Origin of the sequence: Nodularia spumigena CCY9414, assembly GCF_000340565.2 — a bacterium.
GTDB lineage: Bacteria > Cyanobacteriota > Cyanobacteriia > Cyanobacteriales > Nostocaceae > Nodularia > Nodularia spumigena.
This window is the reverse complement of record NZ_CP007203.1, coordinates 3,890,993-3,946,926: the sequence shown is the minus strand read 5'-3', so window position 1 is coordinate 3,946,926 and position 55,934 is coordinate 3,890,993. Positions and strand designations below refer to the sequence as shown.

General features: G+C 40.9%; 53 protein-coding genes and 2 pseudogenes (1 of these 55 cut by a window edge). 26 read left to right on the top strand and 29 right to left on the bottom strand.

Annotation, left to right across the window (positions count from 1 at the left end; genetic code table 11):
- The 3 genes from NSP_RS17185 to murG all read right to left on the bottom strand — a co-directional run.
- The coding region (locus tag NSP_RS17185) for a S8 family peptidase (RefSeq protein WP_044482779.1) at positions 1-2,014 on the bottom strand (2,014 nt) is incomplete at its 3' end.
- A gap of 481 nt (positions 2,015-2,495) precedes the next feature.
- Positions 2,496-2,702 (bottom strand): DUF6737 family protein, encoded by a 207-nt coding sequence (locus NSP_RS17180; RefSeq protein WP_006199207.1) that lies wholly within the window; start codon positions 2,700-2,702, stop codon positions 2,496-2,498.
- 17 nt (positions 2,703-2,719) lie between these two features.
- Positions 2,720-3,799 (bottom strand): undecaprenyldiphospho-muramoylpentapeptide beta-N-acetylglucosaminyltransferase, encoded by a 1,080-nt coding sequence (gene murG, locus NSP_RS17175; RefSeq protein WP_006199206.1) that lies wholly within the window; start codon positions 3,797-3,799, stop codon positions 2,720-2,722.
- A gap of 85 nt (positions 3,800-3,884) precedes the next feature.
- On the opposite strand from murG, the gene NSP_RS17170 reads away from it, so the two are divergent.
- Both NSP_RS17170 and NSP_RS17165 read left to right on the top strand, forming a co-directional pair.
- A complete protein-coding gene (locus NSP_RS17170) occupies positions 3,885-4,823 on the top strand; it encodes a hypothetical protein (protein ID WP_006199205.1) in 939 nt (312 codons plus the stop codon).
- Between the two features lie 268 nt (positions 4,824-5,091).
- Positions 5,092-5,865 (top strand): SDR family oxidoreductase, encoded by a 774-nt coding sequence (locus NSP_RS17165; protein ID WP_006197499.1) that lies wholly within the window; start codon positions 5,092-5,094, stop codon positions 5,863-5,865.
- Positions 5,866-6,095: 230 nt separating this feature from the next.
- Here the strand turns inward: NSP_RS17165 and NSP_RS17160 are convergent, their stop codons facing one another.
- Positions 6,096-7,709 carry a mechanosensitive ion channel family protein gene (locus tag NSP_RS17160; protein ID WP_006197498.1) on the bottom strand — a complete coding sequence of 538 codons (1,614 nt, stop codon included), beginning with the start codon at positions 7,707-7,709 and terminating at the stop codon, positions 6,096-6,098.
- 327 nt (positions 7,710-8,036) lie between these two features.
- Entirely contained in the window at positions 8,037-8,378 is a 342-nt protein-coding gene (locus tag NSP_RS17155; RefSeq protein WP_006197497.1) for an ArsR/SmtB family transcription factor, read from the bottom strand.
- A gap of 79 nt (positions 8,379-8,457) precedes the next feature.
- Between NSP_RS17155 and trxA the strand changes: the two genes are divergently transcribed.
- The 5 genes from trxA to hisD all read left to right on the top strand — a co-directional run bounded on the left by trxA (position 8,458) and on the right by hisD (position 12,798).
- Complete coding sequence (gene trxA / locus NSP_RS17150; RefSeq protein ID WP_006197496.1) at positions 8,458-8,787, top strand: thioredoxin; 330 nt, start codon at positions 8,458-8,460, stop codon at positions 8,785-8,787.
- Between the two features lie 312 nt (positions 8,788-9,099).
- Positions 9,100-9,798: a glutathione binding-like protein gene (locus NSP_RS17145; RefSeq protein WP_006197495.1), complete on the top strand. Its 699-nt coding sequence runs from the start codon at positions 9,100-9,102 to the stop codon at positions 9,796-9,798.
- A 979-nt stretch (positions 9,799-10,777) separates the two neighbouring features.
- A complete protein-coding gene (locus tag NSP_RS17140) occupies positions 10,778-10,993 on the top strand; it encodes a hypothetical protein (RefSeq protein WP_006195051.1) in 216 nt (71 codons plus the stop codon).
- On the top strand, positions 10,986-11,414 hold the full coding sequence (locus tag NSP_RS17135) for an aspartyl protease family protein (RefSeq protein WP_006195050.1): 429 nt from the start codon (positions 10,986-10,988) through the stop codon (positions 11,412-11,414). The genes NSP_RS17140 and NSP_RS17135 overlap by 8 nt, the downstream gene beginning before the upstream one ends.
- Positions 11,415-11,517: 103 nt before the next feature.
- Positions 11,518-12,798 (top strand): histidinol dehydrogenase, encoded by a 1,281-nt coding sequence (gene hisD / locus NSP_RS17130; protein ID WP_006195049.1) that lies wholly within the window; start codon positions 11,518-11,520, stop codon positions 12,796-12,798.
- Between the two features lie 94 nt (positions 12,799-12,892).
- Here hisD and NSP_RS17125 read toward each other — a convergent pair whose 3' ends face one another.
- On the bottom strand, positions 12,893-13,483 hold the full coding sequence (locus NSP_RS17125; RefSeq protein ID WP_006195048.1) for a thioredoxin family protein: 591 nt from the start codon (positions 13,481-13,483) through the stop codon (positions 12,893-12,895).
- Positions 13,484-13,598: 115 nt separating this feature from the next.
- On the opposite strand from NSP_RS17125, the gene NSP_RS17120 reads away from it, so the two are divergent.
- Positions 13,599-14,003 (top strand): NIL domain-containing protein, encoded by a 405-nt coding sequence (locus NSP_RS17120; protein WP_006195047.1) that lies wholly within the window; start codon positions 13,599-13,601, stop codon positions 14,001-14,003.
- On the opposite strand, the gene NSP_RS17115 is transcribed toward NSP_RS17120, so the two are convergent.
- The 3 genes from NSP_RS17115 to NSP_RS17105 form a co-directional block, all read right to left on the bottom strand.
- The gene (locus NSP_RS17115; protein WP_006195046.1) at positions 14,004-14,774 is read right to left on the bottom strand and encodes a hypothetical protein; all 771 of its coding nucleotides are present in this window, start codon (positions 14,772-14,774) and stop codon (positions 14,004-14,006) included. It lies immediately after the preceding gene.
- 697 nt (positions 14,775-15,471) lie between these two features.
- Positions 15,472-15,960, bottom strand: coding sequence for a GAF domain-containing protein (locus NSP_RS17110; RefSeq protein WP_006195045.1), 489 nt, complete (start codon positions 15,958-15,960; stop codon positions 15,472-15,474).
- Between the two features lie 296 nt (positions 15,961-16,256).
- Entirely contained in the window at positions 16,257-16,742 is a 486-nt protein-coding gene (locus NSP_RS17105) for an NADAR family protein (RefSeq protein ID WP_006195044.1), read from the bottom strand.
- A gap of 158 nt (positions 16,743-16,900) precedes the next feature.
- On the opposite strand from NSP_RS17105, the gene NSP_RS17100 reads away from it, so the two are divergent.
- Positions 16,901-17,395 carry a DUF2243 domain-containing protein gene (locus NSP_RS17100; RefSeq protein WP_006195042.1) on the top strand — a complete coding sequence of 165 codons (495 nt, stop codon included), beginning with the start codon at positions 16,901-16,903 and terminating at the stop codon, positions 17,393-17,395.
- A gap of 980 nt (positions 17,396-18,375) precedes the next feature.
- The gene (locus NSP_RS17095) at positions 18,376-19,560 is read left to right on the top strand and encodes a hypothetical protein (protein WP_006195041.1); all 1,185 of its coding nucleotides are present in this window, start codon (positions 18,376-18,378) and stop codon (positions 19,558-19,560) included.
- Between the two features lie 319 nt (positions 19,561-19,879).
- Here NSP_RS17095 and NSP_RS17090 read toward each other — a convergent pair whose 3' ends face one another.
- Together NSP_RS17090 and NSP_RS17085 are read right to left on the bottom strand one after the other, a co-directional pair.
- Positions 19,880-20,467, bottom strand: a complete 588-nt coding sequence (locus tag NSP_RS17090) for a Uma2 family endonuclease (RefSeq protein ID WP_006195040.1) — start codon at positions 20,465-20,467, stop codon at positions 19,880-19,882.
- A gap of 62 nt (positions 20,468-20,529) precedes the next feature.
- A complete protein-coding gene (locus tag NSP_RS17085; RefSeq protein WP_006195039.1) occupies positions 20,530-21,369 on the bottom strand; it encodes a prephenate/arogenate dehydrogenase in 840 nt (279 codons plus the stop codon).
- An 8-nt stretch (positions 21,370-21,377) separates the two neighbouring features.
- On the opposite strand from NSP_RS17085, the gene NSP_RS27020 reads away from it, so the two are divergent.
- The 4 genes and pseudogenes from NSP_RS27020 (at position 21,378) to NSP_RS17075 (ending at position 23,381) form a co-directional block, all read left to right on the top strand.
- Positions 21,378-21,524 (top strand): hypothetical protein, encoded by a 147-nt coding sequence (locus NSP_RS27020; protein ID WP_198138094.1) that lies wholly within the window; start codon positions 21,378-21,380, stop codon positions 21,522-21,524.
- A pseudogene (locus tag NSP_RS24850) lies at positions 21,503-21,613 on the top strand (pentapeptide repeat-containing protein); the annotation flags it as partial. The gene NSP_RS27020 and the pseudogene NSP_RS24850, both read left to right, overlap by 22 nt.
- Positions 21,614-21,844: 231 nt before the next feature.
- Positions 21,845-22,432 (top strand): DUF1517 domain-containing protein, encoded by a 588-nt coding sequence (locus NSP_RS17080; protein ID WP_042201796.1) that lies wholly within the window; start codon positions 21,845-21,847, stop codon positions 22,430-22,432.
- Between the two features lie 69 nt (positions 22,433-22,501).
- Positions 22,502-23,381 (top strand): annotated as a pseudogene (locus tag NSP_RS17075) (hypothetical protein).
- Positions 23,382-23,481: 100 nt separating this feature from the next.
- Here NSP_RS17075 and aroF read toward each other — a convergent pair.
- The 4 genes from aroF to NSP_RS17055 all read right to left on the bottom strand — a co-directional run bounded on the left by aroF (position 23,482) and on the right by NSP_RS17055 (position 26,113).
- Entirely contained in the window at positions 23,482-24,546 is a 1,065-nt protein-coding gene (gene aroF / locus NSP_RS17070; RefSeq protein ID WP_006195036.1) for a 3-deoxy-7-phosphoheptulonate synthase, read from the bottom strand.
- 285 nt (positions 24,547-24,831) lie between these two features.
- On the bottom strand, positions 24,832-25,299 hold the full coding sequence (locus NSP_RS17065; protein ID WP_006195035.1) for a PAM68 family protein: 468 nt from the start codon (positions 25,297-25,299) through the stop codon (positions 24,832-24,834).
- Positions 25,300-25,311: 12 nt separating this feature from the next.
- The gene (gene rpsO / locus NSP_RS17060) at positions 25,312-25,581 is read right to left on the bottom strand and encodes a 30S ribosomal protein S15 (RefSeq protein WP_006195034.1); all 270 of its coding nucleotides are present in this window, start codon (positions 25,579-25,581) and stop codon (positions 25,312-25,314) included.
- Positions 25,582-25,909: 328 nt separating this feature from the next.
- Positions 25,910-26,113: a hypothetical protein gene (locus tag NSP_RS17055; RefSeq protein ID WP_042201801.1), complete on the bottom strand. Its 204-nt coding sequence runs from the start codon at positions 26,111-26,113 to the stop codon at positions 25,910-25,912.
- Positions 26,114-26,520: 407 nt separating this feature from the next.
- Between NSP_RS17055 and NSP_RS17050 the strand changes: the two genes are divergently transcribed.
- Positions 26,521-28,431: an ATP-binding protein gene (locus tag NSP_RS17050; RefSeq protein WP_006195032.1), complete on the top strand. Its 1,911-nt coding sequence runs from the start codon at positions 26,521-26,523 to the stop codon at positions 28,429-28,431.
- Between the two features lie 199 nt (positions 28,432-28,630).
- Here NSP_RS17050 and NSP_RS17045 read toward each other — a convergent pair whose 3' ends face one another.
- From NSP_RS17045 to NSP_RS17035, 3 genes are all read right to left on the bottom strand, one after another.
- Complete coding sequence (locus NSP_RS17045) at positions 28,631-29,674, bottom strand: 3-deoxy-7-phosphoheptulonate synthase (protein ID WP_006195031.1); 1,044 nt, start codon at positions 29,672-29,674, stop codon at positions 28,631-28,633.
- Positions 29,675-29,866: 192 nt separating this feature from the next.
- Positions 29,867-31,450, bottom strand: coding sequence for an alpha-amylase family glycosyl hydrolase (locus NSP_RS17040; RefSeq protein ID WP_006195030.1), 1,584 nt, complete (start codon positions 31,448-31,450; stop codon positions 29,867-29,869).
- Between the two features lie 105 nt (positions 31,451-31,555).
- A complete protein-coding gene (locus tag NSP_RS17035; protein WP_006195029.1) occupies positions 31,556-31,933 on the bottom strand; it encodes a DUF1823 family protein in 378 nt (125 codons plus the stop codon).
- A 213-nt stretch (positions 31,934-32,146) separates the two neighbouring features.
- Between NSP_RS17035 and NSP_RS17030 the strand changes: the two genes are divergently transcribed.
- On the top strand, positions 32,147-32,449 hold the full coding sequence (locus tag NSP_RS17030; RefSeq protein ID WP_006195028.1) for an acylphosphatase: 303 nt from the start codon (positions 32,147-32,149) through the stop codon (positions 32,447-32,449).
- A gap of 639 nt (positions 32,450-33,088) precedes the next feature.
- Here NSP_RS17030 and NSP_RS17025 read toward each other — a convergent pair.
- Positions 33,089-33,883, bottom strand: a complete 795-nt coding sequence (locus NSP_RS17025; protein WP_006195027.1) for a dienelactone hydrolase family protein — start codon at positions 33,881-33,883, stop codon at positions 33,089-33,091.
- A gap of 118 nt (positions 33,884-34,001) precedes the next feature.
- Between NSP_RS17025 and NSP_RS17020 the strand changes: the two genes are divergently transcribed.
- Both NSP_RS17020 and NSP_RS17015 read left to right on the top strand, forming a co-directional pair.
- On the top strand, positions 34,002-36,110 hold the full coding sequence (locus NSP_RS17020) for a M3 family metallopeptidase (protein WP_006195026.1): 2,109 nt from the start codon (positions 34,002-34,004) through the stop codon (positions 36,108-36,110).
- Positions 36,111-36,643: 533 nt separating this feature from the next.
- Entirely contained in the window at positions 36,644-37,495 is an 852-nt protein-coding gene (locus NSP_RS17015) for a universal stress protein (protein WP_006195025.1), read from the top strand.
- An 80-nt stretch (positions 37,496-37,575) separates the two neighbouring features.
- On the opposite strand, the gene psbM is transcribed toward NSP_RS17015, so the two are convergent.
- The 5 genes from psbM to NSP_RS17000 form a co-directional block, all read right to left on the bottom strand.
- A complete protein-coding gene (gene psbM / locus NSP_RS24400; protein WP_006195024.1) occupies positions 37,576-37,692 on the bottom strand; it encodes a photosystem II reaction center protein PsbM in 117 nt (38 codons plus the stop codon).
- A gap of 97 nt (positions 37,693-37,789) precedes the next feature.
- Complete coding sequence (locus NSP_RS17010; RefSeq protein ID WP_006195023.1) at positions 37,790-38,086, bottom strand: 2Fe-2S iron-sulfur cluster-binding protein; 297 nt, start codon at positions 38,084-38,086, stop codon at positions 37,790-37,792.
- A gap of 193 nt (positions 38,087-38,279) precedes the next feature.
- Positions 38,280-38,417: a photosystem II reaction center protein K gene (locus NSP_RS24395; RefSeq protein WP_006195022.1), complete on the bottom strand. Its 138-nt coding sequence runs from the start codon at positions 38,415-38,417 to the stop codon at positions 38,280-38,282.
- Positions 38,418-38,550: 133 nt separating this feature from the next.
- Positions 38,551-39,654 carry a tRNA guanosine(34) transglycosylase Tgt gene (gene tgt, locus NSP_RS17005; protein WP_071839324.1) on the bottom strand — a complete coding sequence of 368 codons (1,104 nt, stop codon included), beginning with the start codon at positions 39,652-39,654 and terminating at the stop codon, positions 38,551-38,553.
- A gap of 254 nt (positions 39,655-39,908) precedes the next feature.
- Positions 39,909-40,361, bottom strand: coding sequence for a hypothetical protein (locus NSP_RS17000; protein WP_042201789.1), 453 nt, complete (start codon positions 40,359-40,361; stop codon positions 39,909-39,911).
- A 373-nt stretch (positions 40,362-40,734) separates the two neighbouring features.
- Between NSP_RS17000 and cobS the strand changes: the two genes are divergently transcribed.
- Positions 40,735-41,490 carry an adenosylcobinamide-GDP ribazoletransferase gene (gene cobS, locus NSP_RS16995; protein WP_071839322.1) on the top strand — a complete coding sequence of 252 codons (756 nt, stop codon included), beginning with the start codon at positions 40,735-40,737 and terminating at the stop codon, positions 41,488-41,490.
- A gap of 14 nt (positions 41,491-41,504) precedes the next feature.
- Here the strand turns inward: cobS and NSP_RS16990 are convergent, their stop codons facing one another.
- The 4 genes from NSP_RS16990 to NSP_RS16975 all read right to left on the bottom strand — a co-directional run bounded on the left by NSP_RS16990 (position 41,505) and on the right by NSP_RS16975 (position 44,748).
- Positions 41,505-41,960 (bottom strand): PPC domain-containing protein, encoded by a 456-nt coding sequence (locus NSP_RS16990; RefSeq protein WP_006195018.1) that lies wholly within the window; start codon positions 41,958-41,960, stop codon positions 41,505-41,507.
- A 99-nt stretch (positions 41,961-42,059) separates the two neighbouring features.
- Positions 42,060-43,298 (bottom strand): RNA-guided endonuclease InsQ/TnpB family protein, encoded by a 1,239-nt coding sequence (locus NSP_RS16985; RefSeq protein ID WP_006195017.1) that lies wholly within the window; start codon positions 43,296-43,298, stop codon positions 42,060-42,062.
- Positions 43,299-43,492: 194 nt separating this feature from the next.
- The gene (locus NSP_RS16980; protein ID WP_017804269.1) at positions 43,493-44,176 is read right to left on the bottom strand and encodes a ComF family protein; all 684 of its coding nucleotides are present in this window, start codon (positions 44,174-44,176) and stop codon (positions 43,493-43,495) included.
- 83 nt (positions 44,177-44,259) lie between these two features.
- Positions 44,260-44,748, bottom strand: coding sequence for a GNAT family N-acetyltransferase (locus tag NSP_RS16975; RefSeq protein WP_006195015.1), 489 nt, complete (start codon positions 44,746-44,748; stop codon positions 44,260-44,262).
- A 1,040-nt stretch (positions 44,749-45,788) separates the two neighbouring features.
- Here NSP_RS16975 and NSP_RS16970 point away from each other — a divergent pair.
- From NSP_RS16970 to NSP_RS16955, 4 genes are all read left to right on the top strand, one after another.
- On the top strand, positions 45,789-46,061 hold the full coding sequence (locus NSP_RS16970) for a hypothetical protein (protein WP_231859491.1): 273 nt from the start codon (positions 45,789-45,791) through the stop codon (positions 46,059-46,061).
- 334 nt (positions 46,062-46,395) lie between these two features.
- The gene (locus tag NSP_RS16965; protein ID WP_006195013.1) at positions 46,396-48,981 is read left to right on the top strand and encodes a M1 family metallopeptidase; all 2,586 of its coding nucleotides are present in this window, start codon (positions 46,396-46,398) and stop codon (positions 48,979-48,981) included.
- A gap of 449 nt (positions 48,982-49,430) precedes the next feature.
- Positions 49,431-51,155 (top strand): ABC1 kinase family protein, encoded by a 1,725-nt coding sequence (locus NSP_RS16960; protein WP_006195012.1) that lies wholly within the window; start codon positions 49,431-49,433, stop codon positions 51,153-51,155.
- A gap of 51 nt (positions 51,156-51,206) precedes the next feature.
- Entirely contained in the window at positions 51,207-51,581 is a 375-nt protein-coding gene (locus tag NSP_RS16955) for a hypothetical protein (protein WP_006195011.1), read from the top strand.
- A 137-nt stretch (positions 51,582-51,718) separates the two neighbouring features.
- Here the strand turns inward: NSP_RS16955 and NSP_RS16950 are convergent, their stop codons facing one another.
- Positions 51,719-52,492, bottom strand: a complete 774-nt coding sequence (locus NSP_RS16950) for a hypothetical protein (RefSeq protein ID WP_017804268.1) — start codon at positions 52,490-52,492, stop codon at positions 51,719-51,721.
- A gap of 375 nt (positions 52,493-52,867) precedes the next feature.
- On the opposite strand from NSP_RS16950, the gene NSP_RS16945 reads away from it, so the two are divergent.
- The 3 genes from NSP_RS16945 to NSP_RS16935 form a co-directional block, all read left to right on the top strand.
- On the top strand, positions 52,868-54,076 hold the full coding sequence (locus NSP_RS16945) for a DUF4336 domain-containing protein (protein ID WP_006195009.1): 1,209 nt from the start codon (positions 52,868-52,870) through the stop codon (positions 54,074-54,076).
- 601 nt (positions 54,077-54,677) lie between these two features.
- A complete protein-coding gene (locus NSP_RS16940; protein WP_006195008.1) occupies positions 54,678-55,172 on the top strand; it encodes a hypothetical protein in 495 nt (164 codons plus the stop codon).
- Positions 55,173-55,582: 410 nt separating this feature from the next.
- A protein-coding gene (locus NSP_RS16935) for a pentapeptide repeat-containing protein (RefSeq protein ID WP_173403296.1) crosses the window boundary here: on the top strand, positions 55,583-55,934 show its 5' portion. 296 nt of this gene lie beyond the right edge of the window; only the first 352 of its 648 coding nucleotides appear in the window; the start codon lies at positions 55,583-55,585; the stop codon falls past the right edge of the window.

Here is a 55,934-nt window from a genome sequence, read left to right as displayed (position 1 = left end):
TTGGTATATAATTATTTTTTAATGCCTGTGTAATACTACCATTTTGGTCATTACTGAAAAACTGTACAGTCAGGTCAAACAAACCACCTGTACCAGTACCAGAACGCCCATCGAGACTGTTAGGATTATAAGTTTGGTTGTCATAATCTGAAACAGCAATGTAATAAGTTTGACCTCTGTCCACTCTTAAGCCAATAAAGCTATCAGTGGTATGTCCTTCGTAATAACTGCGATCAACCGAGTCGGGAAAAACTAGACTGGGGTATTCATTATCAGTGAATTCTGTATACACTAACGAGCTATTAAAAGCTAGATCATCATCACTAAAAAATAACTCATTGCCATCTTCATCAAAGACTCTCAGAAATGAATCAACATAGTTATCGTAAGGAGTGTCAATATCTATTAATAAAATGCCATTATCTGGTGCTACCAGTTTGAAAATATCTACATCTGCTGGCCCAATAGTAATCCGTTCATCGGAGTTGGCAATAGGGTCAGAATCCACAATACCCTGAAAATATAAAGGTTCTGAATCTGTACCCAAATTGACAGGAATTGCACCACTGATAATTCCATTGGGATCAGGATTTCTGAGTTGGAAGTTGAGGGAATAATTGCCTGTTGCGGCAGATACACCACTAGCGGCGACATTGGGATTATAGTTGCGATTGTTATAGCCACTGATTCCCGCATAATAAACACCAGACGCAAGGGAGATCTTAATTGCAGAGAAGGTGTCAACGCCTGAGTCGTCATCAAAAGCAATTTCTTCACCTGAAGTGTTAAACAGGCGTAAAAGACTATCAAAATCCGCCGGGTTGTCAGGATGAGAACTAACTTCAATTGTAATTATTCCAGGCGATCGCATTTCAAACCTGATGATATCAACATCTTTATCACCCACTTGCACTGAACCACCATCAATACCAATACTACCCAAAATGGAATTAATCGTAGTAGTACCATCTAAAATTGGCCCAATGTAAGCACCTTGAATAGTGCCATTGGGGTCTCCATTAGGGGCAATGTCCTGAAATAGGCGTTGAACTTCCTGTACAGCATTATAAATATTTAAACGAGGATAATTAGTTGATGTATTTTGAACATTATCATCTTCATCATCGCCATCAAAAATGATGTCTGCGGTGGAGCGCATAATCTGCACAACTTCTGATGAAGTCAAAAAACGCCCCCCAAATTGCATCGCTGCTTCCTGCATCAGAGCCACTGCTCCCGCCACCACAGGAGATGCCATACTTGTTCCAGCCATAGCATCCAGACGGTTTCCCGGTACAGTACTAGTAATCATTGCCCCAGGGGCAAATATTTTGTTGGGTGCATCTAGGCGTTGGGAAAAACTAGTTACGCGATCGGCTCCTGTTGTATAGTCAATTCCTCCCGAACCCCAACGAATGTTTCGATTAATTCCATCTTGCCAGACAGCACCCACAGCTAACGTGCTGAAAATTGCTGGCGCTGCCATATTCTGATACTCATTATTTTTAAATGAATTCCCAGTAGCTGAGACAACAACAACGCCTAATTCTTCCAGTCTTCTCACCTCATCAATTATAATATCACCCGCAGCCTCAGAAACGGACGTATAAAATCCCGCCCCCAGTGACATATTGACAGCCACAATGTTGTAAAGCTCTTTGTTGTCAATCACCCACTGCAAAGCAGCTTGAATATCTGTAGACCTGGCTCCACCTCCATTATTACCAAACACCTTCAAGCCAATTAACTTCACATCAGGTGCAACTCCATATCTAGGATCTGCCGCTCCAACTGTACCTGCTACGTGAGTACCGTGTCCGTCAATATCTTCAGGGTCATTATCTCCATACACAAAGTCCCGGCCAGCGACATAATTGCTATTCAGTAGAGAATGAGTCCCATCTAAACCAGTATCAATAACTGCAACTGCCATCCCACTACCATCAATCCCTACAAAGCGGGAGTCATTACGTAGTTGGGTCAAACCAATCAAATTAAAAGCAGGATTACTCATAACTAAGTAACTCGGTATTTACTGAATATGAGTTTAATACCTATTTAAATATTCGTGCCTAAAGAAAATACATATTTACACAAAACATTGTATTATTACCTGAAAGCTTTACTAATTGGCAGTTGCTTAGGTTTCTAAGACTATTCTCATTAAGCCCCTTTCCTCTTAATTTACTTTAGTTCTTACGTACTAGTTAATCGCTCTTTTCTTGATGTGTGACAGTTGAGGGTGCGGAATGTGGGTTGTAAGTCCCTATTCTCTGATATCAGCATTTACTAATCTGCAAAAGATCCGGATTTATCTGTGTTTATCTGTGGTCGAATAATTCTTGGTGTACCTATTGAGGTGGGAATCGCTATATCAGCATTTACAGCAGTTTTCGGTTAATTAGACCAAAGAGACGTTGTATGGAAAGTCTGTTGTGTGTTTCATTTAGCAGCAAAATTACTGTAAGACATACCTAACTAAATTCGTCGCTGATTCAGTCTGATTTCATCATTTTTGGCCAAATTAAGAGAAAAAATCCCATCCATGTTAAGACAGGTATGGAAACAAGAACTGTTAGCCAAATAGTTTTAAATAATAACCAACTACCGCTCATCAGCATTACACCTGTGAGAAGTATAGACCAGGGCTGACACCACCAAGGTTTGTAGTGCCAAGGACTGAGAGATTTTTCTGCTGACATGGGGTATTAAATGATAATTATCTGGAAATCTCAATGATCTCACGGACTAAGGAAGCTAATTTTTCGGCACTATCAGGAACTGCGATCGCCTTGGCATTTTCTGCCATTTTAGCTAACTCTGTTGGTGATTGTAATAAATTTAAAACTTGAGTTTGTAATATCTCTGTTGTTAACGAAGATTGCTGAAACGTTAAGGCTGCACCAGCTTGAGTAAATACATCTGCATTGTATGTTTGATGGTCTTCGGCAGCAAAGGGGTAAGGAATCAAGATCGCTGGCGTACCACATACACCTAATTCTGTCAAGCTACCAGCCCCAGCCCGACTAATGGCTAAATTGGCTCGTCTTAACAATGCCGCCATATTATCGTAAAACGGTAATGCTATGTATTGTGAATGCTGAAGACTATCTGCTTCAGGATCGCGATCGCCTGTTAAATGTACCACATAAGCACCTGCATCAAACCAAGCCGGAGCGGACTCGCGCACTAACTTATTTACAGCCACAGCACCTTGACTGCCACCAAAGACTACAATTAAAGGCACACCATTAGGAATCGGTAAATCCAGTGATGTATTCAGTCCTTGATCCAAAAATTGAGAACGCACGGGAGTACCCACACAGGCATTTTTGGCACGAGGTAAATACTTACTAGCCTCGGCAAATCCTAAAGCCACCACACTGCACCAAGGGCCAAAAAACCGGGTGACTTTACCGGGTAAGGCGTTCGATTCATGAAAAACTACAGGTAATCCCAGGGAACGCGCTGCAATCACACTCGGTCCTGCAATATAACCCCCAGTGGTGACGACACCTTGAAAATTACCTTGTTTGAGAATGCGCCGTACTTCTAGAATCGCCGCCATCAGCCGACCCAAAATGCGTAGTGTAGACAATCCAAATCCTTGCTGAAACCCTTCAACTGCAATAGTATTCAAAGGATAGTGTTTGGGAACCAGTTGAGTTTCTAAACGATTGGGGACACCCAGCCATTCAATTTCATAGTCTGGCAGTTTCTGCGCCAGTGCGATCGCTGGAAACAAGTGTCCACCAGTCCCACTGGCAGCTATTAATAATTTTATCGGTGCGTTTGCCATCAACACTCTACCGTTTAGCGCCTAGCTTATCTAAGATAAAACAATTTCCTGACGTTCTCTACTCAAATCAGTAAACTCTTACCAAATGACTTACACTACTACTTTGTTACTCAAAAACCAACAGAAATTTCCTCATGGTATGGGGTTAATTTTATCGCTGCTGATACTGAGTATAACTGGTAATTGGCAACCCGCCGAAGCCAAAATATCAGAACCAGTGCAACCCGTCTCTGCTGCTGTTAAAGATGCTCCGACATCCTTAAAACAACTGCTTCGCCAATCCCGAACAGCAAACAGTTTGGCTCAAAGAACACCAAAAGAGGTAATTATCCCCAGCAATGGAGGAGGAGCCACTGAGTTAAAAAATTTGTTAACGCAAATGGATTCAGCCGCCAGCCTTGGCAATCTCAAAGGCGTGATGCAATTTTACAGCCCCAACTTCACCAGTGGAGATGGCTTAAATTTCCCATCTCTAGAAAAATCGCTGATAGCACTTTGGAAAAGATATCCAAAGTTGCGATATAATACACAGTTGCAATCTTGGAAAGCTGAAGGCAATGTGATGGTAGCCGAAACGGTCACTAATATAACTGGCTTACCTTCTGCCCAGAGTGACAATTTAGCTCTCAATGCCACAATTAAATCCCGTCAACGGATTCAAGGTGGGAAAATTGTCTATCAAGAAATTTTATCAGAACGTAGCCTAATGACCTCTGGTAACAAGCCACCGCAAATTGATATCAATTTACCACAGCAAGTCAAAGTAGGGCAGCAGTATAATTTTGATGCGATTCTTCAAGAACCACTGGGTGATGATTTTCTCCTGGGAACCGCAATAGAAGAACCAGTTCAAGTCAATAAATATCTTAATCCCACATCTGTAGATTTAGAATTGCTCACATCTGGGGGACTTTTTAAAGTGGGACGCGCACCATCAACCCCTGGTAGTCATTGGGTTTCGGCGGTAATTCTCCGGGGTGGTGGGATGACTATGGTAACTCAGCGTATGCAAGTTGTGAGGTAGTCCGTGGGGAGTGGGGAGTGGGGAGTGTGGGGAGTGTGGGGAGTGTGGGGAGTAGTTCTTGTCCCTTTTTGAATAGGACTTACGCAAGAACTCTCTGAAATCCTCTTCCCTTCGTGTCCTTCTCCCAAGGGGAGAGGCTAGCGCCAACGTGTCCTTCTCCCTTGGCGCTAGCCTCTCCCTTTGGGAGAAGGGGAGACGCTTCGCGAACGTGGTTCGTTTCTCCATTGCTTGTGGGTAAGTCCTATTGAAGATTAACATTTAAATAATCATGATTTCTCTAGAAAACCGAATTATTCTGATTACTGGTGCGAGTAGTGGTATCGGTACTGCTTGCGCCAAAATCTTTGCTGGTGCGGGTGCAAAATTAATTTTAGCGGCGCGACGCTGGGAACGCTTGGAGGAATTAGCGGATACACTGAACAAAGAGTTTGGCGTGGAGACTCATTTGTTACAGTTAGATGTGCGCGATCGCTCGGCGGTAGAATCTGCCATTTCTAGCTTACCGCCTGCTTGGTCTGACATTGATATTCTGATTAATAATGCTGGTTTGAGTCGCGGTTTAGACAAGCTGCATGAAGGCGACTTTCAAGGGTGGGATGAAATGATTGATACTAATATCAAGGGGTTACTTTATCTTACCCGCTATGTTGTTCCGGGAATGGTGAAACGCGATCGCGGTCATATTGTGAATTTAGGTTCCATTGCTGGACATCAAACTTATCCCGGTGGTAACGTCTACTGTGCGACTAAAGCTGCTGTCAAAGCAATTTCTGAAGGTTTAAAACAAGACTTGTTGGGAACTCCTGTGCGGGTAACTTCCATTGATCCGGGAATGGTAGAAACTGAATTTAGTAATGTGCGTTTTCATGGTGATAATGCACGCGCTGACAAAGTTTACCAAGGAGTTACCCCCCTCACAGCCGATGATGTCGCTGATGTGATATTTTTCTGCGTCACGCGATCGCCTCATGTTAATATCAACGAATTGATCCTCATGCCTGTTGATCAAGCCAGCGCCACCTTAGTTCATCGACAAACATAAAAACTCGAAATCAACCAATACATCAACGAAATCAGAGCCTTTTTTCGTTATTTATCGCCTCACATCCTAAAATTATCATAAAAATGTGTGGGCTGATACAATAATTTCCCAATAACCATTATAGGCTTTTGGAACCCTTTACTTATACCCTTACGGCGGATATTTCCGCTAAAGAAGCACCAGAGCGATCGATAATTACCCTCACAAGTAATTTCTTTTGCCCTGGTGATTTACTTATTTTTAATATTATGAGGATCTTCAGATAAATCCCGTAAATTTTCCTCCAAATCCGGCGATAACTCTAGGGGTGAATTTCCCGAACGAATGTGCAAATCTCGCTGAGGAAAGGGAATTTGGATGTGATACTTCCGGAAAAGTTCTTCAATTCGGAAGTATAAATTACTTTTAATTAAATATTGTTGACTAGGTTTATCAGTCCAAACAAGAAGTACGAAATTTAGGGAACTATCCCCAAACCCAATGAAGAAAATAGTCGGGTTGGGAAATGACAAAATTCCAGTCTCCTCTTGAGCAGCTTCTAACAGAGCCTTCTTGACTGCACTAATATCAGAACCGTAAGCAACACCAACCGGGATACGCAACCGCGAAACTGGATTTTTATAGCTCCAATTAATCACCTTATCTTCTAAAAAGCGAGAGTTAGGTACAATAATGGAAATTTGATCTAAAGTTCTTAATAGGGTACTACGACCACCAATGCGCTCTACAGTTCCTTCGATGTCACCAACCTCCACAAAATCGCCTACCTGAATTGGGCGCTCAAATAACAAAATTACACCACTACCAAAATTTTTAGCAATATCCTGGAAGCCAAAACCAATTCCCACACCCAAAGCACTTGCCAGAATTGTTAGTGAACTTAAATCTAGTCCCCAGACCTGCAATAATACAATCGCGCCCACGAAAATCATTGTATATTTAGTGATAATTGCAATAGCTTCTTGAGCGCCTCTATCTATTCCCGTAAATTGTAAAATTCGAGTTCTCAAAAGGTTTGTTGCTGCACCTGCTAAAATCATTAAACCCAATAACATCGCTATCAAGACTAGCAAATAAACAACGGAATATTGAGTTTTTCCTAAAGTTAAAATGGGAGATGTCAAACTTTGAATCAATTGATTAGACAGACGGTAGCTCCAAATGCGACTAATAGGTAATAAGTTAGTAATGTAGAGAGTTACGCTCACCCAAAGCCATATCCGCGCCGCCAACAGGCTAAAATTAAACAATAAATTTAAAGCTGTGGACGAACTAGAATCTACTTCCGCCTCATCAGGTGATGGGGGTAAGCGTTGCAAAACCGCCTCACGAGAACGTTTCCATAGCCATCCTAAAAGTTTGTGACAGGCAAATGCTACGATCAAAACGCCAATACTTAACAGCAACGCATTGCGAATAAACCCAAAACTTCGCTCTTTCTGAGCTTGCTGTAATACTTTATCTAGTTGCTCCTTCCAAGCTTCTGCTTGTTCTTCTGGAGTCTTATTATTAACCACATCTGCCTGAGTAACAGTCAGCAGATATTTTTGATTTACGATAATTGTTGGCGATTTGTTACGTTCTTGAATTGTTACTTGAACCAATTCCTGAGATGAGACAATTTGACGCAGCCGAAAGTTAATCAAATCTGCCCGTTCTCTGGCTGTAAATTGTTCAGTTTTACCAACTTGAAACACCAAACGACCATCAATACTAACAGGTGCTTCTTCTGTTGCTAATGCAGGTGTAACTATCAAAAAAAGGCTGAGAATAAAAGGAATAAGAAATTTGTAAATCCATAAACGAATTAGGTTTGATGGGTGTGGAATATGTTTTCGATTCATTGAATTGATTGGCTTACTACAGATGTTTTAGATGATAGCCCAGTTGATGAACGGCGCAACAGGTTTGAGTTCTGCAATTATAGCTGGGGAGTGGGGAGTGGGGAGTAGGGTGAAAACCTTTCGGTGTCTAACTTTTATAATCAGTTTATGTCCTAACGTCCTTGGCGGTTGTTATATAGGGAATTCTCAATAAAAAAAACATCCAAAAAGCTGACAAAATAAACTCTTGTAGACTTATAAAAAGAGCTAAAATATGAAATGTATAATTTTACAGTTTACACCATAATTTTTCCAGTGTTTCCCACAGGTTATGAGTCCAGCGCTAGTTCATCGAGTGTTGATTGTTGATTGTTGATAAAGCCGCAATGGTTGTGCTGACTGTAACACCGCATCCAGCAACCCTGGAAACATTGCCTCTAAATCCGCTTGGCGTAATCTATTGATGTGTTGTGTACCTTCTTTATGAGTTAACACAACTCCCGACTCTCGTAAAATTTTAAAATGATTGGACATAGTTGACTTGGCGATCGCAAAATCAAACCCCGCACAACACTGTTCTCCCTGAGTCGCCAGTAACCGCACAATCTCTAGCCGCACAGGATCGCCCAAAGCATACAGCACTCCTGGTAAAGAAATATCTTTTCGGTCTGGGTGATATAAGAATTTCATCATTGCATTATCTCTTTAAATGCCGTATATTTTGTTTATTCGATAAAATCGAACAATTGAATTAAATCAGGAGGCAATTATGTCATCTGTTACAAATGTTACAGAAGCCACATTTAAAAAAGAAGTCCTGGAAAGTGAAATACCAGTATTAGTGGACTTTTGGGCCCCTTGGTGTGGTCCCTGTCGGATGGTGACTCCAGTTGTAGATGAAGTTGCTGGGGAATATGCAGGACAGGTAAAAGTGGTAAAATTGAACACAGATCAAAACCCCACTGTTGCCAGCCATTACGGAATTCGGAGCATTCCCACGCTCATGGTATTTAAGGGGGGACGACAAGTTGATATAGTGGTGGGTGCAGTACTAAAAACTACCTTAACTCAAACTTTAGGGCAGCATATTCAACAATAATAGCTTAGGGTTGGAGATATTCACCGGAATCGGCTGACTGTGCCAATGAAAAATCGTGGCATCTCTGTTGTAAATCTCATGTAAAAAAAGTCCCCAATTCCTTCAATTAGCCATGAATAGCGGGATTGCGGCGCAAGTGAAGGAAATATCGGTGCTGAGGATTTTGATGGGGCGATCGCTATTTTAGTCTTTGAGAAAACCCGATAAAACCTCACCCCAACTGTATTCTTAGTAACAATAAGCCGCAGAAATCTTATAAAATAGTTAACTTCTATTAATATTTAGTCATACTAATTCGTAATTCTTAAACCAATGATTGAGCTTTACTATTGGACAACCCCCAATGGACATAAAATTACCATATTTCTGGAAGAAGTCGGATTACCATACACAATTATTCCGGTAAATATTGGGGCTGGAGAACAATTTCAACCGGAATTTCTCCAGATTTCTCCTAATAATCGCATCCCCGCAATTGTTGACCATGAACCTGTAACCGGCAATGAGCCGATTTCCGTGTTTGAGTCTGGCGCAATTTTGCTGTATTTAGCCGAAAAAACCCAAAAATTGATTCCTGAAAATGTGCGCGATCGCGTTGAAGTCCTCCAGTGGTTATTCTGGCAAATGGGGGGTTTAGGGCCAATGGCCGGACAAAACCATCATTTTAACAAATACGCTCCCGAAAAAATTGAATATGCCATTAACCGCTATGTCAAAGAAACAGGACGTTTATATGCGGTATTAAATAAGCGCCTAGCAGATAGAGAATTTGTAGCTGGCGATTATTCCATAGCAGATATAGCCGCCTATCCGTGGATTGTCCCCCATAACAGCCAAAGCCAGAAACTAGAAGATTTTCCCCACCTAAAGCGGTGGTTTGAAACAATTCAAAGTCGTCCGGCGACTATTCGCGCTTACGCCAAAGCAGAACCATTCAAAAATCAAGAACTTGACCTTGAAAAATCACGAGATTTGTTATTTAACCAATCAGCAAATACAGTTCAAATTTAGCAATTGCACTCCCCTCTCCTTCTCCCTTGGCGTTAGCCTCTCCCTTTGGGAGAAGAGCAAGTCCTAAGTTGACAATTTCATAGACAAAACTATACTTATATTGACAAAAATCAATATATATTTTAGGAAAAAATCAACTACTTGATATATAATACGGTGATATCAAGTATTGAATTGAGACTATTGCCGACGCGAAAACCAAGCAATGATGGTGGTAGTCTTTTTCAGAAACTTAATTGGAACACAATCGCGTCTGGCTAAGGCGTGAAAGTCTACTGAGGGATAACTGCTCCCATGCTCCCGTTGAAGTAGAAAGTAAAGTCTAGTTTTGTCTAGGTTTTATATAGCAGGGAAACGCTACGCGAAAGCAAGGCTAAGGTTTACACACAAGTCGGGAAATTCTCTTTTGGATTATAAAACCCCACCCCTAGCCCCTCCAGTGCAAGCGAGGAGGGGAACTGGATTGACCGAAAAACGAGACGCAAGCCCCTGACTTTAGGCATGGGGAGAAGGCGGTAAGAACTTTTAAGTTCCGTCAAACGATTGCGTGGCTTTAGCCACAGTGTTAAAATAGATTAGCGAGAAAACAAGTAGGAATAACCTTCAGCGCATTGAAGTATCCTAGTACGGAGCAATCCCGGCAACGGACATATCCGACTCGATTCGGAATAGTTAAAGGGCGAATAATGGCAGGATATGGAGCGTTCATCTTTAAAATATGAAGGACTCAGAAAGTATGCGCGAATGAGAGCAAAAGCTCTTTGAGTGAGTAGAGGGATACTTGAATGTCCCGTTGTCGCCTTTTTCAGGTAGGCAAGAATCCCCTGGCTTTAGACGTGGGGAGGTTCAAAAATTAGACGAGAAGTGAATTCATGTAACGCACCAGTCGCAGAGAATAAGAGTTAAAGAAATGTAAGTTAATTTTTCTTGTACAGTCCTATGATGGAATTAAGCTGTTTAAGTGGTTAGAGTATTCAAGATGGTTTCCACCGAACTACTTAGTAAACTCCAAGGACTCAACCGTGCCGATAAATTATACATTGTTCAGGTTTTAATTTCAGAATTAGCCCAACAAGAAGCTGATCTAATTAAACCAAAGCAATCTTATCCCGTTTGGTCTCCCTACGATGCTTTTGAGGCAGCAAACACGATGCTAGAAGTTTTGCAAGCTACCAAAGATCAAAACAATGTCTAATGTCGAACAATTTACCTTCATCAATGCTGATACAACTTTGGGCGAGGCTGGTTTTCGCCCGTATATGCCCATAACACTTGTGAACCAAGAATCTTCAATCACAATATCAGCGTTGTTAGATACAGGTGCGACAGTAAATGTACTACCTTATACAGTAGGTCTTGATTTGGGGTATGTTTGGGAACGTCAGACAGCAACTTTGAATTTGACAGGCAATTTGGCTCAGTATGAGGCTCGCGTTGTAGTTATTCAAGCCAGAATTGGTAAATTTGAACCTGTACAACTTGTATTTGCTTGGACAAAAGCTATGCAAGTTCCCCTCATTTTAGGGCAAGTTAATTTTTTTATGGAGTTTGACGTTTGTTTTTATCGCTCACAACTATATTTTGCAGTAAGTCAGAAGAAGACAGTCTCAGAATAGTTGTTACAGCACAACGCAGCATAAATAAAATCAACCATTAAAGCTAAATTATTATTAATATAATTATTACGGCAAAACCCGCACTAATCCAAAGATATAGTCTATGCAGCTACTTCAAACAACCGACAAAGATTTTTCTGTGAGATTTAAAGCCTTGGTGAGCGATCGCCGGGAAGCTACGGTTGATGTTAGTGGTACAGTTAAAGATATTCTCGCTGATGTGAAAGTGCGCGGTGATGCCGCAGTTCAGGAATATACTACTAAGTTTGATCATTACTCTCCCCCATCTTTACATCTGAGTGCTGATTTTATTGCGGAACGCGCAGCACAATGTCCGCCAGATGTCAAGGACGCGCTGGAATTAGCTGCGGAAAGAATTGGGTTTTTTCATCAAAAGCAACTACCCCAAAATATTGGCTATACGGATACAGCCGGGGTGAAACTGGGATTAAATTGGGTTTCTCTTTCCCAGGTGGGGATTTATGTCCCCGGAGGACGCGCCAGTTATCCGAGTTCTGTACTGATGAACGCTTTACCTGCTAAAATTGCGGGGGTGGAAAGAATCGTTATGGCAGTACCTATGCCTGGCGGTGAAATTAATCCGGCTGTGCTTGCAGCTGCCCAAATTGCTGGGGTGAAGGAAATTTATAGTATGGGAGGGGCGCAGGCGATCGCTGCTTTAGCTTATGGTACTATCAGCCTCAACCCTGTAGATAAAATTGTCGGTCCTGGTAACGCCTATGTTGCAGAAGCGAAACGTCAGGTATTTGGGACTGTAGGTATTGACAGCGTAGCCGGACCTTCGGAAATTTTGGTGGTAGCAGATAGCCAAAATAACCCAGAGTGGATAGCCTGGGATTTACTTTCGCAAGCTGAACACGACCCCAGCGCCCAATCTATTTTAATTACTGATTCTGCCAGCTTTGCAGAAAAAGTGATCGCAGCTATTGAGCAAATTCTCGTAAATCTACCGACAAAGGAAGTAGCTAGAACCAGTTGGGAAAAACATGGTGCAATCATTCTGGTAGAAGATTTAGCTGATAGTATCCCCCTACTCAATCAGTTAGCACCCGAACACGTAGAATTATGTGTAGATAACCCCCAAGAGCTTGCTAATCAAATTAAATGTGCCGGGAGTATCTTTTTGGGACGTTATACCCCAGAAGCCATTGGCGATTATTTAGGGGGACCAAATCATGTTCTACCCACCGCTCGTTCTGCTCGTTTTGCTTCTGGCTTGAGTGTCTACGATTTTCTCAAGAGAATTACTTATTTAGAATGTAATCAACAAGCACTGCAAACCATCGGTAAAGCCGCCGTAACTCTCGCAGCAGCCGAAGGTTTACCGGCTCATGGCGGTAGCGTTTCTGTGCGCCTTCATTAAAAGAACCTCACCCCCAGCCCCTCTCCTTACTAAGGAGAGGGGAGCTTTTGACGCAATTCAACTGTGGGCTAAATTACGAATTACGAATTACGAATTAATTAACTACTTGACTACCATGACTGCGAGGATCATCTTGATTGTTGGCGGGTGTAACAGGGGCGCGAAATTGGGAAACTTGTCCGCTAGTTTTAGCATAGGGTAAGGAGGAACCAGCCACCAACGCGTCTAAGTTACTAGCCATGACTGTATGGGGTTGGTCTCCGATGGTTTGGGCGATGGTTTCGCCATTTTCAGCTAAAAATACAAAGTGGGGAATGCCATCTACTCGATATTTCAGCATTTCCGGTAGCCATTTGGTGTTGTCTACGTTCAACATCACAAAGTTTACCTTCTCAGCATACTCCTGTTCAAGTTCGGCAATATCAGGAGCCATTTTTTGACAGACTGTACACCAGTTAGCGTAAAACTCGACTATTGAGGGTTTACCGTTGCTAATGGCTACTTCTAGAGGTGTGGATGCTTGGTCTAAGTCGGCTAAGGAGGTGGAATTTGTCTCTGTTCTCAATCCTAAGACTAAAGCAACACTCAGAGCGATCGCCACTATAGCAATTAAGAAGTTTCTCACCCTCTTCCCAGTTGTGGTTTCAGGCTTAGGGGTAGAATTGATATGGGTTTCTGTAGTCATAGGAAATTTATTAAAACTTATTAAGCACTTTCATTTTTTAGTTTAACGTTTTCTGCTTCTGCGGCTTTAGCAAGTCACACTAAGCTAGAAAAGAAACTTACTCTCTGCTAAACCTGTGAAAAAACGAGTTACCCTCACTTTTCCCAAACGCGCTATTCAAATGCCGGTGACTTACCTACTAGCAAAAGAATTTAATGTGGCTGCAAATATTATCCGCGCCCAAGTTGCACCAAATCAAATTGGTAAACTTGTGGTAGAATTGTCTGGAGATATTGATCGCTTAGATGAAGCTATTGAATGGATGCGATCGCGTCATATCAATGTTTCCCATAATTTAGGCGAAATTGTCATTGATGAAGATGTCTGTGTCCATTGTGGTTTGTGTACTGGGGTTTGCCCAACAGAAGCCCTGACTTTGCAGCCAGAAACATTCAAATTGACTTTCACGCGATCGCGCTGTATTGTTTGTGAACAATGTATCCCTACCTGTCCAGTACAAGCAATTTCCACAAATCTGTAATTAGAAAAATAATTTAAATCGTGCCAACTGAGTTGCAATGGCTCCAGTCAGCATTTTACCCAGTTCCGCACTGTCTTGAAATTGCACAATTTGCTGTGTGGGCAAATCAAAGGGAAATTCCCCCTCAAAGTCTGGGTGTTGCATCTGCGCTAACAAAATTTGTTCAGAACGCTTACTCTCAATTGCATAGCCAATTTCTACACAGACATTAGGACTTGGTATTAATTGGTTACTTTCTTTACCAGAAATGCTCGCGATGGGAGTAGTATCTGCAATAAACAGCAAACTCCTGCGGATTTTTCTCATCATAGCACGGTTGAGTCGGATGGGAGCATTCCTGGGACGGTAAGCTTCTACTAATGTGAGAGTTTGGCGCGATCGCAAGTTTAAAGAATCTAAACTTTTGTGTAGTTCCTCTCGCAGGGCATCACTGGCTGGCGGATACTCAGTTTGGGAGCATAAAAAAATCGTTGGTTCTAACTGAGCTAACAATGCTTGTTTGGTAAAATAAATTTCATGACTAATCAAGTCAATGTTAGCTACGCAATAGCCACCACTACCTTCAATATAAAATTCAATATTTTCGCCTTCTAGATAACGCCCAAACCAAGTTGATTGCTTAACATGGTCAATATCTTCGAGAAAGTCGGCTCGTAATGCTGATTTTAGCAGACTTTTTTTACTGAGGCGAATATCTGGGGGACGTTTCTCCAGTTCTGCTATCGGCTCATATTCGGAAATATACCAAGCTCTCAGCGCAATAATTGACATAAATAAGGCGCTATCTCAAATTTCTATAATTATTTAGCTTCTAATTATTTTACACCAAATTGTCACTATTTAAACAACAACACCCAAACTTCTACTAGCTGTAATGATTTCCTCACCTTGTTTACTCTATCCAGGGATATAATCAGTTGCATAACTTTAAACAAGTAATGAAAACTAATTACAGCGCCCCCTGATTTTCAATATTTGAGTAAATATCAGCGTTCGCGTTGGGTGTTGTGGGTTCGGACGAGACAGATATTAAGTTAAACAGCGTTTTTACCTCTTCTTCTATTCAACATTTAGCTGTTGCATCTGCCAGGGAAGCTTTTTAGCTTCAATTACTAGAATAGCAAGATATAGATGAACCTGGATATTTTTGCAATTAAACTTTACTTATAATGCTCAGAAAAGTAAATATATCTATTTACAGGTTGTGTCTATAGCAGTTCTTACCTCAATAGGTACTATATATAGCAACCGCCAAGGACGTTAGGACATAAACTGATCATAAAAGTTAGACACCGAAAGGTTTTTACCCTACTCCCTACAGACCACTCCCCACTCCCCAACTATACAAGAATTATTCGACCACAGATGGACACAGATAAACACTGATAAATTCGGAGCTTTTGCAGACTCGTAAACGCTATATGCTTTTGACCCAACCGCACGATTATATATTAACAATGATGCTGTTCTATGGCAGTGTTTTCGAGATTGTATATTGAATATGGCATGGGTCTATCTGCCGATAGTTGATAGTCTCTGTTGGCAGATATTTGCCTGTTTCTCGTGACTTGAGCGGTGATAGTCCGATTTTTCCCCCAGCTACATCTACTATGGAACGTTGCCGTGTTGATAGAAACATTTCTCTGGCTTCTTTGGGGATATCATCTGCGGTAAAGTGCAACCCTAAGAGCGATGGTAGACGCTGTTGATGAATCGATTCGGCAACGACTTCACCGCTACCATCAGCGTCAAATCTATACACCATTACCCGGTCTGTGTCCAAAAATAAACGCACTTCGGCAACAGTAGCTGCTAGTATCTTTTGCAGTTCGAACGATCGCCTAATCTGATTTGTGATCCGATGCAATAAATTTTCCTGGTTAAAGGTTGATCGCAAACCACTGGAGTCATCGGTAAATCCCATTGCTGGCACACTTAAAAATTGATACAACGACATTTTTAAAACCCTGTAATAGTCAAGAATTACTAGTGGCAATCCTAATTTTTTACGGGTCTAAGATTAAGAAAGAATTATTAATAATAACTTAATCTTATATTTTTGATAGGGCAATGTATAGACTAAGATTATCTAAATGATAAGATTGCAAATATTTCTCTAGATTTTTTCCTAAAAAAAATTTAACATTTTACAGCAATTCACTCACTAATTTAAAATTGGTGTTTTACTAAAAATTGTGGATTATGGGGAATGAAAACATTCCCCTGGCGCAGCAAATATTTAATTACTTCTAACTAATCTAACTTATTCTCCCCAGAAATGACTGTAAAAAGTTGCGATTTGCGAATTTCTGCACGCACACCCATGAGGATTTTACCAAGATGGTTTTGACCAGTTTTTTCTGCCCCACAGCCCCAGAAATAATCGTTGGGCGAATTTTCCACCAGTGTCTCATTACCTGTGCTAAGAAGAATGTCTTTAATCTCCAAATGACTCAGAAACTTGTTGAGTACAGCTTCTCGCATAACTTTAGTTTTGACCATCTCCCAGTCTGGACGGAGTTGGCGAGTGCGACAACGCCCCAAAGCAGCAGCCTCTTCGGGAGTTTCGGCAGCATGGATCACAGGTATAATGACTGCATCCACAGTACCCACAAACTTTTGCGCTTGATAATAATGCTCCACCGTTGACCAATAAGTACCATGAATTTGGATACCGTGGGGAGAAAAGTTAGAAAAACAGCCATAAGGCTGCCACACCTTGTAAAAGTATATGGTCATTTGAAAATTGCTCTTTATTATATCAATATCTATGATGCCTGTAGATGCTAACAATAAGTTGTCAACTTTAGGCCTAAAGCTAGCACTTGTCTCAAGACAGAAGATATTACTGGCAGAAAAATTCTATTGTGGTAAAAATTCTGTCTGTGAGGTTGAGAATGGCGGTAAATAGTGAAAATGGTTATAATTCTATGCCCTTGATTATTGCCGGCATTTTCCTGGGACTGGGTTTAGGAGGCTTCGTTGATGGTATTTTGTTGCATCAAATTCTGCAATGGCATCATATGTTAAGCAATGTTTGTCCGCTCAAAACTGTCTCAAACATAGATTTGAACATGGTATGGGATGGCTTGTTTCATGCCTTTGACTGGGTAATGACCGTGGTAGGAGTGGCGTTACTGTGGCGCGCTGGAGGTCGTGCAGATGTTCCTTGGTCAACAAATACTTTTGTGGGGTCTTTGCTCATCGGTGCAGGTTTATTCAATTTCGTTGAAGGACTTATTGACCACCAAATTCTCGGTATTCACCATGTAAAACCAGGGCCAAATCAGTTAGTTTGGGATTTAGGATTTCTGCTGTCCGGTCTGCTCATGGTTGTCATCGGTGGGATCATGCTAAAACATCAAAATAGACATCTCCAACAAAGAATGTAGGGACAATACCTATGAAGCTCTGATTTCGCTTATGGTCAGGACTTACGCAATAATTGCCAAAAATCTTGATTTATCGTTCGCGTAGCGTGCGCGATGCCCGCAAGGGCTGTAGAACGCCAATAAAACGTAAATTATACGTAAGTCCTATATACATCTAGTATTTGTTTTTGAATAACAAAAAATCAACACTAAATCAATCTTTATCACCCGCTCACAATCCTCACCCTAAATGTCAGGAGTAGCAAAAACAATCAAAATTTATTTCAAGAGTAAGATATTCTAACCTAAATTATAAATCATAGGTATAATGAGTTTAAATTTTATTTAATCAGAAGTATTAGCCAGGGAATCAAAACTTTATTCATTTGAACTTTTTGTTAAATATCTTATTATTTTTAATGTAAGTATATTCAAGTGGTATAGTAATGCGCTTTGATTTTTGAACTTACTTGCGTAGGTGGGGACTGGGGAGTTACTTCGACTGCGCTCAGTAACCGGGGGAGTGGTCCGTGGGAAACAGCTTTTTGAGTTGTAAGCGCAAAGCGCAGGCTACGCCAACAGAAATCAAATAGGAGTCCTATATTTCTGAATCTCACCCATGCTTTATGTGTGTGAATGCACATTTTTAATGGTTAAGTATTATGCATCCTTTTTTAAGGCTTGCATAATAATTAAAATAACAGGTTTGTATATTGATTTGATGAATTGAGAGTTACCAAAACTATTTATTAGACCCAAGTAACTCGAACCTCATAAACAAACTGTTGTTTTTTTGCATAATTCTTTTTCATAATGTGACAGAAAAAACGCCTTCATTTTGTTCTGCTGTTATCGATAAAAGTAGACTAACTTAATTAAACAGAAAACATTCTTAGGGTGTGTTATGGACATTCTTGTTAACGCACTTTATATCTAACGTTTTTTTAGGTTGGGCTACTTAACTGATGGATTTATGTAAGCGATTGTAAGGAATAGTTCTGATGACTGAAAATAATATCCAAGGTAATGGTAATTGGTACTATACAGATGGTCAATGGATATCTGATGAGGGTGCCGATTTAAGTGTGGCTGATGCTTTCGCTAGTGGTAATCCCCCTGATGGTTATATTCCCGATACTATTACTAGTGGAATTAGTTCCGGCGATAGTAGTGGAGAAAATCCCTTGGCTGGTGCTGAGGGCGATAGTAGTGGAGAAAATCCCTTTGCTGGCGGTAATCCTTTCACGGGGGGGGATGGAGGAAATGTGTCTACAACCAGTGAGGATGGTCAGTACACCTACGACTACACTCGGACTGAGGACGAGCGGAGTTTAGCTCCTGATGATAACAACCCCTTCGGTCAATTAATTGAAGTTCTAGGCTATGGCAGTAACTCCTCTGATACCGGTAGCAACCCCTTGGGAGGTGGTAACGACCTCGCAGGAAGCTTCCCTATGGGTAGCAGCACCCCTGCCTCTTCTACAAATGAGAACGTTCTACCAGAAGCTCCTGAAGGTCTAACTGTACCCTACAGCAGTGATAATTGGATATCCGATCTTAAAGATTTAGAATCTGGTGAACCTGGTGCAAGTACCCAGAGTAACACAGGCGGTGGTAATGGCAACTGGTTTTACGGAAGCGACAATACTGCCGATGGTAATGGCAATTGGTATTTTGGTAGTGGCAACACTACTGATGGTAATGGTAACTGGCAGTTTGGTGATCACAATACTGCCAACGGTAATGGCAACTGGGAGTTTGGTAGTGGCAATACCAGTGATGGCAATGGTAACTGGCAATTAGGTGATAATAATACTGCCAACGGTAATGCCAATATGCCTAGTGGTGATGGTAATACTATTAACGGTAATAGCAATATGCTCAGTGGTAATAGTAACAATGTTCTTGGTAATACCAACACTACCAACATTAATGATGGTAGTTTACTTGGTAATCGGATTGAGGCTAGTGATGATGGCAAAGCATATATTGGTAACGAGGATTGGTCTTTCGATATCGTTGAGGATCTGACATCCCTGGAAACTGGTGTTTCAGGAGTCGGTGATGATGTCAAGAGTTTTTTAAACCATCCTGATATGATATCAACTACCACGAGCAAGGAAGGTTATTCAAATTCTGAGTTCTTAACAAACGAAAATTATCAATATGATATGAGTGGTATGTAGTTTCTAGCTAAAAGTAGTGGCGTGGCAAGCTTAAAATAGTGCAATAGACAAAACTTTTGTAGAGTGGGCATCTTGCCTGTTCCACAAGAAAGTTATGATGCAACATTTTAGCCTTGCCAGGCCAGTAGGCTAAATCCCATATCTAGTGCAAATAATGCTTTCCACAAACAATACCTTAGCCATTTTTTGTAGCTTGGGTTAAACGACAGCGCAACTCAACCCATTTGTTGGGTTTTATGATGTACTTCATTGAAGTGCATACCGTTATACCCCTGATAGCGATCGCCTTGATTCTATCCCTTTTCTTTCGCCCACTATTTTATTCTTCATTTAATTCAACATTGACGCGGTGATAAATCTCACTTAAAGCAATTTGAAAGTCAAGAGCATCCATTACTAAAACTGCATTTTCTCCTTCATACTCTTTAAAAAGCCATTGCCCTGCTGTCTGTTTAACAAATTGCTCAACTGCAAAACTATACTGGTCAATCATAATATATTCTTGAAATCCAGCTAGAGAACGATAATATTTAAACTTATCTGTTTTATCATAATTTTTAGTGGAATTTGATAGGACTTCAACTATTAATAAGGGGTTGGTAATAGTTGTTGTTCCAGTTCCTTGATATATAGGCTGACCTTTAACAACCATAATATCAGGATATGTATAGATACGATATTGAGGTATCCATAATTTGACATCACCAATGTAGATTTCGTAATCTTGCTCTGCAATTGTTAAAGGAAATTTTTTATAAAAATTACCTGCAATTTTATTGTGGTTAGTTGTTCCGCCTGTCATCGGTATAATTGCTCCATTTCGATATTCATTTTTGTACTCAGCTTGCTCTTCTAATGCCAAATATTCTGCGGGAGTGTAATAGCGATTTTCTGTTTGTAAAACCATATTAATTCACCCATGTAATGTGTTAACTTGGTGCGTTAACAATAGCGTAACGCACCTTAAGATTACTTAACAAATTTTGTTCGTGCTTTCCCGTTTGACTGTAACTTTAATTCTAAAGCTGCCCAATCTTCTTGCTCAATTAAATTAGTTAATTCATCAAGGTTTTGGCGGTATTGTTGTAATGAATTCAGCAATGCTTGGCGGTTATACTGCGCCATCATTACCCCTAATTCGGGATTACCACCACCGACACGACTGGTATCCCGAAAACCAGAACTGGCTAAATTTTGGGCTAATTGCAGAACTTGGTCATCAGTTTCGGCCATGCAAGCTGTAATCAAGGCCGCACTGACCATTACAGGTAAGTGGGAAATTAAACTCACAGCTCGATCATGTTGCTCTGGGTGGCAATAATAGAGATTAGCCCCAAGCGATCGCACAATTTCTTCTACAACTGCAATGGCTGTTCTTGGTGTTGTAGCATCTGGTGTGAGAACATAGGGTTTACCCACAAATAAATTTCGTTGTGCGGCTTCTATGCCACTATCTGCCGTTCCGGCCATCGGATGACCACCGATGAAATTCTCCCACAGAGGAGCGATCGCCTGGACTATGGATGTTTTAACTGAACCAACATCGGTGATCACCGTAGTTACAGGCAAATGATCAATCAGTTGCTGGAATTGTGGAACAATAAATGCAATAGGTGTACAAATAAAAACAACCTCTGCGGCTGCTAACAGGCTCATGTCAACAGATGCTTGATCAACGCTACCTAGAGCGATCGCTCTATAACAGGTAGATTCCCGGCGACTGACACCCAAAACATGATGCCCCAGCGATCGCAAATCATAACCCAAAGAACCCCCGATCAGTCCCAGTCCCAAAATACCAATTTTCATTTTTGATTTTGACTACGTATTTTCTGCATACTTTACCAACTTTCATCGTTGGTATCCCAGAGGTAGCATTCATAACTATAGAAGAATTGCTAGAACAATATGCAGCAAGAGTCATCTGGGCTGATTTAAATGGAATCTTCGTTGGGTCGATTTAAGTGGGGCAGAATTGAATGGGGCTAGTTTAATTGGTGCTAACTTGAGTAATGCAAATTTAACAAATAGGACTTACGCACAAATTACGGAATAACGTTCGCGGAGCGTGCCGGAGGCATACCACACCAGACGCAGAGGACACAGAGGAATAAGGGTTTGAGAGGGTTTTTGCATAAGTCCTGCTAACATATCCAGTGACTCTGCGACATTGATATCTCCTGATTTAAATACAGTTGTGGATTTTATTAACAGCTTTCACTATATCAGTCAATAGGAGAGATATGATTTTGCAGTGTATTAGTTAAAATTATGGAGGAAGCAAATGCGAGCGTTTAATAAGATGATGGGTAGGACTCGCTATGTGGTTTGTCGCTTGTTTTTGCATTTAGCAGGGTCTGATGTCGCACCTATCTTAGGAGTATTAAATAGTACAGCACGGGAGGCGATCGCAGCTGATGGTGATCTGCAAGATTTAGGACAAGGATTAGTAGAAATTTGCGAAACCCTATTGCGATACGATGAAGCCTGGCTTTCAGCCTCCAATGAAGGTGAAGTCTTCTGGGATGAAGGCGAAGCGGGAGATTACGTCAATGAATTATTTAGCGACTCTGGCGAACGCTACGGTGCAGGATTTGATGACAGTTCCGCATCTGGAAATGAATCATTTTCCATACCTGTAACCCGTAACGTCATTGTCATGCTCACCGTAGCTTATGAAGGTGAAGTTCCCGATTTAGAAACAGACCTGTCCAACATCCCAGCCTTAAAGGATGCTTTAAAAGCTTTAATCAATTTGCACTACAAAGAAAAATTGCGAGCTATTCAGGTACATTTCTCACCAGCCCAGCTAGGTGATGAACTGACGAATGATCAGCTCATGCAATATTACCCAGAATTAATTCCTTTGTAAGTTGTTGGGTACTCTCTACATTACCACCCCCATTGAAGCTTGTTAAGCTGAAAAATAGGAAATAGTAAAATGCTCATGACAGTATTTCGGAAATTTACAGTTATTTTTTTAGTCACTGACTTTGTGCTTAACAACTGTAAGCTGTGGGAGTTCTAACGAAACGGTTTCTCAAACTAGAAATGTTAGCCGCACCTCTACAGCTACCAAGCTCAGTGATGGTCAATATCAGGTGCAGCAAGCTAGTTTTGACGATGGAACTGGGGAATATACACTGTTTTTACTCAACAGTACACCCCCAACCTTTAAAACTGAAAATTTGCAAATGGCACGGCTAACCGAAGAAGAAATCAAGGAGGGAAAAAAGACTTATTTGAAGGTGGAAAATGGACAACCCGCCTTGTTTATGACAGAAGACTTTAAAATTGAATACGTCCACAACGTCACCGAAACACAAACCAATCCCCAAACGGGACAACAAGAAACAGTCGTAGTGCGACGAGAAAGTAACTTTTGGGCCCCCTTCGCCGGGGCTGTAGCTGGTAACATCGCGGGTCAGGTCATCGGTAATGCATTATTTAGACCCCAATATTATGTACCGCCTGCTTATCAATCTGGAGGAGTGCTAACTGGCTACGGTGGTTCTGGCCCCACCTATAATCAAGCGGTTAGTAGCTATCAAACTCGCTACAATGCACCACCAGCAGTTGAGCGCAATCGGACAACTTTCCGCACTACAGGGAACATTAGAAGATCATCTCCTGGTAGTTCAACTGTACGCAGTACACCCAGTAGCAATACAGGTAATCGCCCCACTGGTTCCGGTTTTGGTGGTAGTAACTTAAAACCTTCTAACAATTCCGGTTCCACCACACGTAAAACTGGTAGTGGTTTTGGTTCGGGTGGACGTTCTTCAGGCAGTCGCAGTCGCTCAGGCGGCAGAAGGCGTTAATATGCCTCTTCGGTAAACTCTTGTAGAGACGTTGCATGGAACGTCTCTACTTTTTTATCAGCAGATGCCTAAGTGCAAAGTGTGCTGCAAAAATTACAAATTACGAATTAGTTACAGCAATTACTGGTTGCGGCCAACGTCCCACCGCGTTACCAATCACGGCTAATTCTTGCATTAAGTAATCAAAACGTTCTGGTGTCAGAGATTGCGGTCCATCAGATAACGCTTTGGCGGGGTTGGGGTGAACCTCAATCATCAGGGAATCAGTTCCAGCTGCGATCGCCGCCATAGCCATAGCCGGCACAAATTCAGACCAGCCTGTGCCATGACTGGGGTCAATCATTATGGGTAGGTGAGTTAGCTTCCGCAATACCGGCACTACTGATAAATCTAAAGTATTCCGAGTGTGTTGCCGGTCAAAAGTACGGATTCCTCGCTCACATAAAATCACATTCGGGTTTCCCGCCGCCAAAATATACTCAGCCGCCATCAACCAATCTTCAATAGTAGCAGCCATTCCCCGCTTTAAAAGAATTGGTTTTGGTTGCGCGCCCACTTTTTTCAGCAAAGAAAAATTTTGCATATTCCTTGCTCCCACCTGGATGACATCAGCCACCTCAGCAATTATATCCAGTTCGGCAGTATCCATTACTTCTGTAATAATGCCCAAACCACTCACTTCCCGCGCCTTTGCTAATAATTCTAAAGCACTCTCGCCATGACCTTGGAAGGCATAAGGTGAAGTGCGGGGCTTGTATGCGCCACCACGTAAAAACTTAGCTCCTGAGGCTTTAACGCGCTGTGCCGTTTCTACAATCATCTCTTCATTTTCTACTGAGCAGGGGCCAGCCACAACTACTAAGGGATGGTGTTCGCCAAATACAATATCTCCATTGGGAGTGTTAACAATCACCTCAGAGGCTTCCCCGTGGCGAAACTGGCGGCTAGCCCGTTTGTATGGTAACTCTACCCGCAATACTTGCTCAATCCAGGGGCTGACTTCCTGAATTTGTAACGGGTCTAAGCTGGCTGTTTCACCTACTAGACCAATTACAACCTTGTTTTGACCGATAATTTTTTCTGGTGTTAGTCCCCAGCTAGTTAGTTCCTCGCTAATGCGGTTGATTTCCATTTCTGGGGAACCGCTTTTCATGACTACAATCATATTAAATTACCTGATTAGTTGACTTAAACCTCAAACAAGTCGGAGCCACTTGATCTTGTTGCTTTTATTTAATTTAAAGTTAGTTGAAATAGTTAGTAACTCAAAATGGAAATTTTTATGATGGCAAAAGATAGGGCGCTCAGTAGTTTCGCGGCTGAGTATGAGATTTAATCCAACAACATAAATTTTTATTTAGTAATGTTGAAGTTAGGAAATCTCAACTTCAACATTTACAAAGAAAATTTACCCAATACCGCATTTAGTCTGGTATCTGAGCGCCAACCATCATACTTTTTTTTGCCGAGTTTCGCGCCAAACTTCCACCATTCGACCCCAATTGGTACTAAATTCACCCAAACCCAATAGGCTTCCGGCTCTTTCTTCATCCCATGAGGCTGAGAGAACACCATAAGTTATCCCCAGAACTCCTATACCAAACAATCCCATATTCACCAATAAAACGGCAATGGGAGGTAATTGGATTTCGGAATACATAGCCAGTAAATAGCTGACTACTAGGGTGGTAATACCCAAAGCTGTTGGTATACCACAGAATCCAGCCACTCGCCGGATCATCCTTTGGCTCACAACTTGGGGAATTGCCATCTCTTCTTTATTCAAAGGTGGCTGCTTACTAGCCTGTTTTTCCGAGGTTTTCGGCTTTGCTTGTGGTTTGCTTAAAGCTTTAGGGGGTTTTTGGCGCTTTGTTTTTGGTTCAAAAGGTAAGCTGCGCTCAGATTCTTCAACAGACATAAGCGATATTTCCTATCCACGAATACCCAGACGAGCAATTAAAGCTTGATATTTCTCCCGACTGCCTTGATTAATATAGGAAAGAAGACGCTTGCGCTGACCAATCATCTTCAACAATCCTCGGCGGGAAGAATGGTCTTTTTTATTGCCTTGGAGATGTAAGCTGAGGCGACTAATGCGGTCGGACAGCATGGCTACTTGAACTTCGGCAGATCCAGTATCGGTTTCGTGAACTTGATAGTTCGACATTATTTCTTGTTTGCGCTGTTGCGTCAGAGCCATAATCGATTCACTTTCTATTTATTTTAAATGTATGCAGCAGTCTCCTATGATATCACAGCCCTCAATTTGCAGGTATGATAAAACTTTAAACAAAATAAAGTCTAGTATAGTCAGATATAGTCTAGAACCGATTCCTGATGAAATTGTCTGATTATGCAAAAACCTTGGGGATCTGTACCTGAGATCTGGGCGACATTACAAAGCAGGTAAAATACCATACCCAACACAGCAACTTCCCACAGTCACCTGGCCAAATTGACACTTTTTCGTAATCATTCAGGCTCAGGGCAATTGGATGTTTTCAGCCACACCTGAGAATAAAAAAAGTTTAACGAATTTGGCTCCTATAAAGCAAGTTCGTTAAAAACAAAGGAGCTTGTTCCAGTGGGACGTGCCTGGGCTTACCCTGGTAAACAATTTGATACTCATTGATGTCTGGGCCATCTCCATGACCAGAAATTAGCTTGCGGTGAAAAGCTTCTTCTGCAAGTTCACGAACCTCATCTCTAAGAGCAGCTTGTGTGCTATTCATACGTTGCTGTCTCCTGGAAATCTGTTTTAGACATCGACGGAATTGAAAAATCCTTGTAAAGACTTTGTATGCAACATCTTTACATAATTTTTCACCATACAGATGTCTTTCTGAAATTATATAAACTTTGGGAGTCCATTTCATCTTTCAAAAGTTATATCTTTGCTGATTTATGGAGTTTAATCACTGATATTACTTAACTTTATGAGTAATGGGGCTTAAGTTATGCTGTGAGGTGGTTGAAAATGCATAGCAGTAAGGTGTATAATATGCCAGTATAATATTTTATAAAAAAATAAAACCTACATAATTGACAAATAGTCATCTAAACTCGACTACAATCCATAAATCTAAATAACAAAAATTAAATTACAGATTCAGGGCGTTTAGCTGAAGGTTTATTATCAATGGTTCAACAGAAAATCAGGGGTTTAGTCCGCATTAATGCTAGGAAAACTGATGTATTCGATATTTTTAATTTAAAGCATTACGTTGGACCTAACCCATATTTGGATACAGGGGCGCTAGTATTTGATTTTGCTCTCATTGAGTCTACACAGCCGCTACCCATTGAAGATTATATCTCCAACATAGGCGATCGCTATCGGCATCTCAGCCAAGAAACCTATGCATCCCACGCTCATCTGTTTGCCAGAGTTGCCTCCGAAGTAGGTAAGCTAGACATGGGTTTACACCTCAACGGTTGGAGTGTCAAACCATATGCAGATTACACGCGGATTAGCATCCAATCATTGCATGAACGCACCACCAGAGCAGTAATTTACTTTGTCTGGGATTGGTTTGAAGCCATCAACCAAGACAAAAATTTCTTCTTTGATAACGAACTGTTAACCCTTCAGAAACGATTCCGCCAATCTGTTTACGGCGGTCCCACCGTTTACGCCCTCTTGCGAACAGCTTACGAAAAAGGGATTCCCACCTTTTATCTGTGGTCAGAAGCCCTCATGCAATATGGCTACGGTAAAAAACAGGTTCGCGGTATAGCCACAACCTTTGATTGCGATAGCCATCTAGACTCAGATTTCACCACCCGCAAAGATGAATGCAAAATATTTATGCAAACCTTGGGTTTACCAATCCCATTCGGTGATATTGTATTTTCCGAAAAAGAAGCCTTCGAGGTAGCAAAAGAAATTCGTTACCCAGTAGCAGTTAAACCTGTAGTTGGTCACAAAGGAATTGGCGTGACAGCTGGGGTTAAAAATTCCAGAGAATTAATATCTGCGTATACTAGTGCATTAGCAGCAATTCCCGAAGACCAGCCAACCCGGATAATTGTCGAAAAAAGCATTTCGGGAACAGACTTTCGCTTATTGTGTGTTAACGGTAAATTTGTCGCCGCCATAGAACGCCGTCCCGCATCAGTTACAGGTGATGGTTACTCAACTATTGCAGAGTTAATCCGCGCAGAAAATCGTCAACCAGCACGCTTGGATACACCCACCTCACCCATGTCTAAAATCCAGTGTGACGAAGCAATGGAAATCTACCTAGAGGAACAAGGTTTTTCCTTGGACAGCGTGATTAAAAAAGGACGCACTGTTTATCTTCGCAAAGTAGCCAATCTTTCAGCTGGAGGCATTAGCATTGATGCTACATCCACAATTCATGATGATAATATTATCTTAGCCCAAGACATTGCCCAACACTTCCGGCTAACTTGTCTGGGTGTTGATGTCATTGCCGAAAATCTCTCAGAATCTTGGAAGACAAATAGTAACTTCGCCATTCTGGAAATCAACGCCGCACCAGGAATTTTGATGCATCTTAATCCTGCTATTGGAGAAAGTGTTGATGTCCCTTCCCGGATATTAGAAACCTTTTTTGAGTCTGGGGTAGATTCCCGGATACCCATTATCACCTTTAATCAAATTTCAGTTGAGGAATTGCAAGCAACAATTGACCACATTCTCTCACAACATCCTGACTGGACAATAGGTGCTGTTTGTCATGATGCAGTGTTTGTAAATCGGTCACAAAAAGCATTATGCAACGATTACAATAGTAACGTCCAAACTTTGCTGCGTAATCCCAAACTTGATTTATTAATTACCGAGTATGAAGAATTCATCTTAGAAGACGAGGGGATGTTTTACCAGGGAAGTAACATAGTAGTTTTAAATAATCCCACAGAAACAGAGATGATGTTAGCGCGGGATGTCTTCGATGATTCTAAGGTGGTGATTAAGAAAGAAAACGACATTTCTATCCGTCGTCGTGGCTTAATTGAAGACTACACCTTGGGAGAAAATGAACCATTTAGTAGGGTGTATTTAAAAGAAATTGGCACAATTTAAGCTTTATCTCCCCTCCTCGCTTGCCTACAGTGTACACACAAATTGGCCTAGAGCGAGTTTTCAGTGCTAAAAACAGAATTTAACCATAAATCCAGTTCCCCTCCTCGCTTGCACCGGAGGGGCTAGGGGTGGGGTGTTATTGTACTAATCATAGGTAATTCACCAGACTCGATATCAGGACTTTAGTCCTGACTACGAACTAATGAAGTTGTTGGTAAGCAGCCAAAATAATTTTTTCGGTTTCATCCCAACTAATACATTTATCGGTTACAGAAACACCATACTTTAATTCTTCTCGCTTACCAGTCATCGGTTGATTACCTTCATACAAGTTTGATTCCAGCATTAAACCCACTATGGATGTATTCCCATCAACTATTTGTTGAATGACATTTTCTAATACACTAGGTTGTCGTTTATAATCTTTATTGGTATTTCCGTGGCTACAGTCGATCACAATTCTGGGTGGTAAATTAGCCTCTTTTAGTTTTTCTTCTACCAGTTGGACATTTGCTGCTTCAAAGTTAGGCTGACTACCACCGCGTAAGATAACGTGACCATAGGGATTTCCCTTAGTTTCAAACACACTTACTTGTCCCTTGTGATTAATACCCAGGAAATTATGAGAACTTTTAGCTGACTGTAAAGCATTTAAAGCTACTTGAATATTACCATCAGTACCATTTTTAAATCCTACAGGCATGGAAAGACCACTGGCCATTTCGCGATGAGTTTGTGATTCCGTAGTGCGTGCGCCAATGGCAGACCATGTAATCAATTCACTAATATATTGAGGTATAATCGGATCTAGTGCTTCCGTACCAGCAGGTAAACCCAACTCTGCTATTTTTATCAGTAGGCTACGTGCAGTTAATAAACCTTTTTCTACATGGAAAGAATCATCCATATCTGGATCATTAATTAGTCCTTTCCATCCTACAGTGGTTCTGGGTTTTTCAAAGTACACCCTCATAATCAGCAGCAGTTTATCCTTGACTCTTTCAGACAGAAGTTTCAATCTCTGGGAATATTCCAGCGCTGCTTGTGTATCATGAATTGAGCATGGTCCAACTACAATAAATTTTCTGCTGTCCTGAAAATCTAGGATATTTTTTATTTCCTGTCTATGCTGCAAAACAGTATGTTCAGCCGATTTAGTTAAAGGTAATTTTGATTTTACTTCATTGGGCGTTAATAATACGTGAGAATTCTTGATGTTAGTATTAAATAATTTATTGTGCATAGAGCCGAATTAGTGATTTTTGCTATTCCATTGAGGAACGAAGTTAATATATTATTCTAAATCAAAAGTACAACACGAACTTATAGATTTTTAAATTTTAAAAATCGAAATCACTGCGGATCTAGAATTGTTTTGTTTTCATAACTTAAAAAGCGGACAAGATACCCCCTTTTATGTATTATATAGACTTGATCATTGCCATACAAACACTTTGGCTTCGTATGGTCCTAAGTCAGTAATCATACCATCATCCCCAGCCTCAACCTGATAATTGCCTGTCCATTCGTGCCATGTACCACCACAGGGGAAATTAGGAATGTGATAGCTACTGAGGAAGTTTCCTGAGAAATTGGCTACAACAACGACACGAGAACCTTCTTCGTTCCAGCGACTATAAGCTAGAACCTTGGCTTCTAGGTTTTCGTGAATAAAATCAATATTTTCTGTGTAGAGGGCGTGACTATTTTTACGCAGATGAATCAACCCCTTGTAGTATTCAAATAAGTGATGATTGAGATCGTTAGCTAGTAGAGACCATTCGATTTTAGATGATTCAGGTTGTTTGGGTCTGTATTCGCCAAACTCTTCTCCCATCCAAATTAAAGGTACACCAACAGATGTCATGAGAATAGCTGCTGCTAATTTAGCTCTGTCAAAGCCTTCTTCTTCAAAAATCTGCCGATTAGCCAGTTCTCGCATAGTCCGTTCATGGTCGTGGTTAGTTAAATAATTAACCACATTGGTTGTAGCCATAAAACCTTGACGTTTACCATCAATGACATCTTTGAGGCTTTCTATATCAAAAGTGTCACCACAAATATGCACCGTAATTGTATGACGGAAGCTGTCGTGCCAACAACCATCCATTGGACCATCTACATTAGTAATACTGGTAGTTTCTGGTATGTGTTCGGCAATGTTATAAAAAGTCCTAGTACCAGCAGTATTTTTGGCTTCTTGAACAATCCAATGGATGAAATCATAGTTAGCAATCTGTCTGGCTGCATCATAGCGAATACCATCTATATGATATTCTGTAATCCAAAAACGAATTGTATCACCAATAAACTTTCGGGCTGGGTAAATTTCTAAATTTTCGTCGTAATGTTCGTAATTAAACTCAGGTCCCCAGTTATTATCAGGGTCACGGGGAGAATGATGATACCAATAATCATGATCAATTTGAGTTAATGGACTGGAAGCTTCTGAGTGGTTATATATACCATCCATAATTACCCGAATGCCTCTACTGTGACATTCATCAATTAACTGCTTTAACTCAACAGTAGAACCATAACTAGATTCGGTAGCAAAGAAATAACAAGGATTATAACCCCAGCTATAATTTCCGGGATATTCTTTGATTGGCATTAACTCAATGGCGTTAATTCCTAATTCACACAAATAATCTAACTTTTCAATGACGTGTTTATATTTTCCTCGCGCGTATCGGTCATCTTCACCACCAGAAAAATCACCAACGTGTAATTCATAAATTACTAATTCATGGTCAGCAGGTAGAGGTTTATCATCATGTTTCCAAACGTAAGTATCAACAATTATTGCGCCATCTTTTACTCTGAAAATACCGTTATCTTTCCCACTTGCGCCATTAATATCTGTGGCGTAAGGATCTATCACATCAACCCATTGTTCTGGTTCAAAAAACCATGAATTTGACTGAACCCGGAATTTATATTCATAGATGCCATCGTCTAGTGCAACAGTTGTCGGAAAATAGCCATCTTCGCCTTTTTTAACGGGTATTTCTTGCAAATCAGAAAATGACCCAATTAATGCGGCTCCTTTGTTATTTGGGAATAAATATTTAAAATCTCTTTAAAATCAATTTAAAATTACTTTTTCTTTTCCCTAGTAAATTTATTCAATTTTGCCAGTAGTTTCTTGCAAATAACTTAATAACCAATTTGCGGCTGTGGCTCTACGAGTCTCTCGTGGACTAAACTCACCAATTTTGTAACCTTTGAAACCCAATTTTTCTTTTGCTATTTGTTTATTTTCTTTAGGAATAGAACGAGTTAATTTGACTGTGGCTGGGCGACTATCAAGAAAATTAGGTGGTTCTGGGTACTCATCTCGCCATTCTGATGAAACTTCGCTATTATTCCATTTATCAGTTGAAGAGTCATAGCGATAGCCTAAATAGTGCCATACTAATTGATTAACTATGGCATCATCAATTTTATCATTAAGAATTGCCCAAATTGTTTCTGTATTCAGTGGTGGTAAGTTAGACATAAGCGATTAAAAGTTGACAATTTACGGTTAAAAAAATATGATTCTGGCAAAACTTAGGACTCTATCCAGGTAAGTCCTACAATAAAGATGATTTTATCCCTTTCTACACCGATTGAAAAAGTTATCCGCCAAAACCACAGGTGTTTTCATGAAAAATTCGCTTGTGCATCCACAAAACAGGTAGACTGGAAATCGTAAAGTATTGACTGGTCTATGCAGAATCCTACATCACTGCCCAAGATAGTCCGCGCCCATGTATTTATTTCCGGTCGAGTACAAGGGGTAGGCTATCGTTATGCGACTGTCGATACAGCTAGCCAGTTGGGTTTAACTGGTTGGGTGCGGAATCTCCCGGATGACCGTGTGGAGGCAGTTTTTGAAGGGTCGCGGATGGTTGTGGAAGATATGGTTCGCTGGTGTCATACTGGCCCACCTGCTGCGGTGGTGAAAGATGTTGTCGTTGAGTATGAAAAGCCTGAAGGTTTACGGGGGTTTGAAGTCAGGCGCGTTGAGTAGCCCTCTTGGACAAGACAACAAGCGATCGCTGATCTGCTATTGAACCACAAAAACCATCCGAATACAAAAGTCGAAGGTTTGTTTAACGGGGAAAAAGTTTAATATGTTTCAAAAAATAGGTGTTGCTCCCGGATCAATTTAGGTGTAGAGACTTTCCGGGGAACGTCTCTACAGGTGTTTTGACATCATCAAAAATCGTGTGCATAGTTCAAATGGTGTTACTAGCCAACTATAGCGATTCCTACCTCAATAGGTACTACAACAATTATTCGACCACAGATGGACACAGATAAACACAGATAAATCGGTATCTTTTGCAGATTAGTCAACGCTATACCAACACAGCCGAACCTATAATTTTTTCCCAGTTTCCCGCCTCTCCCAGCTTGTTATAGTCGGCTTGTCTCGAAGCTTTCTAACTTTTTTGTAAATTATGTTGACATTTTGTAACGAAATTGTTAATATCGTTTACATAAGTTAGCAAATACCTCAAGCACCTACGTAAATTACTATTAAAAAAGTTTCCTTGGAATTGAGTTAAAAATTAGCTTTTTTGTATTGTTGTATCTAAATCGTCATTCTTACTTCTCCTAATCAGAGACCTCAGTTGCCAAGCTGAGGTTTTTTGTTGGGGATAAATTAGCTTTTTGGTTTTTGAAATATTTCGGCGAAAAACTGCTTGAGAGCTTGCCAGGAGCGTTTTTCTACAACTGGATTATACAGCGATCGCGGTGCATTATTAGCTTCTGGATTTGTAAAGCTATGGACTGCACCACCATAAGATATTAATTGCCAATCAACATTTGCTTCTCGCATTTCGGTGGCAAATGCCTGTACTTGTTCGTCTGGTACAATTGGGTCATCAGCACCATGTAACACTAATACTTTGGCTTGGATGTTTTTGGCATCATTGGGGTTAGGGGTGTCAAGGTTGCCGTGAAAACTAGCTACTCCGGCAATATTTGCCCCACTCCGGGCGAGTTCTAAGACTGTTCCACCGCCGAAGCAGTAACCAATGGCGGCGATGCGTTGAATATCGGTGAGTGGATTTTGTTGTAAAACTTTTAATCCGGCAAGAGTGCGATCGCGCAATAATTGTCTATCCTGACGATAAATTGAGGCTTGTTTTCCTGACTCTTCCGGGTTGTTTGGTCTAATGCCTTTACCGTAAATATCAGCAGCAAATGCTACATAACCAAGTTTAGCTAATTCCTCAGTGCGTTCTTTGACAAAGGACTGTAAACCGTTCCACTCATGCACGACTAAAACGCCGGGAAGCTTACCTGTTATAGAATCGTCGTAGGCTAGATAACCTTCTAAAACAGTATCGCCGTGTTTATATTCAATGTTTCTGGTTTGAATGGCTGCTATCACTTGTGTAGAAGATAACGACATCACCACAGGGGCAAGTAAAACAGGAATCAGTAATTTCATGGGGTGATTAATTTGAACTTTCTGGATATTTTGCCATTTTGGCACAGCTAAATTACACAGCGATCGCTACATTAGAAGATACAACAAGATATTATTTATAGGCGACTCACACAAAACCATGAGTGCAAATCTCACTATTTCGCAAAATCCCTTACTTCAAGGTTCTGGCTTACCTCCCTTCAGTGGAATTCAAGCAGAGCAAATAGTCCCAGCTTTTACCGAACTATTGGCAGAACTTGACCAAAAGCTGACCACCTTAGAAGCTAATATCCAGCCTACTTGGAGCGGCTTAGTAGAACCACTCGAAAAGCTCACAGAACGGCTAAACTGGAGTTGGGGCATAGTGAGCCATTTAATGGGTGTAAAAAATAGCCCTGAACTGCGTGAAGCTTATGAAACCGTACAACCAGAAGTAGTAAAGTTCCTCAACAAGCTCGGTCAAAGCCAGCCAGTTTATCATGCTTTGAAGCAACTCCGCGCCAGTGATAACTGGGAAAATTTAGAATCAGCCCAACAGCGAATTGTGGAAGCTGGTATCAGAGATGCCGAACTTTCCGGTGTTGGCTTACAAGGAGAAGCCAGGGAGCGTTTTAACGCTATCCAAATGGAATTAGCAGAACTTGGAACTAAGTTCTCAAACCATGTCCTAGATGCCACCAAAGCCTTTAGCTTAACCCTGACAACAAAAGCCGAAATTGATGGCTTACCCGATAGCTTAATTAGTTTAGCAGCACAGGCTGCCCGTGCGGCAGGAGCAGAAAACGCCACCCCAGAAAATGGCCCTTGGCGCATTACATTAGACTTTCCCAGCTACGGCCCTTTCATGCAGCACAGCACCCGCCGAGATTTGCGCGAACAACTTTACAAAGCTTTCATCACTCGTGCTTCATTAGGGGAGTTTAATAATCAGCCGTTAATTGAGCGCACTTTAGAATTACGGCAAGAACTAGCAAGTTTACTCGGCTTTGAAAATTATGCTCAATTGAGCCTAGCCAGTAAAATGGCTCCCAATGTTACCGCAGTGGAAGCATTATTAGAAGAACTACGTCAAGCCAGTTATGATGCGGCTGTCAAAGACTTAGAAGCACTCAAAGCCTTTGCAGCTACCAAAAAAGCACCAGAAGCCGAAGACTTACAACACTGGGATACCAGCTTTTGGGCAGAACGCCAACGAGAAGAAAAATTTGCCTTCACCGCCGAAGAATTACGTCCTTACTTTCCCTTACCGCAAGTTTTAGATGGCTTATTTGGACTAGTAAAACGGCTGTTTGGCATTACCGTTACCCCTGCTGATGGACAAGCCCCAGTCTGGAATGAGGATGTGCGTTATTTCCAAATTGCTGATGAAACGGGTAGTCCTCTAGCTTACTTCTACTTAGACCCCTACAGCCGTCCCGCCGAAAAGCGCGGTGGTGCTTGGATGGATGTCTGTATTAATAGAAGTAAAATTACTGACAATGGTGTAACAGAGATTCGTTTACCTGTAGCTTATTTGGTATGTAACCAAAGTCCCCCAGTAGATGGTAAGCCAAGTTTGATGACTTTCTATGAAGTAGAAACGTTATTTCATGAATTTGGTCATGGCTTACATCATATGCTGACCAAAGTAGACTACACCGGAGCAGCAGGCATTAACAATGTCGAATGGGATGCCGTAGAATTACCCAGTCAATTCATGGAAAACTGGTGTTATGAGCGACCAACTTTGTTTGGTATGGCGAAGCATTATCAAACTGGTGAACCCTTACCGGAGCATTATTACCAAAAACTCCTAGCGGCACGCAACTATATGAGTGGTAGTATCATGTTGCGGCAAGTTCACTTTAGCAGTGTTGATTTAGAACTACACTATCGTTATCGCCCTGGTAGTGGTGAAACCGCCGCAGATATGCGCCAAAAGATTGCCAAAACTACTACAGTTTTACCACCTTTACCAGAAGACGCTTTTTTATGCGCTTTTGGACACATTTTTGCAGGTGGTTATGCGGCAGGTTATTACAGTTACAAGTGGGCTGAAGTTCTTAGTGCTGATGCATTTGCCGCTTTTGAAGAAGCTGGTTTAGAAGATGAACAGGCGATAAAAGCTACAGGTAAACGTTACCGGGATACAGTATTAGCTCTCGGTGGTAGTCAGCACCCCATGAATGTGTTTGCATCTTTCCGAGGTCGTGAACCAAGTACGGTTTCGTTACTCAAGCATACTGGTTTATTACCAACTGCGGCTTAACAATTGTCCAGTAGGGTGTGTTATGCCGTAGGCTAACGCACCTTAACTTGTTGATGCTGCTGTATAATCAGAACTCAGCATTTTAGTAAATTAAAATGGTGCGTTGCGCTACGCGACAACACACCCTACGTCTACATTAAGTTTATATTTTTAATTAATTTGCTGATGTTTACAAACATAAATATAAAAGTCTCATTTTTATATAAAATTCTTTGCAATACTTAATTATTCTATAATTAAAATAAATCAACATAGATTAAAAATAATAACTAACATCATAATTTATGAAGTTTATTACGCTAAATTGAGAGTATGCTTAATCCTTGAAGCCTAGTTCAAAGTTTAAGTAACTTGGGGCAAAAAACTCAACATTAATTAACTATTTGTCACAATTTTTAGTGCTAATAGCTAAATGATTAAAAGTTTGTTTGTGCCGATTTACTAACTAGGTTATTGAGTAAGGCGTTCAAACTTTCAACTAAGCCAAGTAACAAGACTAAACACCAAAGCAACTTGAAGGGCGAGACGTAACAATGATTGATAAAATTTTGCTAGCGGTTTCTGGCTTGGGCCATGCAGAAGAAATGCTCAAGACTTTAAAGGAGATGCCATCAATCAAATCCGCAAAGGTTACAGTTCTGCACGTTGTACCTCCCCAAACTACGTCTGAGGCGATGACAGATAAATGGGAAGAGGGTGGTAAAATTCTAGCTAATGCTATTCAGTTTCTGAATTTAGACCCCAGTCAGGTGTCTTCCATTTTGCGCCAAGGTGACCCCAAGGATGTAGTTTGCCAAGTAGCAGATGAAATGGATGCTGACTTGATTATTATGGGTTCAAGGGGACTCAAGCGCTTGCAATCTATTTTATCTAATTCTGTGAGTCAGTATGTTTTCCAGCTTTCTTCTCGCCCGATGTTGCTGGTCAAGGATGACATTTATGTCAAGAGAATTAAGCGCGTTATGGTGGCGATGGATAATTCTGATTCTGCCAGACAATGCTTAAGCTTGGCTCTGTTTCTGTTACAAGGTGTTCAGGGTAGTCAGTTAATCTTGACTAATGTGACTACAGATTTGCGGAGTAAGAAACCTGAAGTTACTGAAATTATCCCAGAAAAAAATACAGTTTTAGCAGAGGCGGTTGCAGAGGCACAAAAGTACGGTGTGCAAACTCGCTGTGTTACCAGTAGCGGTAAACCTGGGGAAGAAATTTGTCGTCTAGCAGAAGAGTTAAATACAGACTTATTATTGCTCGGCTCTCCAGACCGTCGGCCATCGGTGGCTAAGAGTTTTGTCGATATAGACAGACTTATCGGCGCTTCTTTGTCTGACTATGTTCGAGTTAATGCTACTTGTCCTGTGTTGTTGGCGCGGACAGTGGCTTAATATCAGGTTCAATTTAGCGGTTGGTCAACAAAAAACCCCAGCACCAATGGTGTTGGGGTTCTTTATGTTATGCACAAATGTCAAGAATCTTTTCCACCTTCACGGCTAGCAGTTTGGATGTAAAGAACGATTAAAAACACTGCGGGAACTAGAACGAACAGAATGCTCGCTACAAACCCTAGTTCATTTACTTGCATAGCAAGAAAGCCTCTCTTTAATTTCAGTTTCTATTCAACAACTTTAGAATAGCATTATCGATGCCTGTGTTAGCTGAAATTTTTGCCAAGTTAGATGTTAGGGTTTTGTGACTACGCTAACTGGTCCGTTTACTAGGGTTTGACAGGCGAGGCGGTAATTATCAGGCTTTTTCTTGAATTTTTGGTTTTCTACATTTGTGCGGGGGGAAAGGTTTTCCATTCCTTCGACTATCTCTACAATGCAAGTACCGCATTGACCTGCGCCACCGCAATTGGTCATTTTGCCAATAAATTTATATATATCAATGCCATTTTCCATAGCTTTGAGTCGAAGATTAGCCCCATCAGCTGCTATTACTTCTTTGTTTTCTTTGACGAATTTGATGTTACCCATAGCTGATTGATACCTTTTTGACTGTAGGCGTGGCTGGAAAAGCTGAGTCTTGCACAGGTTCCATAGACCATCCTACTTAATTTATGGTAGCTTATTACAAAATATTAAGAAATATCAAGTTTATCAAAGCAGAAATTGCCAAATAAATAGGACAGGTTAAGATACCTGTCCCAATAATCGGTAATCGGTTAGCTTACCTGAAGCCAACGGCTGCTTGCCATACAAAAGCCAACAACAAGAAAAATACGGGAATAACTGGGAGAACATCTACCAAAGGATCGAAGATTTGGTAAGCTTCAGGCAATTTTGCTAATAACAATGCTGCTTCCATGTTTGTCTAAATCCACCTATCTAACACAGAGTTAATATTTGAGATGTATATTAACATGGTTTGGGGTTTGGGGTTTGGGGTTTGGGTCTTTAATATTTTGAGATTGAAGAAATTCTGGGACTGTCCCCATTTTTTAGTTTAACCAATGGGCGAATTCGGTGGCAAAGCGATCGCTTAATATTGCTTCACGAATCTTTTGCGTAAACCGAATTAATTCGGTAATGTTGTGAATACTCAATAATGTGTATCCTAAGATTTCCTGCGATCGCACTAAATGAGAAATATAAGCCCTGCTAAAATTTTGACAAGCATAACATGGGCAAGTTTCATCTAATGGCTCATAATCTTCACGAAACTTAGCATTCTTTAAATTCCAGCGTTCGCCCTGCACAATTGCTGTACCATGTCTCGCCCAACGGGTAGGAATCACACAATCAAATAAATCTACACCAGAAGCGATCGCAATGGCCATTTCCCGATAAGTCCCCACACCCATCAAATAACGGGGCTTTTCCCGTGGTAACAGTGGCGCTGTAGTTCGCACAATATCAGCCATGAGTTCGGGAGGTTCGCCCACACTCACACCACCAATAGCATATCCAGGCAAATCCAACTGCGCTAACTCCTGGGCTGCTTGGGCGCGTAAATCCAGATACACCCCTCCTTGAACGATACCAAACAAAGCTTGATCGCTACGTTGATGAAAAGTCATACAGCGTTCTAGCCAGCGATAAGTCCTCCCAGTTGCAGCTTCCACATCTTCCCGACTAGCTGGATAGGGCGGACATTCATCAAAGGCCATGATTACATCAGCCCCTAAAGTATTTTGGATCTCTATGGAGCGTTCTGGGGTTAAGTGAATAATTTGCCCATCATGGGGTGAGCGAAAAGTTACACCATCTTCGGAAATCTTCCGCATTTCGCTCAAGCTAAACACCTGAAAACCACCGGAATCGGTGAGCATTGGACCATCCCAGCCCATAAATTTGTGTAAACCACCCCCTCCCGCCACAATCCTCTCCCCTGGTTGCAGGTGGAGATGATAGGTATTGGATAAGACCATTTGCGCCCCAGTGCTTTTTAGTTGGTCTGGGGTGACGGTTTTGACATTTGCCAGGGTTCCCACAGGCATAAATCTTGGGGTTTCCACAGGGCCATGAGGTGTGTGAAATACCCCAGCCCTAGCTTTTGTCTGGCTACATTCAGCCAGGGATTGAAAAGAAAAATTGGCACTCAAGGTAAAATTAATGCGATCGCGCTAAATGTTTAAATACTGGCAATTGATTGGTTGTGAATACTTGAGTAATCACTACTAAGCCTGATTTCTCTCTGCGTTCTCTGTGTCTGGTGTGGTAGAAAAAGAAATTTATTTAACCACAGAGGCACAGAGGACACAGAGTTAAGAGGAATGTTTTGACTACAGTTTTTACCCATTTTGAAAGGGGTTGTATTCACGACTAACCTATTACCGACTTTTTGAGTATATGCTTTTTAAAATGAATCAGAACAATCATCGTCAATTTCTGCATCCCATTTGGCGGAGAAGACTTGCTCCATCATCGCTTCGATGGCGTTGACGTTCAAGTTTCGCTCTTTTCGCTCTTGTGAGGGAGTCGAAAGCGGAATCAGCCGTAAACACATATCTTCTTGCAACAAATCAAAGTAGGTTTCTTGTTGCGGTGATTGTTTTAGTTCAAGATAGTCAAAACTATGAACATTCAAGTATAGCGCAGAGTTAGCAACTAGGGTAGACCTTTGAGGGTTGACAAAGACTTCCATTACATCTGCTTCACCCTCACTCTGTATTTTTCCTTCTTGGGTGTAGATGTAGCGGACTCGACCTAAATCAGACAGCAATCGCCGAATGTCGAGCTTATTCACAATTATTCCCGTGTTAACAATACACGGAGCTGGTATCCTGGTGTCGGGTAGATGGTGACTCATAGGAAAATAGGAGATAAGCAAAGGTGAGGTACAACACAGCTAAAAGGTGAATTTCACAGCCTGTTGACCTCGTATATTAAAAAAAACATCAACTTTGCAGGACTATCCTCTAAATTAGGTTTCGGGTAAGTTATTGGTTGAAGAATGCAAAATTAAATTTTTGGTTGTACTGTTAGTCTGTCACGTTTACTGAAATTCAGTTTCAATCAGCACTCGGAGAAGATATTACTCACAACAGCATAACAAAGTTTTTTCCATGAGTCTCTAATCAAAGCCGATCTTATTTAAACCTTTAAAATTCCTGATTGCTGCTCTCGCATTTGTGGATCACAGTTATCTTAGGTATATTAATTAACAAAATGAATCAGCCACAGTGGTGAAAAAATTAGTTTTAAATTTATTCGCTAGTATAATATTTTATACATCTATTCCTCTACCCTATATAAACGGGTTAGACTTGCAAAGGGTGGCGTATTTTGCGCCGCTAGTGGGGCTGATGATTGGGGGAATTTTAGGGCTATGTGATGGCGGAATGAATTATCTGGGGATACCAGTGTTAACTCGTAGTGCTTTGGTAGTAAGTTTTTGGATTGCGATTACGGGCGGATTGCATTTAGATGGGGTGATGGATACTGCTGATGGTTTGGCGGTGGGTAATCCCGAAAAACGATTGGAGGTGATGACAGATAGTGCTACAGGTGCTTTTGGCGCAATGGCGGCGATCGCCTTAATATTACTTAAAACTACAGCTTTAATCGATATTGCTGATCACCGTTGGCTAGTGCTGATGGCGGCTTGTGGCTGGGGACGCTGGGGACAACAAGTGGCGATCGCCTGCTATCCTTATTTAAAACCCACTGGTAAAGGCGCATTTCACAAAGCAGCCATTCGTTCATCCAAAGATTTATTACCGGGACTATTATTGCTATTTATTCTGAGTGGTTTACTGATATTATTAGATAGTCAAAATCTCTGGTTCGCACTCAGTATGATAGTGAGTGGAAGTGCGATCGCCACTCTTACCGGCTTCTGGTTCCATCACAAATTAGGCGGACACACAGGAGACACCTACGGCGCAGTCGTTGAATGGACAGAAGCCTTATTCCTCTGTGTACTCACCATTTTTTAATTACGAATTACGAATTATTTCACTGGTTGTAGCTTTGTCGCCTTCAGTTTAAAAGATCCCACCCCAGTTTCCCCAAAAGACCGGACACGGATAATATAGTTTCCTGTTTCATTGATGCGGGTAAACAGTAAGGAATTGCTAGTACCATCAGGGCCATCATCATTTTCTGCCACTGTTGCTCCATTGGGTGCTAAGAGTGTAATGATGGTGTCAAAACTCTCAGAAGCCAAGTCAATTACTAAATTATCACCCTTATTCAGCTTCACCATATAATCACGGCCAAACCCGCCCTGTCCTGTGGGAATATCTTTGGCTGAGAGTGTATCAGACAATTCCGTACTGAGAGTTAAAGGAATTGGGCTATACAATTTATTTTGAGCAAATCCTACCCTTGTATTGATGCCAATTAGCAACAAAGTGGCAGGAATAATCATTAGTTGTCTTAAACCCACCACAAAAGCTTTACTCATATGATTAAACAGCTTCCCACGAAAACAGGGTAATCGGTTAATTATAAATTTCTCAGATATAACTTGCCTATATAGTTCCAAAAAGCATAGACAAATATCTCATGCCATTTGTTTGCCGGGAATAATCCCGACAGGGCGAACTACAACGCCCCCTATCCCTAGACTAAATGCTGTCGGGACTACTTTACGTAAGATATTCAAACTACCATTGACATCAGCGTGAATCAGTTTACCATTACCTGCTTTATAAAGCTTAGTTCTGATTCTTCGACCACTAAATTTTACTTCTTTCGCGTCAGCTTTTCCATAGGTAGGAATAATATCTTGGTCTAAAAAAGAAGCCACACTGGTGTAAGACTCCTCAGAAACCAATACCTTTATCCCCACTAATTTCGCTTTATAAATCAACTGCTGTACAAATCGATTATGCGGAATACAAACAAAGTTTTGATTATTTCGTTTACCCAAATTAGCATTTTGCTTCCACAGGGGACTTTGACCAATTACTAAAGTCCCAAGCCCCTGCTTCATTAAAAGCTCAATAACTAAACGACTGGCTTTATGCAAATAATTATCAACTCTAAAATTACGTTTTTTAGTTAAACTTTGCAGTTGTTTAGATGTCTTTTGATGACTTGGTAGTAAAGATTGTAATTTAGCTTTTCTTTGATTGTAATAACGATTAATGGATTTGATAATTCTCCCCGAAACCAGAACTGGTAAAAACCCAGGCTGGTTAGATGTTAAGGTAGCTAGATTATCTATGCCTAAATCAATCGCTGCTATAGCATTAGAGTCTAAGTCATAATCTAATTCCTCTTTTTCATACACAGCTTCTAGCACATAATGGTCAATTTTTGGGACAATTCTCACCTGATTTAGATGTACACACTCTATTTTGGTTGGAATGTCAATTTGTGTTTTTGACAGATGAATTACACCAGCTTTCATTTTGGGTTTACTCACAGACTGGGCTGTGTAAACTAATAAATGTCTGCCTTTGTCTTTGTGTTTATATTTGGGTAATTTTGGTCTGCCTAAAAACTTGCTTTTATTTTCTGTATATACTTGAATTGCGGCAAAAAAACTTACCCAGTTGCGATGTAATCCTAATAATACTTGTTGGGCGACTTTGGCGGGTAAAGCTTGATATGGTTCTGTAGATTTTAATTCTTTAGCTAAACAATTGTAATCTAGATATTTTTGAGTCAGAATAAAACTTTGGCGGATGTGGAAGTTAGCATAATTGTAGAGGTTTTTAGCAGCAAAACATAACTGATCAATCTCTTGATAGTGGGGATGATTTCGTTGAATTATATGCCGTTCGACCAACTGCATAGACTAGCTGCAAAAAAATTAAATCCATGATTATATATACTAACATTTGTCGGTACTTGGCTCAATGAATTTATGTTAATTATCTGGCTTCAGATTTGCTCTATCCCCATCTATTAGCTGGTTTCACTGTGATGAATGATCATAGATGGAGATATTTGTCTATATATTCGGCGAAGTTTTACAATACTTTTAGTCTATTTATCTTTCACGGCAGTAGTAACAGCAACTAAACCTAAAACGGCAATCCCATCCTGATTAAGTATTTTTACGGCAGACCTAGCTGTAGCACCAGTGGTATAAATATCGTCAACTAACAACACTGGAACCTGGAGACGGCGACGGCGTAATTCTTCCCCAACAGCAAAGGCTTCAGCTAAGTTACTTTCTCGTTCAGATACTGATAAACCAAATTGTGCTTCAGTTTCTTGGACTCTTTTTAAACCATTTAGCTGCAATTTTAACCCAGTTGTCTGACAGAAACTTTGAGCTATGAGTCCAGCTTGGTTATAACCGCGTTTTTTTTGCTTTTTGGGATGGAGTGGGATGGGGATGACTAAAGGAGGCTGTTGTTTGCACTGGGACACATTGGATAACAACCATGCTTCTCCTAGCCATTGACCTAAAGGGCGGGCAATTTGGGGTTGATTTTCATATTTCATCACAGCGATCGCTCGTTTGACAATACCACCATAAATTCCCCAGCCAAATACAGGTATTGGTTGTTGCCACAAAGTCGTAGGATCTTGGTGCTGGCAATTTTTCAGTTGCTTAGTACAGTAAGGACAAAATTCCCCAGATGTCGGTCTTTGGCATAAAAGACAATTGGATTGGAGAAACAGGTTGAGAAAGTTGTTAAAACTGTGCTTCCAGGTTGGCATTTATACGGAGGGGAGTGTGGGGAGTGTGGGGGGTGTGTGGGGTGTGTGGGGTGTGGGGTGTGGGGAAAAATCCCCTTCAGCTTTTAATTATCGTGGAGCAATTTAACATATACGCGATCGCAGCGTGGGGTTTCTACTCCCGTTGCTGGTTGATAACCATTGCTTTCATACAACTTAACTGCTTCTACTAAAGCACTGGCGGTTTCAATCCAGATTTCCTCAAAACCACGGTTTGCGATCGCCAATTCTAACTGTTGTAACAAATATTTCCCCAGTCCTAAACCCCTGACACTCGATAAAAGATACATTTTGCGAATTTCTACAGCTTTTTTACCACGTTTGATCGGGTAGTATGCTCCCGTACCAACTAGCTGATTTTGGTGTTCGATTACCCAAAACTCACCGCCAGTTGCTAAATAAAATTCTTCTACTTGCAGCACATCTTTGTCTGCGCCCTTGGGTTCCCAACCCAGACCATATTCTGATAATACATAACTGATGACGGAAGCGGCTCTGGTGCGATCGCCTATCTCCCAGTTACGAATCAAAAAATCTTGATAATAGTTTTTCATCTACAAGTCTCCGGGAGTGTGGAAACCGTGTACCTAAAGGTCACGGAGGAAAAACGACACGCTGAATACATTCAGCATCACGTCACTTGCTTTATTACTATTTACGGGTTACGATTGCACATAAAATTTTTCTGGTTCTATATCCCAATGTACCCAGTCAATCAGTAAGTCGGCGCAAAAATTTAAATCTCTGTCAGGAAATATAAAGACAACGAATAACTTGACAATAGGGATTTTCATCTTTTTACAAAACTCAACATACATTTGTTTTATTGTACCAACTGACTTATTGATAATAAGTTATTACATCTAATTCAGTAGTTTTACTAAAAATGTAGCCAGATAAAAAAAGGTAAAATATGGCTAAGTGTCGTAACCGTGGCACTATTCACTTCCAAACAAAATTAAAATTTATGTATATTTAAATACTTTGGACAAAATAAGAGCGTTGATAATTTTTGGCAAAAACGGCAAAAACAAGCATACATAAGCGTTTCGAGAAAAAGGTTGTTTAGAATCTAAAACCCTTATCCTACCGTCAATACATTAAAAAACCCTTGTGGGAAACCTTCAAGGAATTTTTAGGACTGATTGTTTTTGCCAAGCCTAGCAAGAAACGGGAGTTCATGGTTGAAGCATTATCATCTCACCCTCGTAATTTGGCTAAGGTATTGATATTTAATTGATACTTAATAAGTATAAACCCGACTTTATCAGGGTTCCTAAGAATGAACACAGTCCTTAACTGTGAGACTCCGGATATGTTTAGATCAGAGTTCCATGCTAAATTAATGCGTGTAAACTAAAACATTACATATACGCTAGTCCTACAAGCGAAAACCAAGCTGTTCAGGGATGCGTTACTAGTATCAATTAGTTTATTTTTGGGTCTTGGGAACCAGTACTCCTGCCCCTACAGAAAATATAAGACCAAAGAAGCTACAAAGCAAGTCAGGCATTTCTGTTGAATGGCAAAACCCACACTGTACCCCTATGGGAGTCATAGTGTAGTAGTTCACATAACTTCAAAAATTAACAAAATGAACAACAAAGAACAAACATCAACAAACCCACAACAGCTAAACTGCAACAAAATGCCACTATTTGAACCAGTCAACTTGGAACACCAAGATAGCGTAGTTGGTGGATTTTTATCTTCGTTGATTTTAAATGTGTTTCCTGATACATTGATTCCAGGAAGAGCAGAGGCAGTAGCGATCGCAAATGAAGCCGCAGAGACAGCCGCACAGGCAGCCGTAGAGGCAGAGTCCAGGGGATTTTCGATTCAGTTTCTTTTTAGTGTCTTAATCTAGAAATACGAAACAGCATAAGTTTTTGAACAGTTAACAGTTATCAGTCAAGAGAGATAATTGGGTTTAAGTCCTCACTGTATCGGCGTTAACTGATAACTGTTCACTCATAACGCAAAGCATTAGCGGTAAGCGTTGGGTTCTAAATCCCCCACCATACGCCTTGTTAACTGTTAACTGTTAACTGATTGCATAACTCCTAGTATAGGCGCTCTAGGCGCAAAAAAGAATCAAGCGTTTCATCTAAATACAAACTGCTGTAATTTGGGATATTAACCAGATAGCATTTAAATACGTCTAAACAGACTCTTCAGGATTAAAAGGTCATTAAGCATCAATGTCGCAATTTTATTTTGATACAGACAATAACGGTCATAAATCTTTTGAATTACCAGGCGCTAGACCGCACTACAACCCCGACCGCCCCGGACAAGTAGAGCATATTTTTCTCGATTTGTGCTTGGATATTCCTCACCAAAGTTACCACGGTACTTGCAACATTCGCCTGTTGCCGATCCGTAATGGTATTGACCGTTTGACTTTGGATGCTGTCAACTTAAATATCCAGTCTGTACAGGTAGATGAGATAGCCCAAGATTTTGACTATAACGGCGAACAGCTAACTATTCAACTTTCTCAACCAACGCAGATTGGTAAGCATTTATTGATTGCGATCGCCTACTCGGTAGAAAAACCCCAACGCGGTATATACTTCATTCAACCAGACCAATACTACCCCAACAAGCCCACCCAAGTCTGGACTCAAGGTGAAGACGAGGACTCTCGTTTCTGGTTTCCCTGCTTCGACTATCCCGGACAACTTTCAACTTCCGAAATTCGGGTGCGAGTTCCCAAAAACTTGGTAGCTATTTCCAACGGCGAACTCATAGACACCCAAAAAGATGGGGACGAAAAAATCTACCATTGGTCACAAAAACAGATTCATCCAACCTACTTAATGACTTTAGCCGTCGGTGATTTTGCCGAAATTCGTGACGAATGGCAAGGTAAACCCGTAACCTACTACGTAGAAAAAAGTAGAAAAGACGATGCTAAACGCAGCATGGGCAAAACTCCCCGCATGATGGAGTTTTTGAGCGAAAAGTATGGTTATGCTTATGCTTTTCCTAAATATGCCCAAGTTTGTGTGGATGATTTCATCTTTGGCGGAATGGAAAATACTTCCACAACCCTACTAACAGATAGATGTTTACTCGATGAACGCGCCGCCTTAGATAATCGTGGCACAGAAAGTTTAGTTGTTCACGAATTAGCACACCAGTGGTTTGGTGACTTACTCGTAATTAAACATTGGTCTCATGCTTGGATTAAGGAAGGTATGGCTTCCTATTCTGAAGTAATGTGGACAGAACATGAATATGGCGACCAAGAAGCCGCATATTATCGATTATCAGAAGCTAGAAGTTACTTAAGCGAAGATAGCAACCGCTACCGCCGCCCGATGGTAACTCATGTTTACCGCGAAGCCATAGAACTTTATGACCGCCATATCTACGAAAAAGGATCTTGTGTTTATCACATGATACGGGCGGAATTAGGAGAAGAATTATTTTGGCAAGCAATTCACACCTTTGTTCAAGATAATGCCCATAAAACTGTAGAAACAATAGATTTACTCCGCGCCATTGAAAAGGCTACTGGGCGTAATTTAACATTCCTCTTCGATCAATATGTTTATCGTGGTGGCCATCCTGATTTTAAAGTCGCTTATGCTTGGGATGGAGATGCCAATTTAGCCAAAGTGACAGTCACTCAAACCCAAGCCGACAAAAATGATAGTAAAGATTTGTTTGACCTGAAAATTCCCATTGGTTTTGGCTACACTCAACCGGGTAAACCTGCACAACTCAACACTTTCACTGTGCGGGTAAATGAACGGGAACAAAGCTTTTACTTCCCCTTAGCAGAAAAACCCCAATTTGTCAGCTTTGATGTGGGTAATCATTTCCTCAAAACTGTAACTTTGGAATATTCAGTACCAGAGTTGAAAGCACAGTTAGAATTTGACCCTAACCCCATTTCTCGCATCTATGCAGCCGAAGCTTTAGCAAAAAAAGGTGGATTAGAAGCTACCAATGCTTTGTCAGATGCACTCAAACATGATTCATTTTGGGGTGTGCAGGTGGAAGCTGCTAAACAACTCGCAGAAATTAAGTTAGATCAAGCCTTTGATGGGTTAGTTCCAGGATTACAAGACCAAAATGCTTTTGTGCGGCGTGCGGTGGTAGAAGCCTTGGCGACAATCAAAACCCATGACAGTTACAAGGCTGTGAAAAACTTGGTGAAAAATGGCGATCCTAGTTACTACGTGGAAGCATCCGCTAGTCGGGCTTTGGGGTCAATTGCATCTGTAAATTTGGCAGAAAAAGTTAAGGAAGAAAAGGTAATTAAGCTGCTGCAATCGGTTTTGGCAGAAAAAGCGGGTTGGAATGAAGTGGTGCGGAGTGGTGCAGTTGGTGGTTTAGCTGCACTGAAAACCTCGGAAGCTGCTTTAAATCTGCTGCTAGAATACACTAAACCTGGTGTACCACAACCGTTGCGTATAGCCACAATTCGGGCTTTAGGCAAGATTTCTGTGGGTCAAAGTCCGATGAATTTAGAACGGATTTTAGAAAAGTTAGCAGAACTAGCCAAAGAAACTTTCTTTTTAACCCAAGTAGCTGTAGTTACGGCCTTGGGACAAATGGAAACTCGCAAAGCTATGGGGATTTTGCGATCGCTAGCCGACCAAACAGCCGACGGGCGTGTGCGTCGCTATGCTGAAGAGGAAATTTCCAAGGTGCAAAAGAATGTGGGTACAGACAATGCACTGCGCCAAATGCGGGAGGAACTCGACCAACTCAAACAACAAAACCAAGAACTGAAAAGTCGCTTGGAAGGTTTGGAAGCAAAATCTAAATAGTCATTGGTCAATCAATTTTAGATTTTAGATTTTAGATTTTGGATTAGGACTTACGCAAAAACCCTCTCAAACCCTTATTCCTCCGTGTCCTCTGCGTCTGGTGTGGTATGCCTCCGGCACGCTCCGCGTTAAGCGTAATTTGTGCGTAAGTCCTATAGATTTTGGATTAGACTGCAATCTAAAATCGCAAATCCAAAATCCAAAATTCTTTACTCCCCACTCCCCAATCCCAACGGAATATTTGTACTTTTATAAAGTATAATTAAGGAAAAGATAAAAACATCTGGGCAGTACGGTAGGCTAAAACCGCCGAGAATATCACCCGGAAACAATTTAAATATCTAGTTTTTTTCCCAAAACTACCAAAACTCCAGACTTACAATTCATTTGTAAGTAAGGACATAAAAAACCAAAGTATATAATTCCCAGTTGAAGAGGTATGTAAAGGCGTGGCTCAGAATCAGCCTGGTCAGCTAAGACGCTACAATTCAGAGGCGATCGCTCGTCACTATCGTTACCGTCCCTGGCTTGCTTGGGGGCGAATGTTACAAGTTATCTGGTCTTTTGCTGTCTTTATTTTGAGTCTCAAGTGGGACGAATGGCAAGATAAAGTTGAGCAAAACAAAGGTAAACGCGCTACACAGTTACGAGAATTACTCACTAGACTTGGCCCGACATTTATTAAGGTAGGTCAAGCCCTATCCACTCGGCCAGACTTAGTACGCAAGGATTTCTTAGAGGAACTGATCAAGCTACAAGACCAGTTACCACCTTTTGATAATGCGATCGCTTATCAAATTATCGAAACCGAATTAGACAGACCCATCTCTGACGTTTACAGCGAATTATCAGCTAGTCCAGTGGCTGCTGCTAGTTTAGGGCAAGTTTATCGTGGTCGTCTACTAACTGGCGAAGAAGTGGCTGTGAAAGTGCAGCGCCCCAACTTACGCCCAGTCATCACACTCGACCTTTATTTGATGCGCTGGATGGCTGGGTGGTTAGCGCCTTGGCTACCCCTGAATCTCGGACACGATCTGACTTTAATTGTGGACGAGTTTGGCATCAAATTATTTGAAGAAATCGACTACATCAATGAAGGTCGTAACGCCGAAAAATTTGCCAACAATTTCCGCAACGATCCGCGAGTTAAAATTCCTGTAATTTACTGGAGTTATACCAACACCCATGTTTTAACACTGGAATGGATTAATGGCTTCAAACTCACCGATACTAGCAGAATCAAGGCAGCAGGTTTAGACCCAGAGGGTATTATTCAAATTGGCGTGACTTCCGGACTGCAACAGCTATTGGAACACGGTTTTTTCCATGCTGACCCCCATCCAGGAAATTTGTTTGCTATGCCTGATGGACGCATGGCTTACATTGATTTCGGCATGATGGATCAGCTAGAGGAACCCACCAAAGAAACTCTAGTAGATGCTCTAGTACATCTGGTAAACAAAGACTACGCCGATTTAGCCGCAGATTTTGTTGCATTAGGTTTTCTGACACCAGACACGAATATTTGCCCCATTATCCCGGCATTAGAATCAGTATTGGGAAATGCCATTGGCAAAAATGTCAAGGAATTTAACTTCAGAACCATAACTGATGAGTTCTCGGAACTGATGTATGAATATCCGTTTCGAGTTCCTGCCAAATTCGCCTTGATTATTCGTTCTTTGGTGACTCAAGAAGGTATTGCTCTGAGTCTCAACCCCAACTTCAAAATTGTGGAAGTGGGTTATCCCTACATAGCACGACGCTTACTAACTGGGGAATCTCCAGAATTAAGGCGGCGACTACTAAACGTCTTATTTAAAGATGGTAAATTCCAGTGGCAACGCTTAGAGAATTTGATCGAAATCGCTCGTACTGACGGCAGCTTTGATGTATTACCTACAGCACAAATGGGATTACAATATCTCATGTCTGAGGAAGGTAAATTTCTCCGCCGACAGCTAGTGCTAGCACTCACCGAAGATGACCGCCTCCATACCGCAGAAGTTCAACGCCTGTGGGATTTGGTTAAAGATGACATTCAACCCAATCGTTTGTTAGACGTAGCCATCGGTATGTTGACAGAATTATCGAGAGAAAGCGTAGCTGCTATTATTCCCAAATCTGCTTTCTTCGCTGCTTTTAGTAGTGTTCAACCAAACAGTAAAAAATAAAAATCCCCAAATTTTTACTGCATAATTTTCTCGTATAAATCCGGAGTTTTCATGTACTATTACCCTGAACAACCGCCCTATTTTCTGTTAACTATTGGTTTTTTTATCGCATTGACTTCTGGGCTGGCATTATCTGGCACACTCAAAGTAATAGTACAGCAATGGCCAAAAGATAGTGGAGAAGATACTAAATCTCCTTCTCCTTCCTCATTAAAACAATTATTTGTACCATTTTTGGGAATTACTGGCGGTGTTTCTCTATTTCTCTCATCAGGTTTAGAGATATTTGGCTTTCCCTCCCTTTTAGCTTTGGGTGTGGGTTTACCAGTCAGTCTGCTCACTTGTTTACTGGTTTGGCTACAATTGGGAAGTCTGCTAACTTTTGCCAAACGCCAAGGAATGCAAGCTCTAGATTTAGATTCTTGAGCTTATAAGTATTGATAATTACAAAGCTATTTTTACAGCATTTTTCGGTGAATTAGACCACTGTTTAAGCTAAAAATATCTTTAAGTGCTGAATAATTGCCACTCAGCACTTTTTTTGTGATTAATTAAATTTAGTTTTAGTTATAGTAAAATTTAGCATTTTTTAAAGCCATAATTCTCGCTAAATTTAAGCGGTAGTGATAGCCAATTCTGCGTTGCAGTTTTTCCCATGAACTTTTTTGCTTGTTACTATAGGAAGCATCTGTATGATGAATGACATCTTTAATTTCTTGCCAATTATCTTGGGAAATCGTCCAGCCTACCTTAGTCGCAGCTATTCCCATTGCATTACCTGCACCAGCATGAATCCCTCTTAATTCCAAATACCTACCAATCATTGCCCAGTATTTTAAGTAATCTACTTCCCTGCCATTGTCTCTAGTAATAATAAATAAAGATTCTCCTATATAAGTAACAGTTTGTAAATCTATATTTAAATGTGAAGCTACCTTTTGCAGAGGCTGCAATCTTTCAGGATTATACTTGGTAACGTGTTCTACCAAGTTTTCATAGTGTCCGGCTGTAATGCCTGGTTTCCAGTGTAAATTATCTGGTAAAGTAGCTAATATTCTGGTGTCTGCATCAATATGAATTGCCGTGGAAAATTTTGATAAAGCTGTTTCCATGAGAATACTTTTGTCATGATAACAATGCAGAATCCCGTGTTGGCGATGTTGAAATGCTAAAACATTAGCATTGTCTTGAAAACATCTTGGTTCGTCTGTTAATACTAACAATTTAGTGCCAGGAGCATATTTTTCTAAATCACTCGCCAATTGTTGCGCTAAAAGACGATATTTATCTCTTAAGGCTAATGTACAAAAGCAGAAATCTTTGTGTTCGTAACTCATAAACTGCTGAATAATTAATTGTATTTAATCTTGATTCCCGTAGAGACAAAACCAGAATTCAAATTGGACTGGAGGAATAATCACATTTTAGCAATACATATTATGTTCATGAAAATATATAGACAAAATGCCAGATTAAATTTGTCATAAATAATACGAGGGTGTAATTTTCAATATTGTGTATACAATCATCAATTAATTTAACTTTTAGGGTAGCATTATTTATCATTTCTTTATAATCAGATGTTTATCCACAATCAAGGTATCCTGGAATATTATCTGTCTGCTGTCTGAGTTATGAGATACTAGAGTTCTGATACAAGTAATTTATTAGCTCAACAGTTCGAGCGTTGGGAAGTTGGGAGGGGTTGCAGAGTGGCTGATGATATAAGTACAGTAAGCCCAGAACAAATTGATGTGCAGGACTTTTCTTGGCCTTTCTGGTTGATACTGCCACTCTACCCTTATGGCAAGCGGCGGACAATCCGTAAAGAAGTAGTTAAAGACACAATCTGGACTTTTGACCAAATGCAGGGGATTTTCTACGTTGTTGTGCCGATTCGCATGACTGTAGTTAAGCTAGATCAAGGTGGTCTTTTGGTATATGCTCCCGTTGCGCCTACCCCAGAATGTGTCAGACTCGTGCAAGAGTTGGTGGCAGAACACGGCGATGTTAAGTATATTATTTTGCCCACTGTCTCCGGGCTAGAACATAAAGTATTTGTGGGACCCTTTGCGAGATACTTTCCCAGCGCACAGGTTTTTGTCACTCCTCATCAATGGAGTTTTCCGTTAAATCTACCCATCAGTTGGTTGGGTTTACCTGCTAAACGGACTCATATATTACCGGAAGATAGTAGCAAATCCCCATTTGCTGAGGAATTTGACTACGCGATTCTCGGTCCTATTGAGTTGGGGCCGGGAAGGTTTGCGGAAGTGGCTTTTTTTCACAAGCGATCGCATACTCTATTAGTAACAGATTCAGTGGTATCTGTATCCGCAGATCCGCCAGCGATCGTGCAATTAGATGCATATCCCTTGCTATTCCATGCCAAAGACAGGGCATCTGATATGATTGCAGACAATCAAGCAAATCGCCGTAAAGGATGGCAACGGGTTTCGTTATTTGCTTTGTATTTTCGTCCCAGTGTCTTAGAAGTGGTCAAATGGGGTAAAGTTTTGCGTGAGGCGATTAAAGCCCCCAATCGCTCACCAAAAGCCTATTTTGGTTTATTTCCCTTTAAATGGCATTCAGATTGGCAGCGCTCATTCGATATACTCAGAGGTGAGGGTCGTTTGTTTGTTGCACCCATTTTGCAGACACTCATTCTCAACCGCGCACCGAGAGAAACCATTGACTGGGCGCAGAAGGTGGCGAGTTGGGATTTTCAGTGGATTATTCCTTGTCATTTCGACTCACCAATTAAAGCAAAGCCGGAGCAGTTTCGTCAAGCATTCTCTTTCTTAGAACAGCATCCGATTTCTCATACGGGTTTACCAGAGGAGGATTTTCAACTACTTAAAGAAATTGATCAAGGTTTAAATAAATTTGGTATTGTACCACCACCAAGGGAGAAAGTGTAGGACGAAACTGAGTTAAAGAAAGCCGCTAAAAGTAGTGATTGCTGCTGAACATTTGAGAAGAATTAAGCTAGAAATTGAATATACAGCATATCTCATCTGAGTAGGTCAAGACCCGCAAAATCCCCAAAAAACCGCTAAACTCATGATTAATTACAGCGCATTGCGGGTTTATGAGGTACACGAAGAAATTATGATCCACAGATGTAGACGCGTTAGCGGCTTGCCGTAGGCTACACAGATGAACACAGATAAATCTGTACTTCATCTCAATGAAAACTGCTGTAGAATCTTCGGTGGTGAAAAAGGAAAAGATTCCATAAATTAGATAATTATTACCCAATTTTGCATTATGGCAGTTTTCACTCTTTGTCAGGTACACCGATAACTGGCGTGGGGTAGCCAAAGGATTAATTAACTACAGATATACACAGACAGGACTTACGCACAAAGAAGGGAAAAACGAACCACAGAGGACGCAGAGTACACAGAGTCATGAGAGGTTGGGAGGTTTTTTGCGTAAGTCCTAACAGATAAATCCTTACCTCAGCAGATGAGGAAACGCCATCACTAAATTAACTTTTGAGTAAAACTTAGTTTGATTATGCCCCGTTCTAAAATTTTCACTACATCTTTTGACTTTCAAGAAGTTTACCCCTGTCCCGTTTGTCGCGTAGGGAAAATTTCTCATATGCCAATGATGGAAACTATGGCTTGTGACTTTTGCCATGAGATTTTTACCGTTAATCTAGAACAACAACAAATCAAGATGCCTTCTCGCCAACCTCCCCTGATTTGGCGCTGGAATGGCTTTAACTGGACAGAAGCCCAGTTGGAGGGGGTGGAATTAGGTTGGGGTTATGGGCTAGCCGCAATTGCTTTTGTGGTGCTGCCCACAAGTTTAGTTGGTCTAGTCGCTTACTATTTTCCCCCAATATCTGATGATCCCATTACTTGGCTACCATATATCTGGTCAATACTAACTTTTTTGTCACATTTATCTATTATTCTGTGGATTTTAGTTGAGATTTATCAGATTCCAGTTGTCGCTTATTTGAGAGCTATGAATCGCTGGAGAAATGGGATGATGGGGCGATAGTATGGCAAAAGTCAAAAGCGCAAAAATCCGAATTTGATGAAGTAGGAAAATGGGTATAAGGCTGATGACAAACTATGACATCGATACAAAACTACACATTTCACCTGGCGATCGCCGTAGAGTTTCGGTGTATACAAAGAAGATAGAGGATTTTGGAATTTCCCACAAAAAGGTTATTTATGAACTGAGTTAGCTAAGACACCCTTGTATAATATTTAAATATCAGTCTGGAATTGAGAGCAGATAGAGAACAGCTCGAATTGAATTTATGCCTGTGGACAAGAACCCGCCCACGGGCTTCGTCAAAACAGGAATTAGAACCGATTCCAGTCTTATGAGTAGATTTGAGGAGGTTTAATCTAGCGGCTGCATCACTCATACTTAATTTGATTGTTGACAAAAATATCATAATGAGCGAGATGGAGCAGTATTATCGAGTATTAGAAATAGAACCTGGAGCGACACTTGAGGAAGTAAACCAGGCTTATAAAGACTTGGTTTTTATTTGGCATCCAGATCGCATTCCTCAAGAAAATCACCGATTACAGAAGAAAGCTCAAGACAAGCTAAAAGCCATTAATGAAGCTCGTGATCAATTGCGATCTTTGCATGGTAAACATAAAAATATTCATCGTTCTCCAACATCTCAACCAAAAAAACCACCTCAAAGTACCTACAAACCACCTAAAACTAACCCTGATTTGAGTGGTAAAGATTTCAGTGGCTCTAACTTAAGTAACAAAGATTTATCTGGCAGAAACT

What these genes read in the sequence shown, in the direction of transcription:
- NSP_RS17180 (WP_006199207.1), bottom strand. Translation starts at nt 2,702, where the DNA reads ATGTCAGCAGAAAAATCTCTCAGTCCTTGGCACTACAAACCTTGGTGG.
- murG (WP_006199206.1), bottom strand. Translation starts at nt 3,799, where the DNA reads ATGGCAAACGCACCGATAAAATTATTAATAGCTGCCAGTGGGACTGGT.
- NSP_RS17170 (WP_006199205.1), top strand. Translation starts at nt 3,885, where the DNA reads ATGACTTACACTACTACTTTGTTACTCAAAAACCAACAGAAATTTCCT.
- NSP_RS17165 (WP_006197499.1), top strand. Translation starts at nt 5,092, where the DNA reads ATGATTTCTCTAGAAAACCGAATTATTCTGATTACTGGTGCGAGTAGT.
- NSP_RS17160 (WP_006197498.1), bottom strand. Translation starts at nt 7,709, where the DNA reads ATGAATCGAAAACATATTCCACACCCATCAAACCTAATTCGTTTATGG.
- NSP_RS17155 (WP_006197497.1), bottom strand. Translation starts at nt 8,378, where the DNA reads ATGAAATTCTTATATCACCCAGACCGAAAAGATATTTCTTTACCAGGA.
- trxA (WP_006197496.1), top strand. Translation starts at nt 8,458, where the DNA reads ATGTCATCTGTTACAAATGTTACAGAAGCCACATTTAAAAAAGAAGTC.
- NSP_RS17145 (WP_006197495.1), top strand. Translation starts at nt 9,100, where the DNA reads ATGATTGAGCTTTACTATTGGACAACCCCCAATGGACATAAAATTACC.
- NSP_RS17140 (WP_006195051.1), top strand. Translation starts at nt 10,778, where the DNA reads ATGGTTTCCACCGAACTACTTAGTAAACTCCAAGGACTCAACCGTGCC.
- NSP_RS17135 (WP_006195050.1), top strand. Translation starts at nt 10,986, where the DNA reads ATGTCTAATGTCGAACAATTTACCTTCATCAATGCTGATACAACTTTG.
- hisD (WP_006195049.1), top strand. Translation starts at nt 11,518, where the DNA reads ATGCAGCTACTTCAAACAACCGACAAAGATTTTTCTGTGAGATTTAAA.
- NSP_RS17125 (WP_006195048.1), bottom strand. Translation starts at nt 13,483, where the DNA reads ATGACTACAGAAACCCATATCAATTCTACCCCTAAGCCTGAAACCACA.
- NSP_RS17115 (WP_006195046.1), bottom strand. Translation starts at nt 14,774, where the DNA reads ATGTCAATTATTGCGCTGAGAGCTTGGTATATTTCCGAATATGAGCCG.
- NSP_RS17110 (WP_006195045.1), bottom strand. Translation starts at nt 15,960, where the DNA reads ATGTCGTTGTATCAATTTTTAAGTGTGCCAGCAATGGGATTTACCGAT.
- NSP_RS17105 (WP_006195044.1), bottom strand. Translation starts at nt 16,742, where the DNA reads ATGACCATATACTTTTACAAGGTGTGGCAGCCTTATGGCTGTTTTTCT.
- NSP_RS17100 (WP_006195042.1), top strand. Translation starts at nt 16,901, where the DNA reads ATGGCGGTAAATAGTGAAAATGGTTATAATTCTATGCCCTTGATTATT.
- NSP_RS17095 (WP_006195041.1), top strand. Translation starts at nt 18,376, where the DNA reads ATGACTGAAAATAATATCCAAGGTAATGGTAATTGGTACTATACAGAT.
- NSP_RS17090 (WP_006195040.1), bottom strand. Translation starts at nt 20,467, where the DNA reads ATGGTTTTACAAACAGAAAATCGCTATTACACTCCCGCAGAATATTTG.
- NSP_RS17085 (WP_006195039.1), bottom strand. Translation starts at nt 21,369, where the DNA reads ATGAAAATTGGTATTTTGGGACTGGGACTGATCGGGGGTTCTTTGGGT.
- NSP_RS17080 (WP_042201796.1), top strand. Translation starts at nt 21,845, where the DNA reads ATGCGAGCGTTTAATAAGATGATGGGTAGGACTCGCTATGTGGTTTGT.
- aroF (WP_006195036.1), bottom strand. Translation starts at nt 24,546, where the DNA reads ATGATTGTAGTCATGAAAAGCGGTTCCCCAGAAATGGAAATCAACCGC.
- NSP_RS17065 (WP_006195035.1), bottom strand. Translation starts at nt 25,299, where the DNA reads ATGTCTGTTGAAGAATCTGAGCGCAGCTTACCTTTTGAACCAAAAACA.
- rpsO (WP_006195034.1), bottom strand. Translation starts at nt 25,581, where the DNA reads ATGGCTCTGACGCAACAGCGCAAACAAGAAATAATGTCGAACTATCAA.
- NSP_RS17055 (WP_042201801.1), bottom strand. Translation starts at nt 26,113, where the DNA reads ATGAATAGCACACAAGCTGCTCTTAGAGATGAGGTTCGTGAACTTGCA.
- NSP_RS17050 (WP_006195032.1), top strand. Translation starts at nt 26,521, where the DNA reads ATGGTTCAACAGAAAATCAGGGGTTTAGTCCGCATTAATGCTAGGAAA.
- NSP_RS17045 (WP_006195031.1), bottom strand. Translation starts at nt 29,674, where the DNA reads ATGCACAATAAATTATTTAATACTAACATCAAGAATTCTCACGTATTA.
- NSP_RS17035 (WP_006195029.1), bottom strand. Translation starts at nt 31,933, where the DNA reads ATGTCTAACTTACCACCACTGAATACAGAAACAATTTGGGCAATTCTT.
- NSP_RS17030 (WP_006195028.1), top strand. Translation starts at nt 32,147, where the DNA reads ATGCAGAATCCTACATCACTGCCCAAGATAGTCCGCGCCCATGTATTT.
- NSP_RS17025 (WP_006195027.1), bottom strand. Translation starts at nt 33,883, where the DNA reads ATGAAATTACTGATTCCTGTTTTACTTGCCCCTGTGGTGATGTCGTTA.
- NSP_RS17020 (WP_006195026.1), top strand. Translation starts at nt 34,002, where the DNA reads ATGAGTGCAAATCTCACTATTTCGCAAAATCCCTTACTTCAAGGTTCT.
- NSP_RS17015 (WP_006195025.1), top strand. Translation starts at nt 36,644, where the DNA reads ATGATTGATAAAATTTTGCTAGCGGTTTCTGGCTTGGGCCATGCAGAA.
- psbM (WP_006195024.1), bottom strand. Translation starts at nt 37,692, where the DNA reads ATGCAAGTAAATGAACTAGGGTTTGTAGCGAGCATTCTGTTCGTTCTA.
- NSP_RS17010 (WP_006195023.1), bottom strand. Translation starts at nt 38,086, where the DNA reads ATGGGTAACATCAAATTCGTCAAAGAAAACAAAGAAGTAATAGCAGCT.
- NSP_RS24395 (WP_006195022.1), bottom strand. Translation starts at nt 38,417, where the DNA reads ATGGAAGCAGCATTGTTATTAGCAAAATTGCCTGAAGCTTACCAAATC.
- NSP_RS17000 (WP_042201789.1), bottom strand. Translation starts at nt 40,361, where the DNA reads ATGAGTCACCATCTACCCGACACCAGGATACCAGCTCCGTGTATTGTT.
- NSP_RS16990 (WP_006195018.1), bottom strand. Translation starts at nt 41,960, where the DNA reads ATGAGTAAAGCTTTTGTGGTGGGTTTAAGACAACTAATGATTATTCCT.
- NSP_RS16985 (WP_006195017.1), bottom strand. Translation starts at nt 43,298, where the DNA reads ATGCAGTTGGTCGAACGGCATATAATTCAACGAAATCATCCCCACTAT.
- NSP_RS16980 (WP_017804269.1), bottom strand. Translation starts at nt 44,176, where the DNA reads ATGCCAACCTGGAAGCACAGTTTTAACAACTTTCTCAACCTGTTTCTC.
- NSP_RS16975 (WP_006195015.1), bottom strand. Translation starts at nt 44,748, where the DNA reads ATGAAAAACTATTATCAAGATTTTTTGATTCGTAACTGGGAGATAGGC.
- NSP_RS16970 (WP_231859491.1), top strand. Translation starts at nt 45,789, where the DNA reads ATGAACAACAAAGAACAAACATCAACAAACCCACAACAGCTAAACTGC.
- NSP_RS16965 (WP_006195013.1), top strand. Translation starts at nt 46,396, where the DNA reads ATGTCGCAATTTTATTTTGATACAGACAATAACGGTCATAAATCTTTT.
- NSP_RS16955 (WP_006195011.1), top strand. Translation starts at nt 51,207, where the DNA reads ATGTACTATTACCCTGAACAACCGCCCTATTTTCTGTTAACTATTGGT.
- NSP_RS16950 (WP_017804268.1), bottom strand. Translation starts at nt 52,492, where the DNA reads ATGAGTTACGAACACAAAGATTTCTGCTTTTGTACATTAGCCTTAAGA.
- NSP_RS16940 (WP_006195008.1), top strand. Translation starts at nt 54,678, where the DNA reads ATGCCCCGTTCTAAAATTTTCACTACATCTTTTGACTTTCAAGAAGTT.